General features: G+C 70.1%; 56 protein-coding genes (1 of these 56 only partly in view). 14 read left to right on the top strand and 42 right to left on the bottom strand.

Features of this window, described 5'->3' with window-relative positions; genetic code table 11:
• The 7 genes from QN206_09965 to QN206_09935 all read right to left on the bottom strand — a co-directional run.
• On the bottom strand, window positions 1–496 hold the beginning of the coding sequence (locus tag QN206_09965) for a TolC family protein (protein MDR7615132.1). Its footprint begins 749 nt before the window's first position; 496 of the gene's 1245 nt are visible here — the first part of the coding sequence; it begins with the start codon at window positions 494–496; its stop codon lies beyond the left edge, outside the window.
• A gap of 27 nt (window positions 497–523) precedes the next feature.
• Window positions 524–3655 (bottom strand): efflux RND transporter permease subunit, encoded by a 3132-nt coding sequence (locus tag QN206_09960; protein ID MDR7615131.1) that lies wholly within the window; start codon window positions 3653–3655, stop codon window positions 524–526.
• Window positions 3652–5112 (bottom strand): efflux RND transporter periplasmic adaptor subunit, encoded by a 1461-nt coding sequence (locus QN206_09955; protein MDR7615130.1) that lies wholly within the window; start codon window positions 5110–5112, stop codon window positions 3652–3654. Before QN206_09955 ends, QN206_09960 begins: the two co-directional genes overlap by 4 nt.
• Window positions 5113–5176: 64 nt before the next feature.
• Window positions 5177–6139: a VWA domain-containing protein gene (locus QN206_09950; protein MDR7615129.1), complete on the bottom strand. Its 963-nt coding sequence runs from the start codon at window positions 6137–6139 to the stop codon at window positions 5177–5179.
• Window positions 6140–6158: 19 nt separating this feature from the next.
• Entirely contained in the window at window positions 6159–7145 is a 987-nt protein-coding gene (locus QN206_09945; GenBank protein ID MDR7615128.1) for a trypsin-like peptidase domain-containing protein, read from the bottom strand.
• Between the two features lie 4 nt (window positions 7146–7149).
• A complete protein-coding gene (locus QN206_09940; protein ID MDR7615127.1) occupies window positions 7150–7779 on the bottom strand; it encodes a YceI family protein in 630 nt (209 codons plus the stop codon).
• A gap of 80 nt (window positions 7780–7859) precedes the next feature.
• Window positions 7860–8207: a hypothetical protein gene (locus QN206_09935; protein ID MDR7615126.1), complete on the bottom strand. Its 348-nt coding sequence runs from the start codon at window positions 8205–8207 to the stop codon at window positions 7860–7862.
• Window positions 8208–8242: 35 nt separating this feature from the next.
• On the opposite strand from QN206_09935, the gene QN206_09930 reads away from it, so the two are divergent.
• Complete coding sequence (locus QN206_09930) at window positions 8243–9208, top strand: L-threonylcarbamoyladenylate synthase (GenBank protein ID MDR7615125.1); 966 nt, start codon at window positions 8243–8245, stop codon at window positions 9206–9208.
• On the opposite strand, the gene QN206_09925 is transcribed toward QN206_09930, so the two are convergent.
• The 9 genes from QN206_09925 to QN206_09885 all read right to left on the bottom strand — a co-directional run bounded on the left by QN206_09925 (window position 9168) and on the right by QN206_09885 (window position 16217).
• Window positions 9168–10151, bottom strand: coding sequence for a VWA domain-containing protein (locus QN206_09925; GenBank protein MDR7615124.1), 984 nt, complete (start codon window positions 10149–10151; stop codon window positions 9168–9170). The two genes, QN206_09930 and QN206_09925, sit on opposite strands and share 41 nt — an antisense overlap.
• A gap of 9 nt (window positions 10152–10160) precedes the next feature.
• Complete coding sequence (locus QN206_09920; protein MDR7615123.1) at window positions 10161–11336, bottom strand: ATP-binding protein; 1176 nt, start codon at window positions 11334–11336, stop codon at window positions 10161–10163.
• Window positions 11326–12012 (bottom strand): response regulator transcription factor, encoded by a 687-nt coding sequence (locus tag QN206_09915; GenBank protein ID MDR7615122.1) that lies wholly within the window; start codon window positions 12010–12012, stop codon window positions 11326–11328. Before QN206_09915 ends, QN206_09920 begins: the two co-directional genes overlap by 11 nt.
• Before the next feature lie 67 nt (window positions 12013–12079).
• Complete coding sequence (locus tag QN206_09910) at window positions 12080–12571, bottom strand: hypothetical protein (protein ID MDR7615121.1); 492 nt, start codon at window positions 12569–12571, stop codon at window positions 12080–12082.
• Window positions 12568–12921 carry a DUF6152 family protein gene (locus QN206_09905; protein ID MDR7615120.1) on the bottom strand — a complete coding sequence of 118 codons (354 nt, stop codon included), beginning with the start codon at window positions 12919–12921 and terminating at the stop codon, window positions 12568–12570. The genes QN206_09910 and QN206_09905 overlap by 4 nt, the downstream gene beginning before the upstream one ends.
• Window positions 12922–12976: 55 nt before the next feature.
• Window positions 12977–13618, bottom strand: coding sequence for a rhomboid family intramembrane serine protease (locus tag QN206_09900; protein ID MDR7615119.1), 642 nt, complete (start codon window positions 13616–13618; stop codon window positions 12977–12979).
• Window positions 13619–13621: 3 nt separating this feature from the next.
• On the bottom strand, window positions 13622–14611 hold the full coding sequence (locus QN206_09895; GenBank protein ID MDR7615118.1) for a hypothetical protein: 990 nt from the start codon (window positions 14609–14611) through the stop codon (window positions 13622–13624).
• Window positions 14612–14623: 12 nt separating this feature from the next.
• Entirely contained in the window at window positions 14624–15796 is a 1173-nt protein-coding gene (locus tag QN206_09890; GenBank protein ID MDR7615117.1) for an FAD/NAD(P)-binding oxidoreductase, read from the bottom strand.
• A 10-nt stretch (window positions 15797–15806) separates the two neighbouring features.
• Entirely contained in the window at window positions 15807–16217 is a 411-nt protein-coding gene (locus QN206_09885) for a pyridoxamine 5'-phosphate oxidase family protein (GenBank protein ID MDR7615116.1), read from the bottom strand.
• A gap of 71 nt (window positions 16218–16288) precedes the next feature.
• Here QN206_09885 and QN206_09880 point away from each other — a divergent pair, with 71 nt between their 5' ends.
• Window positions 16289–16939: a hypothetical protein gene (locus tag QN206_09880; GenBank protein MDR7615115.1), complete on the top strand. Its 651-nt coding sequence runs from the start codon at window positions 16289–16291 to the stop codon at window positions 16937–16939.
• Here QN206_09880 and QN206_09875 read toward each other — a convergent pair.
• On the bottom strand, window positions 16913–17614 hold the full coding sequence (locus tag QN206_09875) for an endonuclease V (GenBank protein MDR7615114.1): 702 nt from the start codon (window positions 17612–17614) through the stop codon (window positions 16913–16915). The two genes, QN206_09880 and QN206_09875, sit on opposite strands and share 27 nt — an antisense overlap.
• 209 nt (window positions 17615–17823) lie before the next feature.
• Here QN206_09875 and sixA point away from each other — a divergent pair, with 209 nt between their 5' ends.
• Window positions 17824–18288: a phosphohistidine phosphatase SixA gene (gene sixA, locus QN206_09870; GenBank protein ID MDR7615113.1), complete on the top strand. Its 465-nt coding sequence runs from the start codon at window positions 17824–17826 to the stop codon at window positions 18286–18288.
• An 8-nt stretch (window positions 18289–18296) separates the two neighbouring features.
• On the opposite strand, the gene QN206_09865 is transcribed toward sixA, so the two are convergent.
• The 10 genes from QN206_09865 to QN206_09820 form a co-directional block, all read right to left on the bottom strand.
• Window positions 18297–19571: a pitrilysin family protein gene (locus QN206_09865; GenBank protein ID MDR7615112.1), complete on the bottom strand. Its 1275-nt coding sequence runs from the start codon at window positions 19569–19571 to the stop codon at window positions 18297–18299.
• Entirely contained in the window at window positions 19571–20845 is a 1275-nt protein-coding gene (locus QN206_09860) for a pitrilysin family protein (protein ID MDR7615111.1), read from the bottom strand. Before QN206_09860 ends, QN206_09865 begins: the two co-directional genes overlap by 1 nt.
• A 72-nt stretch (window positions 20846–20917) precedes the next feature.
• The gene (locus QN206_09855) at window positions 20918–21202 is read right to left on the bottom strand and encodes a GYD domain-containing protein (protein MDR7615110.1); all 285 of its coding nucleotides are present in this window, start codon (window positions 21200–21202) and stop codon (window positions 20918–20920) included.
• A 156-nt stretch (window positions 21203–21358) separates the two neighbouring features.
• Entirely contained in the window at window positions 21359–21721 is a 363-nt protein-coding gene (locus QN206_09850; GenBank protein MDR7615109.1) for a cupredoxin domain-containing protein, read from the bottom strand.
• Between the two features lie 86 nt (window positions 21722–21807).
• On the bottom strand, window positions 21808–22890 hold the full coding sequence (locus tag QN206_09845) for a TIGR04053 family radical SAM/SPASM domain-containing protein (protein MDR7615108.1): 1083 nt from the start codon (window positions 22888–22890) through the stop codon (window positions 21808–21810).
• The gene (locus QN206_09840; GenBank protein MDR7615107.1) at window positions 22890–23612 is read right to left on the bottom strand and encodes a hypothetical protein; all 723 of its coding nucleotides are present in this window, start codon (window positions 23610–23612) and stop codon (window positions 22890–22892) included. Before QN206_09840 ends, QN206_09845 begins: the two co-directional genes overlap by 1 nt.
• A gap of 4 nt (window positions 23613–23616) precedes the next feature.
• Entirely contained in the window at window positions 23617–24177 is a 561-nt protein-coding gene (locus QN206_09835; protein MDR7615106.1) for a cytochrome c oxidase subunit 3, read from the bottom strand.
• Between the two features lies 1 nt (window position 24178).
• On the bottom strand, window positions 24179–24373 hold the full coding sequence (locus QN206_09830) for a cytochrome C oxidase subunit IV family protein (protein ID MDR7615105.1): 195 nt from the start codon (window positions 24371–24373) through the stop codon (window positions 24179–24181).
• Window positions 24370–26199, bottom strand: coding sequence for a cbb3-type cytochrome c oxidase subunit I (locus QN206_09825; GenBank protein ID MDR7615104.1), 1830 nt, complete (start codon window positions 26197–26199; stop codon window positions 24370–24372). The genes QN206_09830 and QN206_09825 overlap by 4 nt, the downstream gene beginning before the upstream one ends.
• 4 nt (window positions 26200–26203) lie before the next feature.
• The gene (locus tag QN206_09820) at window positions 26204–26983 is read right to left on the bottom strand and encodes a cytochrome c oxidase subunit II (GenBank protein MDR7615103.1); all 780 of its coding nucleotides are present in this window, start codon (window positions 26981–26983) and stop codon (window positions 26204–26206) included.
• A gap of 271 nt (window positions 26984–27254) precedes the next feature.
• Between QN206_09820 and QN206_09815 the strand changes: the two genes are divergently transcribed.
• Window positions 27255–27752: a BON domain-containing protein gene (locus QN206_09815; protein MDR7615102.1), complete on the top strand. Its 498-nt coding sequence runs from the start codon at window positions 27255–27257 to the stop codon at window positions 27750–27752.
• Here the strand turns inward: QN206_09815 and QN206_09810 are convergent.
• Genes QN206_09810 through QN206_09780 form a run of 7 tightly spaced genes read right to left on the bottom strand, consistent with a single transcriptional unit; the run spans window position 27730 to window position 34228 of the window.
• Window positions 27730–28107, bottom strand: coding sequence for a FixH family protein (locus tag QN206_09810; GenBank protein ID MDR7615101.1), 378 nt, complete (start codon window positions 28105–28107; stop codon window positions 27730–27732). The two genes, QN206_09815 and QN206_09810, sit on opposite strands and share 23 nt — an antisense overlap.
• Window positions 28104–28928 carry an ABC transporter permease subunit gene (locus tag QN206_09805; protein MDR7615100.1) on the bottom strand — a complete coding sequence of 275 codons (825 nt, stop codon included), beginning with the start codon at window positions 28926–28928 and terminating at the stop codon, window positions 28104–28106. The genes QN206_09810 and QN206_09805 overlap by 4 nt, the downstream gene beginning before the upstream one ends.
• Window positions 28925–29767, bottom strand: a complete 843-nt coding sequence (locus QN206_09800) for an ABC transporter ATP-binding protein (protein MDR7615099.1) — start codon at window positions 29765–29767, stop codon at window positions 28925–28927. Before QN206_09800 ends, QN206_09805 begins: the two co-directional genes overlap by 4 nt.
• A complete protein-coding gene (nosD, locus tag QN206_09795; GenBank protein MDR7615098.1) occupies window positions 29764–31098 on the bottom strand; it encodes a nitrous oxide reductase family maturation protein NosD in 1335 nt (444 codons plus the stop codon). Before nosD ends, QN206_09800 begins: the two co-directional genes overlap by 4 nt.
• Window positions 31095–31715 carry a cytochrome C gene (locus tag QN206_09790; GenBank protein MDR7615097.1) on the bottom strand — a complete coding sequence of 207 codons (621 nt, stop codon included), beginning with the start codon at window positions 31713–31715 and terminating at the stop codon, window positions 31095–31097. Before QN206_09790 ends, nosD begins: the two co-directional genes overlap by 4 nt.
• Before the next feature lie 54 nt (window positions 31716–31769).
• Window positions 31770–33743: a Sec-dependent nitrous-oxide reductase gene (nosZ, locus tag QN206_09785; GenBank protein MDR7615096.1), complete on the bottom strand. Its 1974-nt coding sequence runs from the start codon at window positions 33741–33743 to the stop codon at window positions 31770–31772.
• The gene (locus QN206_09780; protein ID MDR7615095.1) at window positions 33740–34228 is read right to left on the bottom strand and encodes an Rrf2 family transcriptional regulator; all 489 of its coding nucleotides are present in this window, start codon (window positions 34226–34228) and stop codon (window positions 33740–33742) included. Before QN206_09780 ends, nosZ begins: the two co-directional genes overlap by 4 nt.
• A 344-nt stretch (window positions 34229–34572) precedes the next feature.
• On the opposite strand from QN206_09780, the gene QN206_09775 reads away from it, so the two are divergent.
• From QN206_09775 to QN206_09730, 10 genes are all read left to right on the top strand, one after another.
• The gene (locus tag QN206_09775) at window positions 34573–35232 is read left to right on the top strand and encodes a CBS domain-containing protein (protein MDR7615094.1); all 660 of its coding nucleotides are present in this window, start codon (window positions 34573–34575) and stop codon (window positions 35230–35232) included.
• Between the two features lie 182 nt (window positions 35233–35414).
• Entirely contained in the window at window positions 35415–35624 is a 210-nt protein-coding gene (locus tag QN206_09770; protein ID MDR7615093.1) for a 4Fe-4S binding protein, read from the top strand.
• Window positions 35621–36808 carry a 2-oxoacid:acceptor oxidoreductase subunit alpha gene (locus QN206_09765; protein MDR7615092.1) on the top strand — a complete coding sequence of 396 codons (1188 nt, stop codon included), beginning with the start codon at window positions 35621–35623 and terminating at the stop codon, window positions 36806–36808. Before QN206_09770 ends, QN206_09765 begins: the two co-directional genes overlap by 4 nt.
• Complete coding sequence (locus tag QN206_09760; GenBank protein ID MDR7615091.1) at window positions 36768–37631, top strand: 2-oxoacid:ferredoxin oxidoreductase subunit beta; 864 nt, start codon at window positions 36768–36770, stop codon at window positions 37629–37631. The genes QN206_09765 and QN206_09760 overlap by 41 nt, the downstream gene beginning before the upstream one ends.
• Window positions 37621–38154: a 2-oxoacid:acceptor oxidoreductase family protein gene (locus QN206_09755; GenBank protein ID MDR7615090.1), complete on the top strand. Its 534-nt coding sequence runs from the start codon at window positions 37621–37623 to the stop codon at window positions 38152–38154. The genes QN206_09760 and QN206_09755 overlap by 11 nt, the downstream gene beginning before the upstream one ends.
• Complete coding sequence (locus QN206_09750; protein MDR7615089.1) at window positions 38151–41552, top strand: FAD-dependent oxidoreductase; 3402 nt, start codon at window positions 38151–38153, stop codon at window positions 41550–41552. The genes QN206_09755 and QN206_09750 overlap by 4 nt, the downstream gene beginning before the upstream one ends.
• Window positions 41549–42703 (top strand): (Fe-S)-binding protein, encoded by a 1155-nt coding sequence (locus QN206_09745; protein MDR7615088.1) that lies wholly within the window; start codon window positions 41549–41551, stop codon window positions 42701–42703. Before QN206_09750 ends, QN206_09745 begins: the two co-directional genes overlap by 4 nt.
• A gap of 9 nt (window positions 42704–42712) precedes the next feature.
• Window positions 42713–43750 carry an electron transfer flavoprotein subunit alpha/FixB family protein gene (locus tag QN206_09740; protein MDR7615087.1) on the top strand — a complete coding sequence of 346 codons (1038 nt, stop codon included), beginning with the start codon at window positions 42713–42715 and terminating at the stop codon, window positions 43748–43750.
• Window positions 43720–44526, top strand: coding sequence for an electron transfer flavoprotein subunit beta/FixA family protein (locus tag QN206_09735; protein ID MDR7615086.1), 807 nt, complete (start codon window positions 43720–43722; stop codon window positions 44524–44526). The genes QN206_09740 and QN206_09735 overlap by 31 nt, the downstream gene beginning before the upstream one ends.
• A 58-nt stretch (window positions 44527–44584) precedes the next feature.
• Window positions 44585–46390: an adenine deaminase C-terminal domain-containing protein gene (locus tag QN206_09730; GenBank protein MDR7615085.1), complete on the top strand. Its 1806-nt coding sequence runs from the start codon at window positions 44585–44587 to the stop codon at window positions 46388–46390.
• 13 nt (window positions 46391–46403) lie between these two features.
• Here QN206_09730 and QN206_09725 read toward each other — a convergent pair whose 3' ends face one another.
• From QN206_09725 to QN206_09690, 8 genes are all read right to left on the bottom strand, one after another.
• The gene (locus QN206_09725; protein MDR7615084.1) at window positions 46404–46886 is read right to left on the bottom strand and encodes a DUF411 domain-containing protein; all 483 of its coding nucleotides are present in this window, start codon (window positions 46884–46886) and stop codon (window positions 46404–46406) included.
• Window positions 46883–48412, bottom strand: a complete 1530-nt coding sequence (locus QN206_09720) for a 4Fe-4S binding protein (GenBank protein MDR7615083.1) — start codon at window positions 48410–48412, stop codon at window positions 46883–46885. Before QN206_09720 ends, QN206_09725 begins: the two co-directional genes overlap by 4 nt.
• A 5-nt stretch (window positions 48413–48417) precedes the next feature.
• The gene (locus QN206_09715) at window positions 48418–49062 is read right to left on the bottom strand and encodes a molecular chaperone TorD family protein (GenBank protein MDR7615082.1); all 645 of its coding nucleotides are present in this window, start codon (window positions 49060–49062) and stop codon (window positions 48418–48420) included.
• Window positions 49059–49274, bottom strand: coding sequence for a hypothetical protein (locus tag QN206_09710; protein ID MDR7615081.1), 216 nt, complete (start codon window positions 49272–49274; stop codon window positions 49059–49061). Before QN206_09710 ends, QN206_09715 begins: the two co-directional genes overlap by 4 nt.
• Complete coding sequence (nrfD, locus tag QN206_09705) at window positions 49274–50764, bottom strand: NrfD/PsrC family molybdoenzyme membrane anchor subunit (protein ID MDR7615080.1); 1491 nt, start codon at window positions 50762–50764, stop codon at window positions 49274–49276. Before nrfD ends, QN206_09710 begins: the two co-directional genes overlap by 1 nt.
• 3 nt (window positions 50765–50767) lie before the next feature.
• Window positions 50768–51505, bottom strand: a complete 738-nt coding sequence (locus QN206_09700; protein MDR7615079.1) for a 4Fe-4S dicluster domain-containing protein — start codon at window positions 51503–51505, stop codon at window positions 50768–50770.
• A 15-nt stretch (window positions 51506–51520) separates the two neighbouring features.
• A complete protein-coding gene (locus QN206_09695; GenBank protein ID MDR7615078.1) occupies window positions 51521–54088 on the bottom strand; it encodes a molybdopterin-dependent oxidoreductase in 2568 nt (855 codons plus the stop codon).
• A gap of 170 nt (window positions 54089–54258) precedes the next feature.
• On the bottom strand, window positions 54259–56772 hold a 2514-nt coding region (locus QN206_09690), incomplete at its 5' end, for a molybdopterin-dependent oxidoreductase (GenBank protein ID MDR7615077.1).

The raw sequence follows: 56772 nt of genomic DNA, 5'->3' as shown, positions 1-56772 counted from the left end.
CCGCGCGGACCCGGGCCTGGGCGCCCTCCAACTGCGTCCGGGCCTGGGCCACCACCTGTTGCCGGAGGGCCACCACCTGATCCGCGAGCACCGCGTTCATGTAGGCCTGCACCGCGCTCAGGGCCACCTGGGCCTGGAGGGCCGCGAGGTTTTCCCGGGCGCTCTGCACCCGGGCCTCCAGCTGCCGGATCTGGGCCTGGCGCAGCCCTCCGTCGTACAGCAGGTAGCTCACCCCCAGGTTCACCTGGGCGGACCCGCCCGAAGGGCCGAGGCCTCCGGAGATCCCCACCCCCACCGAGGGCTGGAGCGCGGCCCGGGCCGCGGCGAGCTGGGCTTCCGCGGCCCGTAGGGCCTCCCGCGCGGCCCGCACCTGCGGGCTCTGCTCCTGGGCCAGCGCCACGGCCTGGTCCAAGGTGTACGGAGCGGGGGCCTGGGCACGCAGGGGGAAACCGAGGGCCAGCAAGAGCGCGAGGACGATGCTGAGACGGGCGCGCATGCTCTCTCTTCCTCCACGACAGATCTGTTACGGCGCAGGCGGCACACCGGGTTCGTCCGGAGGGTCGCTCCCGCCCGCCACCGCCGCGGGTTGGGGGACGGGGATGGCGGCCCGGCGTCGAACTCGGGCCTCTTCCACGGCCACGTACAGGCTCGGGATGAGGAACAGGGTCACGAGCGTGGAGAGCACCATCCCCCCGATCACGCTGCGGGCGAGCGGCGCCTGCAGCTCCGCGCCCTCCCCAAGGCCCAGGGCCGAAGGGATGAGGGCCAGCACCGTGGTGAGGGTGGTCATGAGCACGGGCCGGAGCCGAGCTCCTGCGGCCTCCACCACCGCCCGGTACAGGGGCATCCCTCCGTCCCGGTGCAGCTGCAGGATGAAGTCCATGAGCACGATGGCGTTGTTGACCACCACCCCCGCCAGCACGATGAGGCCGATGAGGGACTGAATGTTGAGGGTGGTGCCGGTGAGGGCGAGGAGGAGGAAGGAGCCCGCCACCGCGAAGGGCACGGAGGCCATGATCAGCAGCGGCTCCAGCAACCGCTCGAACTGCACCGCCATCACCGCGTACACCAGCAGCACCGCGAGGGCAAAGCCCCAGGCGAGCTGCCGGTAGGCCCGCTGCTGCTCCTCGTACTCCTCGCTGAGGGCCACCGCGAACCCAGGCGGGAGCCGCAACCGGGCCAGGTGGGCCCGCACCTCCTCCGCCGCGCCCCCGAAGTCCCGGCCCGCAAGCCCTGCCGTCACCGTGACCACCCGCTGCCGCCCGCGGCGGGTGATCTGCGCGGGGCCCACGTCCCGGATCAAGGTGACCACCTGCCCCAGCTGCACCTGCCGGCCGGTGGGGGTCGTGATGGGAAGGGCGAGGACGTCCCGGGCGAGGCGGCGGTCCGGCTCCCGCATCCGCACCACCACCCCGATCTCGCTTCCCGCCTCCCGGAACAGGGTGGCGGTTTTTCCTCCCACCGCGGCCTCTAGGGCGCTTGCGATCCGGGCCGCGGAGAGCCCCAGGGACGCGGCCTTTTCGAGATCCACCCGGAGGGCGAGCTCCGGAGCCTGCTCCTCCCGGGCGATGGTGGCGTCCGTGATGCCGGGAATCCGTTCCAGGAGGCTCCGCACCTGTTCTCCCAGCCGCATCCCCTCCCGCAGGTCGTACCCCCGGATCTCCACCGCGATGGGATCCGTGGACCCGAACCGAAAGATGTTGAAGGCCCCGGCACTCGTGCGCACCACGACCCGGCCGCCCGGAACCGCGAGGGTCCGGCGCAGGGCGCTGGCCACCTCCTCCGTGGTGCGCGGCCGCTCGGATCTAGGCCGCAGCCGCAGCCGCAGGGAGCCGCGGCTGGCCCCTCCCGGGCCGAAGGCCGCGGTCCCCGAAGTGACGGTCAGGAGCTCCACCTCTGGAGCCACCCGCCGCACCGTCTGCTCCAGGGCCCGCAGCTGCCGGTCCATGGCCTCGAGCGAAGTGCCCTGCGGGAACTGGATGGAGACGAAGATCTCCCCCTCGTCCACCTGAGGGATCAGCTCCGACCCCAAGAGCCGGAACGACCCGATCCCCACCGCCGCCGCGGCCGCGCACCCCGCCCACACCAACCATCGGCGGTGCAGCAGGAGCGCGAGCAGGCGACGGTAGCCTTCCCGCACGGGGCCGAACCATCCACCGCCCGAGGATCGCATGGCGGGAAGCCAGGAGCCGAGCACGGGGGTGAGGGCGAGGGAAGTCAGGAGGGAGCACAGGAGGGCGAAGATCACCACGTAGCTGAACTGCACGAACATCTGGGTGGTCACCGCCCCCGTGCGCAGCACCACCACGGGCAGGAACACCACCACGGTGGTGAGGGTGGAGGCGGTCACGGCACCTGCCACCTGCTGGGCCCCGCTCCGGGCCGCCTCGGTCCCGCTCGCCCCTTGCTCCCGGAGCCGGAAGATGTTCTCCAGCACCACGATGGAGCTGTCCACCAGCATCCCCACGCCTAAGGCAAGGGCGCCCAGGGTCATGAGGTTGAGGGAGTAGCCGGAGAGGTACATGAGGGCGAAGGTGGCCACGAGGGAGGTGGGGATGGCGGTGCCGATGACGAGCACGCTGCGGGGATCCCGCAGGAACAACAGCAACACCCCGACCGCCAGGGCCGCGCCCACCAGGAGCGCGTCCCGGACGGACCGGATGGACCGGCGGATGAGTTCCGCGCTGTCGCCCACCACCACGAACCGCACCTCGGGCAGCAACCGCCCGAGCTCCAACAGCTCCCGCCGCACCCCTTCGGAGACCGCCACGGTGTTCACCCCGGGCTGGCGCCGCACCACGAGCAGGACTCCGGGTTCGCCGTTGATCCGCACCCTTCCCGTCTCGTCTCCGGCCATGCGCACCACCCGGGCCACGTCCCGCACGTACACCACCCGGCCGTCCCGTACCGCTACCGGGGTATTGCGGATCTGCTCGAGATCCGTGTACCGGCTCAGGACCCGCAACCCCAGCTCCTTGGGCCCTTCCCGCACCGTGCCCACGGGCTGGGAGAGGTTGGTGGCCTGGAGGGCGTTGGCCACGTCCTGCTCCGAGATCCGCAGGGCCTGCATGCGGCCGCGGTCCAGCTCCACCCGGATCTCCCGCTGGACCCCGCCCACCACCTCGGCCACCGCCACCCCGGGGACCCGCTCCAGGCGAAACAGCACCTGCTCCTCCGCCATCCGCCGGAGCTCCACGGGATCCATCCGGGCCCCGCGGGCGCTCAGCAACCCGACCTGCAGGATGGGGAACTGCGAGGGATCGAACTTGAACACCACGGGGGTGGTGGCGTCCTCCGGGAGCCGGCGTCGCACCCGCTCGATGGCGGCCCGGAGGTCGCTTGCGGCCGCGTCCAGGTCCGTGCCGTAGGGGAAGACCACGGTGACCCGGGAGGTCCCTTGAGCCGAAGTGGAGAGGATGTCCTGGACTTTGGGCACCGTGCTCGCGGCCTCCTCCAGAATCCGGGTGACGAGGTTTTCCACCTCCTCGGGACCGGCCCCCGGGTAGTCCGCGGCGATGGTGAGCCGGGGAAAGCTCACGTCCGGGAGGAGGTCGATGGGGAGTCCCGCGAGCGACGCAAGTCCCACCAGGATGACGGCCCCGAAGACCACACAGGTACCGACGGGGCGTGCGATGGCGAGAGCGGGAAGCCTCATGGCCGCCTCCGTTCCCGCACGGGTTGATCCGCGGGCCGCACGGGCATCCCGTCCCGCAGCACTTCCTGACCGGCCACCACCACGGCCTCCCCCACCCGCACGCCCCGCACCACCTCCACCCGCTCCCCGTCCGAGATCCCCAGCGCCACGGCCCGGGCCCGGGCGACTCCTCCCTCCACCACGAACACCACCCGCGCGCCCCCTTCCTCCACCACCGCGTGGACCGGGACGGTGACCGCCCGTTCCCGCCGGGCCAACACCAGCTCCACCCGGGCGGTCATTCCGGGCCGCAGGGAGAAGTCCGCGTTCGGCAATTCCACCCGGACCGTGGCCGTCCGGGTCTCCGGACTCAGCACCGGTCCCGTGCGGGAAACCCGGCCGGAGAAGGTGCGCCCGGGAAAGGCGTCCACCCGCACCGCCGCCTCCATGCCCGGGCGGATCCGCCCGAGCTCCTGCTCCGGGACGGAGAGGGTGATCTCCGCGGGAGAGACCCGCAGCAGCTGCACGAGGCGGGTGGCGGGGGTGATGCTGTCCCCGGGGTCCACCGCGAGGGAGGCCGCCACCCCGCTCACCGGAGCCCGGATGAGGCGCTCCTCGAGGAGGCTTTCCGCCTGCCGGAGGTTCGTGCGGACCTGGACGAGGGTGCTTTGCGCGTGCTGCAACGCCACCCCGGCTTGCCGCAGCTGGGCCTCCGCCTGGCGCACCGCCGCCTCCGCCTGCCGCACCTGGGAGCGGGCCACCTCCACCTCCTCCGCGGAAGGCCCGCGCCGCAGCAGCTTCAGCTGTTCCTCGGCGGCCCGCAGCCGGGCTTCCTGGACCGCAAGATCCGTGCGGGCCGCGTCCACCGCCTGCTGCGCCACGAACCCCTGCTGGTACAGCTCCTCCACGCGCCGAAGCTGCGCGCGGCTGTACTCCACCGCGGCCTGGGCCTGCCGTACCTGCTCTTCCGCCTGCCGGATCTGCTCGGGTGCAGCCCCCGCCAGCAGCTGCGCGAGCCGGGCCCGCTGGGCCTGGAGGCTCGCGCGGGCCTGCTCCACCTGCATGCGTTGGGTCTGGACCGCGGCCTCCGCCTGCCGAACCGCCACCTCCTGGGTTCGCACCGCGGCCCGGGCCTGCTCTACTTGGTAGCGCAGCTCCCGGGGGTCCAGCACCGCCAGGACCTGGCCGGCCCGCACCACGTCCCCTTCCCGGACCCGCACCTCTTGGATCACGCCCGAGATTCGGGGGTACACGTCCGCGGTCCCGGAGGCCTGGACTTCCCCCACGTACGTGGCCCGAACCACCACGGGGTGGAGGCGGGCGGGCTCCGTCCGCACCACCACGACCCGGGAGCCAGCTGAGGGCAATCGAGGAGCCGGGGCCTGCGCCCCTTGCCGGGGCTGCAAGGCCCCCAGGGCCCGCCATGCCCCGAGGCCCGCCAAGCCCGCGAGCAGCAAAACCAGAGCCACCCTGCGCACCGGAACCTCCTATCCCCCTCCGGAAGCCATCCTGCTCCGGGCGTGTGAGCTCCGTGTGAAGCCCCTAGCGCTCCAGGCGCCAGACCCGGGCGGACGTGGCCACGGCGGCCGCCAACAGGACCGTGCCCACCAGGGCAACGAGTCCCGTGACCTCCGTGGGTCGCTGCTCCCACCCGACGACCCGGGCGAGCCTCCGGTAGATCTCCCGCAGGGCCCGGGCACTGGAGGCGTGGTGGTAGGTGCCGCCCGTGATCCGGGCGATCTCTTTCAAGGTCTCCTCGTCCAGGGGACCGCCGATGGTCCAGGCGTCGGAGCCGGTAAAGGGCTGGCCCACCCCCACGGTGTACACGGTCACCCCCTGAGCCCGGGCCAGGCGGGCGGCCTCCAACGGATCGATCCCCGTGTTGCTGCGGCCGTCCGAGAGGAGCACCACCACCCCGGGCGGCCAACCTCCAGGAGGCCTCCGGGGCACGGATCCGGTCCGATCCGGCCGACCCCTGCCTGGGAGGGCTGCTACGGCCTCCAGCAACCCCTCCCCGATGGCGGTACGGGGCAGGAACTCGAGCCGGTCAATGCTCTCCACCAGCTCCTCCCGATCCGTGGTGGGTCGGACGAGCAACAGGGCGTAGCCGCCGAAGGCCACGAGCCCCACGGGGATCCGCGGGGGAAGGCTCCGCACGAAGGACTTCGCCGCCTCCTTGGCGGCCTCGAGCCGGGAGGGGAGGATGTCTTGGGAGCGCATGCTTCCGCTCACGTCCATGCTGAGCACGACGGCCGAGCGGTCCGCGGGGACCGGGAGGGGGACCACGGGCCGGCCGAGGGCGAGGAGGGAACCTGCCAGGGCCGCGAGGTACAGGCCCGCGGGGAGATGGCGGGCTTTTCCTCTCCTCTCCGCAGACGCGGCCAACTCGAGGAGGGGGTGGGCGATAGCCCGTGGAGCACGTCTCCGGCTGGCCCGCAGGTACACCCAGCCTCCCAGCGGAACCAGGAGCATTCCCCACAGAAGCGCGGGCCACAGGAACCTCACGGTTGGTACCAGGGTACCACTAGGGGCGTGCGGCCAGCACCATCTCCACCACCACCCGCTCCCCGCCCCGCACCACCCCGAGCCGCAGCCTCTGTCCCGGCTCGCGCTCTCCCAGGACCAGGAGCAGGTCTTCCCACTGGGTGATCTCGCGGCCGTCCGCGGCGACGATCACGTCCCCCATGGGCCCCTCTGGCCGGTCCGCCCGCAGCCCCACGGCCTCCGCAGGGCTGTTGGGGACCACGTCCAGGACCAGCACGCCGCGGCGCACGGGGAATCCCCTCCGCCGGGCCAGTTCCGGATCCAGGGTCATCCCCACGATCCCGATCCACGCCCGCTCTCGCCGGGTCCCGGCCAGGAGCTCCGGGAGGATCTGGCGGATCACCGCGCTCGCCACCGCGAGTCCTCCCTCCTCCCCGGGACGGGTGGAGACGGCGATGACGAGCCCCACCACCTGCCCGTGCAGGTTCACCATCGGGCTCCCGGAGTGGCCCGGGACCACGGCAACGCTGGTGCGGATGAGGATGCCCGGTACGAGTCCGGGAAGCGTGGAGCCCGTGGCGAGCACGTGGCCCGCGGTCAGCCCCACGGGGCCGCCCCGGGGAGATCCGACCACCGCCACGAAGTCCCCGGGCCGTACGGTTGCGGAGTCCGCGAGCTCGAGGAAGGGAAGCGGCGAGGCGTCCTCCACCCGCAGGACCGCCACGTCCCGGCGGGCGTCGTAGCCCACGAGGTGAGCCTCCCGCTCTCCCGCGGACCGACTCTCCAGCACGATGCGCTCCCGACCCCGCACCACGTGGGAAGCGGTGAGGGCCACGTGGGGCTGGATGAAGAACGCCGTACCCGTGGAGCGGCGGCCCTCGGAGAAGGTCCGCACGATGGCCACCGCGGGCCGCACCCGCTCGAAGAGCGCGTACCGGTCAACGGGCTGGGCGCGCGAGACCCCGGAGAGGGCCCCGAGGCAGACGAGGGCGAGGAGCGCCTTCCGGAGTGCCCCTATTCGGTGCATGGCCCTACCGGCCCTCCCGCCGCGCCACCAGGTCCAGCTCCAGCTTCGCCTCGTTCTCCGCCCGCACGAACCCCAGGATGGTGGGCGGCTGGAACCCGAAGTCCGTCATGCGGATGGTGGTGGTGGCCTCCGCGCGCAGCTCCGTCCCGAGCAGGCGCACCCTGGCCTCCCACGTCACCGGCCGGGTCACTTCCCGGACGGTGAGGTTCCCCACAACCCGCACGCTCACCCACTGCCCTTCCCGGTACGTGGCCGGAGCGTCCCGGATCTCCGTGGAGACGAACCGCGCCTTGGGATACCGGGCGGACTGGAGCCACCGCTGGCGGATGGCGTTGTCCCGGCGAGGGCTATCGGACTGCAGGGTGCTGATGTCCACCTCGATGGGGCCCACGCGGCTTGCCGCGGGGTTCTGGCGATTCACCCAGATCTCCCCCCGGACCTCCCGGGTCCGGCCCACGGCCTCGTTGAACCGGTTATCGCCCAGGAACGTCTCCCCAACCCGGTAGCGGGCCTCCGACTCCGAGGAGACCACCACGTACCGCTCCACTCCGGAGGCGGGCGCTGCCAGAACCCTCGGCCACGCCGCGAACGCGAGCGTCGCGAGAAGCAGGGAACAGGCGAAGATGCGCGGCATGCACACCCTCCTGGGCAACGATCTCCGGTTCCCAGCCTACCCGCGGGTGTGAAGAAGCGATGAAGCTCGGGCGGATCCGCTCACTCCCTCTTGGGAGGGCTCGGATGGAGGGGAATGAGGCCTACCTGGCGGGGGCCGGAAGGCTTGCGCTGCGGGATGCGGGGGTGGAGGGAGAGGTCCAGGTTCAGGTCCTTGCCGCAGCGACACGTGATCCGCTGGGTCTCCCCCGCGTTCACCCACACCTTCCCCTGGGACTCCGCCCGGTTCCGCAGGGCATCCAGGGCTCCGCTGCGGGCCTCCTCCTCGTCCTCCCGGGCTCCCTGCTCCCGGGTCCCGTGGCCGTAGAGGGGATACACGACGGCCTTCGGATAGTACACCGCGTACTCCTGGCCGCACCGGCCGCACTGGAAGCTCAACACGAGCGCCATCCCGTCCCTCCGCCCCCATTGTAAAGTAAGGCGGGATGGCGCGCGTGGTTCCCGCAACCCCGGAAACCATCGGGGAGGCCGCCCGGATCCTGCGGCGCGGGGGGCTCGTGGCGTTCCCCACGGAGACGGTGTACGGGCTCGGGGCCAACGCCCTGGATCCCGTGGCCGTGGCCCGCGTCTTCGAGGTAAAGCGGCGCCCCGCCTTCGATCCCCTGATCGTGCACGTGTGCGATCGGACCATGCTGGAGGAGGTGGTCCTGGAGATCCCGCCCCTCGCCCAGGTCCTGATCCGCCGGTTCTGGCCCGGCCCCCTCACCCTCGTGCTGCGCCGACGGCCTAAGCTCCCCGGGATCGTGACGGCGGGCCTCGACACCGTGGCGGTGCGCGAACCCTCCCATCCCGTGGCCCTGGAACTCATCCGGTGCGCCGAAACCCCCGTAGCCGCTCCCAGCGCCAACCCCTTCGGCCGGCTGAGCCCCACGCGGGCGGAGCACGTGGCGAGGCACCTGGGGGAAGAGGTGGATCTCATCCTCGACGCGGGCCCCACTCCCCACGGGATTGAGTCCACCATCGTCTCCGTCCTGGGGGAGACTCCTCAGGTTCTGCGGGTGGGCGCGGTCCCCGTGGAGGAACTGGAGGCGGTGCTGGGACCCGTGGAGGTGGCCACCTCGGCCCGCCGACCTCAGGCACCGGGCCAGCTCCCTTCCCATTACGCCCCGCGCACGCACCTCTCTGTCGCCCGGGCGGAGGAGGTCCCCGTTTCCGCCCGCCCCCGGAGCGCCTACCTCGCCTTCCAACGGCCCCCGGAGGACGGTTTCGCCGCGGTCCGGGTGCTCTCCCCTCGGGGGGATCTGCGGGAGGCGGCCGCGCGCCTGTTCGACCTGCTCCACGAGCTGGACGGCCTGGGACTGGAACGGATCTACGCGGAGCCCGTTCCGGAGACGGGTCTAGGCCGGGCCATCATGGACCGGTTGCGCCGGGCCTCCGCGGCCGAGGGGTGAACGGAAGGCCCTCCAGCGGAGCGCGGCGCACGTGGAGGAGCATCGCGAGGAGGAGGAAGAGGCCGGCGAGCAGGGTCCCCAAGCCGGTCACTTCCTCCATCCGGCGGGTCCACCCGACGGTCCGGGCGAGGTCTCGGTAGGCGGCCCGGAGTTCCCGGGCGGAGGTGGTGTGGTAGTAGCGCCCGCCCGTCTGTGCGGCAATGGCCCGGAGCGTCTCCTCGTCCAGCACCCCCCAGTACCCGCTGCGCAACTGCGAGGCATCCGCCCGGGTGGCGATCCCGACCGTGTACACCCGTACCCCCCGCTCCCGCGCGAACCGGGCCGCCTCTAGGGGTGGGATCCCGTCGCTGGCCCGGCCGTCCGAGAGGAGGATGGCGATGGCCCGAGGCGGATCCGGCCGAAGCGGGGGATCGCCCTCCGGAGTCACGGCCCGGACACCCTCCACGAGGCCATTGCCCAGCTGCGTCCGCAGCTGCGTGGAGATCCCCGCGATCCCCTCCAGGACGCGTCCCCGATCCGGGGTGAGGGGGACCACCACGCTGGCGTAGTTGCCGAAGGTGACCACGGCCACCTGCACGCCTCCGGGCAGGGCCCGAACGAAATCCTGGGCCGCCCGCTTGGCCGCCTCGAGACGGCTGGGCCGGATGTCCGTCTCCTCCATGCTGCGGCTCACGTCCAGGATGAGGACCACGGGCCAGCGAGCAGGAACCGGCCAGGGAAGTTGAGGTCGGGCAAGGGCCAGGATCACCACGAGGAGGGCAAGGAGGTACAGGCCCGCGGGGAGGTGGGCGCTCCCGCGGAGCCCTGGAGTGGCCCGGAGGTAGGGGAAGGAGGAGAGGGCGGTGGCGCGGGTGGACCGAGCGCGCACCGCCCGGAGGTATCCCACACCTCCCAGAGACACGAGGAGCAGGCCCCACAGGGCCTCAGGCCACAGAAACCGCATTCCTCCCCCTCAGGACGGGAGTTCCACCACGAACCGGGCGCCTACGGGGTCCCGGTTCTCCGCCCGCACCTCCCCCCCGTGGGCTTCCACGAGCCTCCGCACCACCGCGAGCCCCAACCCGCTCCCCCCCGTCTCCCGGGACCTGGACCGCTCTGCCCGGTAGAAGGGCTCGAAGATATAGGGAAGCTCATCGGGAGGGATTCCCGGCCCTTCGTCCTCGAGCGTGATCCGCACGCGGTGCGCGGCCGTCCGGGACACCCGAACCCGCACGGTACCTCCCTCACGGGTAAACCGGATGGCGTTGTGCAGGAGGTTCTGCACCACCTGCCGGATGCGGTCGGGATCCACCTCCGCCACCAGGCCCGCGGGAGCCTCCAGCTCCACCCGGACTCCCCGCTCCTCGGCCCAGGGCTGCAGGCCCTCCACGCAGGAGGCGCACAGGGCTCCGAGATCCGTCGGGACCCGGTGGAGGGGAAGCTGCCCGGCCTCCGCCAGGCTGAGATCCCGGAGGTCGCCGATGAGGCGGTTGAGGAGCGCGCACTGCGTGTGCAGGGCTGCGATGCGCTCCGGGGTCGGCTCTGCCACGCCGTCCAGGAAGGATTCCAGGTTCGCCTGGACAACGGAGAGGGGGGTGCGCAGCTCGTGGGCCACCGCGGCCAGGAACTCCCGCCGCAGTCGCTCGTTGGCCGCGAGACGGGCGGCCATGGCGTTGAAGGCCTGGGCGAGGTCCCCGATCTCCCCGGGCCCGGGCCGCACGTGCTGCCCCAGGTCCCCTGCCGCGATGCGGCCCGCGGCGTATCGCAGCTCCATGAGTGGCCGCGTGATCCGGTGCGCGAGCCACACGCCTGCCAGGATGGCGACCGCCGCGGCCGTGGCGCCTCCCAGCCACAGGGACGCGTTGAAGGCCCGCAGGAACTTCCGTCGGGAGGCGTAGAAGAGCCTGCGGGTCCAGCCGGGCTGCACGGTGCTGTAGAAGAGCTCCCGGACCTGCGGGGGCTGCTCCGTGATCCAGGTCACCTCGCCCCGGCGCACCCGCTCCAGGAAACGGGTGAATTGCCGGTCCATGATGTACTGGGCCCACAGCCCCACCAGCGCCACGGAGGCGACGGCGACCAGCACGAAGGCCAGGCTGAGCTGCGCCCGCAGTGTCCACCCCCGCCTGCGGATCTGCCCGTCATCCGCCATCCGGATGCCTCGCGAACTTGTATCCCACCCCGTACACGGTGAGCACGTACCGGGGCTCCCGGGGATCCGGCTCGATCTTCTGCCGCAGGTTCTTGATGTGGGCGTCGACGGTGCGCTCCAGCCCTTCGTACGAATACCCGTAGATCCGCTCGATGAGCTGCAAGCGGGTGAACACCTGGCCGGGATGCGTGCTCAGAACTTCCAGGAGCCGCCACTCCGTGGGCGTGAGGCAAATCGTTCGATCCTTCCAGCGGACCTCCCGGGTGAGGTAGTTGATGTGGAGATCGCCGAAGCGGGCCTCCTCCCGCCCGCCCCACCGGTTGCGGCGCAACACTGCCCGAACCCGGGCCACCACTTCCCGGGGACTGAAGGGCTTGGTGACGTAGTCGTCCGCCCCCAGCTCCAGCCCCGTCACCTTGTCCTCCACCCCATCCCGGGCCGTGAGCATGATCACGGGAACCCGGGAGGCCTCCCGGATGCCCCGCATCACCTGCCACCCGTCGAGACGTGGAAGCATCAAATCCAGCACCACGAGATCCGGGCTCACTTCCTCGAAGGCCCGCAGGGCCGCCTCCCCATCCCGGGCCAGGACCACCGTATATCCCTCCCGCTCCAGGTACGACCGCAGGAGCCGGGCGATCTCCGGCTCGTCCTCCACCACCAAAATCTTCAACATCCCCGGACCTTTCCGTGCCGACACCGTCCCCTAGCAGCCTCCCACGGATCCGTCCACCGGGTCAACCTCAGAGGTAGGCCAGCAGCCGGCCGCAGGCCAGTACCCCACCCCACAACACGAGGGAGAGCGCTCCGCTCACCTTCGCGGCCCGGGGAGGGGGCACCCCCTGGTCCCAGGCATTCACGGTCCGGTAGACGCCGCGGTGGAACACCGTGCGGTTGAGTCCCGCAGCGGCGAGGAGCCCCATCTTCACCGGGAATACGGGGTTGGCCCACCACGCGGACGCATGCGCCGCGAACATCAATAGCCCACTGACCACCACCAGGGCGAATCCCCGCCACGCCCAGGGGAGGAGGTGGCGGCTCAGGGCGGAGACGGGAATCTGTGGGGAGAGGCCCAGAAGCCGCAGATCGAACAGGGCCACGGAGCCCACCACAAGCGCGATCCCCACAAGATGGAGGATCTCCGCGGCCGGATACGCCCACAGGGCCTGCCGCATCCATGTCCCGAGGGCACTCCGCTCCAGGACCGCAGCCCATCCGGAACCGGGATGGGTCATCGCAGGGGGATCGTCCGCCCCTCCAGGACGATCCGCAGGGCCCGCACCTCGTCCGGGTGGGTCCGGTGCGGGTGGCCGACCACCGTGACCCTCGTGCCCGGCCGCAGGGTCTGCGGGGTCAGCCCCAGCCGTTCCGCGCGGGTGGGTGGCGGGAGCACCACCGCCCACACCTTCTGCCGCATCTCCAGCCGCACGACGGCGTGCGGATGCTCGAAGCTCGCTTCCCGCACCGTGCCGGTGAGCTCCAGGAACCGTTCTGGATCATACTGGCTCCACCCGTGGTGCGCGTACGCCCCCTGACTCAGGAGCAGTACGGCCAGTAGGGCCCACCGTCCCCTTCCGATTCGCATAAGACACACCCCCTATTTTTCCTCCCCCCCGCTTGTGAAGATCCGGTGAAGCCCTTTATCGGTCCTCGTCCCACAGTCGCCGGAACTCCCGCCGGCGGCGCCACCGGCGGTAGGCCGCGAGGGGGTTCGTGGCATACCGGCCGCTCCGGGCATACCACCACGCGGCCCCGCACCCTGCGAGGGCAAAGATCCCCAGGGGGAACCGGAAGGAGAAGAAGACCAGGACCGCCGCCAGAAGGCCCAGCCACCGCCCCTCCACCGGAACGGCGAAGTACACCAGGAGCCGCTCGTAGGGGTTCAGGGCCGCCCACGCCACCGTGGTCGCGGCCACGGGCATCCACAGGCCCGCGAGCACCGCCACCCGTCTGAGGAGGACCGCACCGACCCACACCCCCAGGGCCGTGGCGAGGGTGGTGAGCCCCAGGAAGAGGAGGTAGTCCCGGGTTCCCCACGCGCGCTCGAGGCTCCCCCCCAGCAGCCAGAACACATAGGCGCTCAGGAGCACCCCCACGATGGACCCCCCGCCGAACAGGGGATACGTGAGGAGAGTCCACGGACGGGCTAGGGGGGAGAGGGTGTCGAAGGCGAGGGCGAAGGGGACAGCCAGACCCAGAAAGTCGAGGAAGAAGGTGAGGAGGTTTAAGAGGATGACCGTCCAAGTGACGGGGCAGTCCCCGGGGAGCGCACGTCCGTACACGGGTTACACCTCCGCGAGGCCTTCCACGCGCTGGGCTCCGTACCGGGCCTCCCAGGGAATCGGAAGCCGCTCCCAGTGCGCGCCGAAGTCTTCCGACCGGTACACCCCGCGGTTGTTGGCCGCGTAGACCACGCCGGGCCGGCGGGGATCCGCGAGGAGGGTGCTCACCGTGGTTCCCTTCGGGTCCGGTAGACCCTGGGCCACGGACCGCCAGGGAGCCCCTCCCGCCCTGCGGTACACGACCGACTCCCCGTCTCTCGCGTTGTGCGCGGCATACGGGCCGGGCCCCGCGGACACGAGGACGGCATCCGGGTCCTCCGGGTGCACCGCAAGGCCCCACAGGTAGAGGTATCGAAGCCCTTGCTCCGGTTGGGTCCAGGTCTCCCCGCCATCCCGGCTCTCGAAGTACCCGTCCCCCGCGGCCACGTAGATCCGCCCGGGGTCCCGGGGATGCAGGAGGACGGTGTGGGCATCGTAGGGCCCGCCCGGAACCCGATCGAGCCACGTGCGACCGCCGTCAGGGCTGCGCACGAGCGCCCCGGCCTCGATGGCCACGAGGAGGAAGTCGGGGGCGTGCGGATCCGGCGCGATCCACCGCACGTGGTGCGTGTGCGGCCGCGGGGGAAAGCTCCAGGTGGTGTGGGAAGGAAGCGCAAGGAGGCCCGGTAGCGGCCGCCAAGTCGTGCCGCCGTCCTCGGACCGAAACACCGCGCTGGGCTCGGTCCCCGCATAGACCACGCCCGCGTGCAGGGCCACCGCGGTCACCTGCCCGCCCACCACGCCCTCGCCCACCCGCTCCCACGTCTCTCCCCCATCCGTGCTGCGCCACAGCCCCTCGCCGAAGGTCCCGCACAGGACGAGCCCGGATCGCTCCGGATCGCCCGCTACGCACGTGATCCGCTTGCCCCGCAGGCGTTCTTCCGCCTGCCAGCCGTCCCGGCGCGCCCGCACGAGCAGGACCGCGTCCTCCATCCCCACCACGAGCGTGGCCATCTTTGGTCCTCCTCAGCTCGGCAACCGCCCCTTGAGGGTTCGCGGGGAATGGGGTCCTGGTTCCGCGATGAGGGCCCGGGCGGCTTCCACCTGCCCCCACACGTTCCACAGGAGCACCCCGCGCACCCGGCCCCGGTCCAGGTAGTACACCACGCCTTCCCGGTACGGCTCCTTCCAGTCCTCCACGACCTCCCGCCGCGGATCCAGCTCGCCCACGGCCTCGTAGCCGAGGTCAAAGAGGTCCGAGTAGAAGAAGGGGAGGTGGGTGTAAGCTTCCCCGGCTCCGGCCATGTTGCGGCCCGCGAGGAGTCCCTGGGTGTTGGCGTTGTCCTCGTGCTCCACCCGGATCCGTGTCCCCAGGGCCGGGTTGTAAAAGCGGGCCACGTCTCCCGCCGCGTACACATCCGGGTGGCCCGCCCGGAGCCGCTCGTCCACGAGAATCCCGTCTTCCACGGGAAGGCCCGCATCTTCCGCGAGCTCCGTATTGGGCCGGATCCCGAGTCCTGCGATCACCCCATCCGCCTCCACCCGGTGGCCGCCGTCCGTGTGCACCACCGATCGCTCCCCGATCCGCTCCACGGCCGCCACCCCCTGCCCCGGGATCACTTCCACCCCGCGTTCCCGGTAGTAGTCGTTCAGGAAGCGTGCAAGCCCGGGCGGGAACAACCGGCCACCGATCCCTTCCTCCAGGAAGGTCACGGTGACCCGTTTGCCGTTCATCGCCAGGGCCGCGGCGATCTCCGACCCGATGAACCCGCCGCCGATCACCACGAACCGGTCTCGCTCCCCAGCGAGCCGGCGCAGGGTGAGGTAGTCGTCGAGGGTCCGGAAGTACACGATCCCGTCCGTGCGCAGCCGCCGGGGATCCCCACCCGTGGCCAGCAGCAGCTTCTCGAAGGTGTACACCTCACCCGCGTCGTCCGTGGCCTGCTTGGCCGCAGGATCCAACCTCCGGAGGGTGCGGCCCAGGTGCAGGGCCACGCCCAGCTCCTCCGTACGGCGCCAGATGCGGTCCAGAGACCCGCCTTTCCACAGCCCCTTGGAGAGGGGTGGACGGTTGTACGGCGGATGGGGTTCCCGGCTCACGATCCCCACGCTTCCATCCGGATCCAGCTCCCGGATCCCCCGCACCGCGGCGTCCGCGGTCATCCCCCCGCCCACGATGAGATAGCGGTAGCGCGCCATCGTTCTCCCCTTATCCCTCCAGCCCCCAAGAGGTCACGTGCGTGGGCGTGAGTTCCACGATCACGGACTCCCCCTCTTCCAGGGCCGCCTCTTCCGGATACTGCGGGTACTTCCCGTACAGCAACTTGCGGATCGAGCGGAACTCTGGACCCCGCTCGATGATCCGGGTCGTTCCCTGGACCAGGATCCCCGCGAGCCGACTCCAGTCCTCCGTGTAGAGGTCCACGGTTATTGCGGCGTGCGGGTTCTGGCGCAGGTTGTGGATCTTCCGGGAGTGGGCATCCGAAGCGAAGTAAATCCGGCCCTGGTGGACCACGTGGCACACGGGCACCACGTGGGGCATCCCCTCCTCATCACAGGTGGCCACCCGGCAGATCCGCTCCCGCTCCAGAAACCGCAGCAACCGCTTGCGTAGACGCATACCCCCTCCCGCCCTCTCAGGATACTCCTTTCATACCCTCGAAACACACCTGGAATAGAAAGAAGGACACCATGCGCGTTCCACGGAGCCTGCTCCTCGTAACGCTCTCCCTGCTGCTCCCTGCGGCGGCCACGGCCTCCTCGTGCTCCCCCCGGCGGGTGCGGGTAGATTCCCGCACGTGGCTTGTGGTCTTCGACTTCCGATGCCACATCCTGTGGCCCCGGTACTGGCCGGGTGGGGTCACCAGACGCACCGCCCGGATCCGTACTCCCGGAGCCCTCTACCTGACCACGGGGCCGTATCACTGGCGGGGAGAGCCCATCGAGCGGGTACGCATCGGAAGCTGGGTGATCCCGGCACAGAGCGTGCACCCGGACTGGCCGTACCTCACGTGGCGCGACGGTCGCCTGCGGGCCAGCCGGAGGCCGGATCCGCGGGCCGCGTGGGAGCTGCGGGGCGGGCCGCTCCTCGTGGGCCGTCACATGGTGGGGCGCATCTACGACCGACGTGTGTTGTGGGCCCGGACCCAGCGACGCGCGGTGCTGTGGGTGGAAGGTGGAACCCGGTTCGCACTGCTGGAAGGGGTACAGACCCTGGCGGGCGTGCGGGCCATCATGCACCGGACGGGCTACACGCATGCCTTTTTGCTCGACGGCGGGAGCAGCACCGCTCCGTGGGCCCGCAACCCCGTGTACCTATTCGTGTTCCCCAAGAGGCGGTGAGGCCGCCCGGGCGGCCCGGGCCGCGGCCCGGGCCTGCCGAAGGGGTTCCGGGGTCCGCCACCTCCCCGTGAGGGATCGCAACACCTCCGCCGCGGTCTGGGGATCCGTGCGCCAGCCCGCGTGGGCCACGAGCGGTGCGGTGCCCTCCTTGGTGCGGACCCAGTAGGCCACCACCTCTCCGTCAAGCCAGAGCGGGCTCACGGATCCCCGGGACGCGTGCGGGGGATCTCCCCGGGCCACCAGGGGGCGCTGGGTCACGCCGACGGTGGGGATTCCGAGCCGGAACCCGAGGTGCACCGCGAGCCCGGCCCGGCGCGGGTGGTCTCGGCCCGTGGCGTTCACCACCAGGAGTTCCGGGCGCTCCGGAAGGGCGCGAACCGCGGCCTCCAAAAGCGGCCCCTCCCGCAGGGCCAGCAGCCCCGGCTCATACGGCCATGCCGCCTTTCCCCGCACGGTGGCCGTGGCCACGAGTCTCTCCCCCTCCATCAACACCGCCGCGGCCCACCCCACATCTCCCGCGGTCCCGGGCCCCGTGCGCCCCCGGGGGAAGCACACGAAGCATCCGGCCACGGAGCACAGTCCTCCCGAAAACCGCCACGGCTCCGGTACCAGGCGTGCGAGCGCCAGCTGCTGCGCGATCAACTCCTCCGGTGTCAGGGGCCACGGAGCGGGCATCGCTCGTGGATCCACTGGAGGGCGCGTAGGGTTACGAGCCGGAAGCCCACGCGGCCACCGCGCTCCCGAATCTCCTCCGTGTAGAACCCGCCCGCACGGTCCCGGAGCTCCCGTGCGAGGCCTGGAGGAGCGTGGTCTTGCCGACCCCAGGATGTCCAGGGATGGGCAGGAGATCTCCCATCTCCGATCCGATGGTAGGATATCCGGGGATGCGGCTCTATCTCGTCCAGCACGGGGAGGCGAAGCCCGAATCCGAGGACCCTGCCCGCCCCCTCACGGAGCAGGGCCGGCGGGAGGCGGAACGAGTTGCGCGGTTCGCGGTCCAGCACGGGGTCCGCGTCCTCCGGATCGTGCACAGCGGTAAGCTGAGGGCCCGGCAGACCGCAGAGGTGTGGGGCCAACTGCTGCCTGAGGCCCGGGTGGAGGAAGCGGATGGTCTTGATCCCAACGACGACCCCGCCCGATGGGCCGACCGGCTCCGGGACGCCACGGAAGACCTCCTCCTCGTGGGCCATCTCCCGCACCTGCGCCGGCTTGCGGACCTCCTCCTCTGCGGGGAGCCGGAGCGCCAACTCGTGACGTTCCGCATGGCCGGGGTGGTCTGTCTCGAGCGGGACGACCCGACCGGCCGGTGGTCCGTGCGCTGGATCCTGCCGCCGGAGCTCGTGCCCTAAAGCTCACCTCAGAGAACCACCCCTTCCGGGCCCGCCACCGCCAGGGCGTAGCCGCCGGGGAAGCGGCGCCGGAAGGCTTCCACGATGTCCTCCCGACGGACCTGCCGGACCAGGTCCGCAAACCGCACCCAGTAGTCCAGATCCAGGCCGTGGAACTCCGTGTAAGCCAGTAGCTGCGCCTTGGCGGGTGCACCGGAGAGGGAGACCTGGAGCCACCCCACCCGGTTCTGGACCGCGTCCGCGAGCTCCTGCTCGGTGGGCCCCTCCTCCCGCATCCGGGCGAACTCGCCCGCCATGGCCTCCGTGGCCTCCCGGGCCTTCTCGGGTGGGACGCCCGCGATGGCGTACCACGGCCCACCCCACTTCCCCGCGGTGAGGTGACTCAGGGCGTAGTACGCGAGTCCCTTCTGCTCCCGCACCACGTCCCCGATCCGTCCCATGAGCCCCATCTCCCCCAGGATGAGGTTTCCCAGCCGCAGGGGCAGGTAGTCGGGATCCGCCCTCCGAACCCCCGGAACCCCCAAGGCCACATCCGCCTGCACTTTCCCCTCGATGGTCACCACCTCCCGTTCCACCCCCGCGGGGGGTGCGGGGTCCTGTGGTTCCGCGAGGGGCTTCACCTCCACCCGCCAGTCCTCAAAAGCCCCGCCGATCAGGTCCACGGCATGCATCGGGTCCAGGTCTCCCACCAGGACGAAGATCGCGTCCTTCGGTCCGTAGTGCTCGCGCCAGAACGCCACCAGTTCCTCCCGGGTCAGGCGACCGATCGCCTCCTCCGTCCCCTCCGCGGGGAGCCCGAAGGGGTGAGGCCGTGGGTAGAGCAGCCGGCACAGGGTCCACTGGGCCACGGTCCGGGGATCCTTGGCGAGCACCCGCAGGGAGGTGATGAGCTCGCCCCGTACCCGTTCGATCTCCTCCTCGGGGAACGTGGGGTTGCGCAGGATCTCCGCACACACCGCCACGAGCCGCCCCGCGTCCTCCGCCAGAGCCCGGGCGGTGAGCTCCGTGGCCTCTCGCCCTGCCGTGACCTGCACGGAAGCCCCCATGCCGTCCAGCAGTTCCGCCAGGGCCTCCGCATCGTACCGCCCGGTCCCCCGGACGAGCAGGGCGGCCACGAACCGCGCGGTGCCCGCCCCGGCCTCTCCATCCGCCACGGCACCCGCGTACGGCAACAGAACCCGCAGGGAGACCGTGGGGGAAGAGGCGTCACGCAGCGCCAGGACCACGCCTCCGTTCGGAAGCGCCTTCCGGAGGACCGTATCAGGCCGGATGGGGATCTCCATCAGGCGGCCTCCGGGAGGTACCAGCCCACGGTGCGGGTCTTCCTCTGAAGGTAGGTCCGGGCCACCCGCCGGACCTCTTCCGGCGTGACCCGCTCCAGCTGTCGTGGGAGCTCCGAAAACCACGAACGGAGCCCCAGCATCTCCACAAACCCCAGCCACAGGGCCCGGCCGGAGGCGTCGTCCGCGCCGTACGCCAGCTGGGCCCGCAGCTGCTTGGTGGCCCTCCGCAGCTCCTCCTCCGGCACGAGCTCCTCCCGCACCCGGGCGAGCTCCTCTTCCACCGCGGACTCCAGGGACTCCGGCTTCACCCCGGGCTGGGCGGTGACGGAAATCCAGAGCAACCCGGGGTCCAGGGAGGGCGTGAAGCCGCTGCTGGCCGCGGCCGCGAGCCGGGTGCGCACCAGGGCCCGATAGAGGCGCGAGGAGCGGCCCATCCCTCCTGCGCTTCCCCAGCTGAGGGGCTTTCCGCCCGACAGCACCGCGTCCAGCACGAGGAGCGGCACCGTATCCGGATGCGTGCCCGCGGGAACCCGATAGGCCATCTGCACGAGGGGGACGGCTCCGCCCGGCCGCTCCACCACCACCCGGCGCTCGCCCCCCTGCGGCGGTTCCTCGATCCGTACCTCCGGAGGCCGTTCCCCGGGTTCGATCCCACCGAAGTGCGCCTCCACGGCGCGCAGGGCCTCCTCGGGGGAGACCGCACCCACCAGGACCACGGTGGCGTTGTTGGGCCGGTAGTAGGCGTGGTAGTGGGCTAGGAGTTCTTCCCGGGTGATCCGCTGCAGGTCCGTCCGCCAGCCGATCACGGGCTGGCGGTAGGGGTGGACCTGGAAGGCCAGGGCCGCCACCTCCTCGTGCAGAACACTGCTGGGGTCGTTCTCGTACATCCCCCGCTCCGAGAGGATCACCGTGCGCTCCCGCTCCACCTCCTCCGGGTCGAACACCGTGTTGCGCATGCGATCCGCTTCCACCTCCGCGGCCACCTGCCAGGTGGACTGCGGGAGGGTCTCCAGGTAGACGGTGAAGTCCGAGGTGGTGAACCCGTTCCAGCGGGCGCCCAGGCGGGCGAACAGCCGGTCCAGCCCGCCCCGGCCGAGCCGCGGGGTGCCCTTAAAAAGCATGTGCTCCACCCAGTGGGAGATCCCGGTCTGTCCGGGACGCTCGTCCCGCGCGCCCACCCGGTACCAGATCCAGAAGCTCACCACGGGCGCGGAGCGATCGGGCAGCACCACCACCCGCAGCCCGTTCGGAAGCGCGGATCGGACCACTTCCATGGGAATCCCCTTCCCCGGCCCACACGTTCCCGGTGGGCGGTCCGTGCCCTGCTCCCCGGGATCTGTCCGTTCCTACCGGAACAGGCGGACGAACTCGTCCATGGGGACCGCAGCCAGGGTCTCGATGCGCACGCTTCCCCGGGAGCTGAGCTCCACGGAGGCCCGCATCACGGTTCCCACATCCGGGGCCTCCACGATGTTCACGAAGTCGTAGGGCCCCAGGACCGCGTACTGCTGGAGCACGCGAACCCCCATGGCCTCCAGCTCCCGGTTCACCTCCTGGATGCGGCCGGGGTTCTGACGGATGGTCTCCGCCCCGGATTCCGTGAGCCGGCTCAACATGATGTATGTCGGCATGGCGCACCCCCTCCCTCCGAAAGGCCGAAGGCGCGACCATTATAGGGGACCGGGACCGCGACGCGCAAAGCGGCCTCATCCCCGAAGCACCGTCAGGTCCCCACAGGGGCGGGCATTGCTCCGGGTAGAGGTTCCAGCCTTGCGCCGGAGGGATCCCTACTGCACCACCAGGGTCCCCGTCATCCCGGCTTCTTTGTGCCCTGGCACGCTGCAATAAAAGGGGAAGGTGCCCTTCGCGGCGGGCGTGAAGGTCACCTTTCCGGACTGTCCGGGCTTGAGGAGCCCCATCTTCACCTTGAATTTCTCCAGCACGAAGTCGTGTTCGATGACGCCCTTGTTCTCCATGAGGAGCTCGACCGGCTGGCCCGATTTCACCGTGATCCGGTTGGGGGTGTAGCTGAACTCCTTCGCCTCCACCTTGACCTTCTGGGGGGCCGCGCCCGCGTGGAGGCCGACCCAGCTCCCCGCCACCAGAGCCAGGATCCCCAACCCTCCCAGCACCACCATCCTCCACCGCATGTCCGCTCCCTCCCGCAGACGAGTTTCCCCTGCTGCCCTCTGCCCCGCATCGGGCGGAGACAGGATTTCGCCCCCGGATCTCCGTCCTATGGAGGCTGGTACGGGCAGAGGGGGTCGCTCTCCAGGGGATCGCCCGTGTGCGCGTAGGCACGGGCCCGGGAGCCCCCGCAGATCTCCCGGAAGGGGCACCGGCCGCACTTGCCCCGCAGGAGGCCCGTATCCCGGATCCGCACCAGGAGGTCCGCGTGCCGGTACAGCTCCACCAGGCTCCGCTCCCGCACGTTTCCCGCCCGGAGGGGCAGGAACCCCGAAGGGTACACCTCGCCCGTGTGAGAGACGAACACAATGCCGTTTCCGTCCCGCACCCCGAACCCCCGACCCACGGGGGTGGAGGCGATGGCGTCCTCGCTGAGACCCCGGTGGCGCATGCGCAGGAACGCCACCCGGCGGTAATGCGGGGCCTCCGTGGTCTTGATGGCGAACGGCGCGCGCGCGCTCAGGTCCAGCAGCCAGTGGCACAGCCGCTCCGCCTGCTGGGGCGTCACCTCCTCCAGCACCTGCCCCCGCCCCACCCGGATCAGGAAGAAGAGGCTCCAGCGGACGATGTCCAGTCCCCGGACCAGGTCGTAGATGGCCGGGAGATCCTCCACGGTGGAGGCGGTGATCAGGGTGTTGATCTGAAGTTGAATCCCCTCCTCCCGGATCCGGTGCGCGAGCCGGAGGGTGAGGTCGAAGCACCCGGGGATGCCCCGCAGGGCGTCGTGTCGCTCCGGGGTTGAGCCGTCCAGGCTGAGGGAGATGGCCTGTACGCCGGCCCGGGCCAGGCGCCGGATGGCCGCGTCCGTCACCAGGGGAGTGGCGCTGGGAGCCAGGGAGACTCCGAACCCCAGTGCCCGCGCTTCCTCCACCAGATCCGGGAGATCCGGCCGCTTGAAGGGGTCTCCGCCCGTGAACACCCAGTGGGGGAGGGACGGCCCGAAGGCCAAGGCCTCCCGGAGCATGCGGCGCCCTTCGAGGGTGGAGAGCTCGCGGGGATGGCGGTCCGGAACGGCCTCCGCCCGGCAGTGCCGGCAGGCCAGGTCGCACGCCCGGGTCAGCTCCCAGTAAATGAGGAGTGGGGCCCGGCTGTACACGTACCGTCTCTCGAGGATCGGTGCCGCGGCGGCCACTACCGCCCCTCCTGCGTGAGCCCCTGCTCCCGGGCCCACACCCACACCTCCGGGGATCGCCGGAACCGCACCCCGAGCTTGCGTCGCACCCGGCGCACGTACTCCCGGACGGAGCCCTCCGTGAGGCCCAAGGCCTGGCCCACCGTGGTCCGCACCCGCTGGTCCGGCCCGTGGGCGGTGAGGTAGTACAGGACCAGCACCTCTACCTCCCGCCACGAGAGGCGATAACGGGTTCTTAGACGCCGCAGGCCCTCCGGGGTGAGGCGGCCGTCCGCCAGGGCTTGACGCACCACCCGGGAAGGCACCTCCCCCACCGGGACCCGCGCCTCCGGTGGACCGGTGGGAAGGGCCTTCTGGACCAGGTCCGCGGCCACCCGGGCCATCCGCTCCGCCCGAGCCCGGATGGTCCTGGGGTTCCGGGCCAGCCACAGCTCCGCCATCACCACCGCCTGCCGCGATCCGTTGACCACGGGCACCACTAGGTGTGGTTGGGCGTTCTTCGGGCACGTCCGCACGCCCGCCGCCCCGGGAGGGCCACCTGCGAGGAACGCCCGGGCCCCCTGACACACCCCCTCCCACTTCGGCGCCTGCAGGCACGGGATGACGTGCTGCCGGGGCGCCGCCAAGGGCGTGCCGTCCGGGGCGGCCACGAGGAGCGGACAACCCGCCTCCTCGCTCAAGGCATCCAGGAGTTGCGAGAGGGCCACCACGGGTTCCGTCATGGTCTCACCCCACCAGGTAAAGCGTGGGATAGATGAACACCCACGCCACGTCTACGAAGTGCCAGTACTTCACCACCCCCTCCACGGGCCAGTAGTCTCCGGGGCCGTAGCGGCCCCGCCGGCCGTGGAGGTAGACGCCCAACAGCAGCACCGCCCCGCTCAGCACGTGGAGCCCGTGCAGTCCCGTGAGGGAGAAGAAGCTGGTGCCGTACCGGGTGGAGGGCGGGAAGTAGTGGAAGCCCTCTACCCACTCCACCACCACGCCCACCAGGAACACCGAGGCCAGCAGCACGGTCCACAGCGTGTTGCGGAGAAACCCCGGGCGATCCCCGTGGGCGATGCAGGTCTCCGCCCGGTACGCGGTGAGGCTGCTGAACAGCAGCACCCCGGTGATGGCCAGCCCCAAAGCCTGGTTCAGCTCCGCAGGACGGGCAGTCCCGAGGTTGAGGTAGCGGGCCGCCACGAAGGCGCTGAAGAGGGCCGCCTCCGAGACGATAAACAGCCACAGGCCCAACCGCGCGTTCTGCAGCTCCTCCCGGCCCAGGCGGGCGGCTTCCCGGTGCATGCTATTCCTCCCCCCGTACCAGCTGCGAGTAGTGCATGAAGTACTCCGCGATGAGGGCGGTCTTGGCCAGGGCGATGAGTCCCAGCCACAGGAGCGATCCGGGCCACCGGGCCGCGAACCACTCCACAACGGTGAGGGCGGCGAGCGTCCCGAACACCCGTGTGCCCAACCGGAGCTTGTGCGCCAACCGGCTCATTCCTGGCTCCCTCCTGCCACGCCGAGCACCGCATGCCGGACTCCGGGGATGCCGTACACGTAGGGCGGGCCCACCACCGCGGGGGGGACGGGGAAGTTCTCCACGGGCGGAGGGCTCGGCACCTGCCACTCCAGGGTGGAGGCGTGCCAGGGGTTCGCCTCCGCCCGCGGGCCCCGCACCCAGCTGGCCACGAAGTTGTACAGGAACACGAGGAAACCCGCACCCAGGAGGAAGGCCGCGATGCTGGTCCAGAAGTTCACCCCCGCCAGGGCAGCCGGATAGTCCGCGATGCGGCGGTTCATCCCGTGCAGCCCTGCCCAGAACATGGGCAAAAACGTGGCGTTGAAGGCCAGGAACGTCCACCAGAAGTGCAGCCGGCCCAATCGCTCATCGTACATGCGGCCCGTGATCTTCGGGTACCAGTAGTACAGGGCAGCCAGCAACGCGAAGATCTCCCCGCCCATGATGGTGTAGTGGAAGTGGCCCACCACGAAGTAGGTGTCGTGCAGGTGCAGGTCTGTGGCCACGTCCGCGTTGAAGATCCCCGTGATCCCGCCGATGAGGAAGTTCCACACCCAGCCCAGGGCAAACAGCATGGGGGTCCGCAGCCACAGCCTCCCCCGGATGAGCGTTCCCAGGGCGCCGAGGAACACGAGGCCTGTGGGCACGGAGATGGCCTCCGTGGTGGCCATCATGGGCGCGTGCATCCAGTCGGGCATGCCGCTCGTGAAGTTGTGGTGGGCCCACACGATGCCGCTCAGGCCCACGATGCCCAGGAATCCCCCCACCACCCAGCGGTAGGCGTACAGGGGCGTGCGGGCGAAGTGGGTGATCACCTCCAGGGCCGCGCCGAAGGCGGGCAGGATCATGATGTACACCGCAGGATGGGAGTAGAACCAGAAGAGCTGCTGGTACACCACGGGCGTCCCGCCCCGGGCGAAGTGGAAGGAGCTCATCCCCGCCACCCGGTCCAGCAGCACCATGAGCAGGCTTGCGGCCAGGTACTGGGTGAAGATGAAGCTCAGAAGCGACGCCGCGAACACGGACCAGGCAAAGATGGGGAGTCGGCTCCACGTAAGGCCCGGGGCCCGCAGGCGGGCGATGGTCACGAGGAAGTTGATGCCGCCCAGGATGGAGGAGAGGCCGAAGAGGACCACCGCCACGATCATGAGCACCTGCCCCGGGGCGTTCACCTCGCTGAGGGGCGGGTAGGCGGTCCACCCGGAGTCCCATCCGCCCACCAGCAGGCTTGCCAGCAGCATCACGGCCACGGGCGGGGTGAGCCAGTAGCTGAGGGCGTTGATCCGGGGGAAGGCCATGTCGCGGGCACCGATCATCAAGGGCACGCAGTAGTTGCCCAGCCCCCCCAGGAAGATGGCCACGGCCACCGCGATCATGATGATGCCGTGCAGGCTCATCACCTGGTTGAAGCCGTTCAACGTCAGCAGCTGCTGGCCCGGGCGCAGCAGCTCCCACCGCATGAGCATGGCCAGCGCCCCGCCCAGGAAGAACAGGCCCAGGAAGGTCACCAGGTACTGGATGCCGATCACCTTGTGGTCCGTGGTGAACCGAAAGTAGCGGGCGATCCCGTCTTCCTCCGGCCACGGCCGGAGCGGGAGTCCGAACCATCCCCGGGCCCACACCTCCCACATGCCCACGCCCGCGAGCCACCCCACGGTGCCCAACAGGGAACCCGTGGCCAGCTCCAGATCGAAGGGGAAACTCCCCCCCAGGGCCCGCACCGGTGTGGCCAAGGCAGGGCCGCCCAGGACGTACCCCACGGCTCCGTAGAGGATGCCTTTCAGGATGGGCGCAAGAACCCGCATGGGCCTACCTCCGCGCCTGCTGTGCGACCCAGGTCTCGAAGGCCTCAGGCTCCACCACCCGCACCGGAGAAGCCATCAGGGCGTGCCCCACCCCGCACAGCTCCGCGCACTGCACCCGCAAATCCACGCTCTGCTCGAAGGATCCGGTCCGGGTGGGGGTGACGTGCAGGTAGGTGGTCAGGTTGGGCACCGCGTCGATCTTGGTGCGGAAGGCGGGGATCCAGAAACTGTGCACGATGTCCGTGGAGGTGATCTCGAACCGCACCCGCTGCCCCACGGGCAGCACCAACTCCCGGCTCGTTACCCCGTGCTCCGGATATTCGAACTGCCAGATCCACCGGCTTGCCCGGACCCGCACCACCAATTCCCCGCCCGGAGGGAGCTCCGGGAGCCCCACCGCCGCGTACCGACCGTGGGCCACCAGACGCCCGATGGGAACGCCGCGGATCTCCGCAAGCCCCACGAGACCCGGGTTGTAGACCACGTAGGCGCACAGGACTGCGGTGATCAAGAACCAGAGGCGGGGCACGAGGGGGTGCTCCGGGACGTGTGCCGGGGCCTCCGGGGGATCGCCCCGGCCTCTGCGGGCCACGAGCGCGTACACCAGCACGCTCACCACCGCGGCGAACACGGGGCTCGCGAGCAACATGAGGAGGCGGAAGGCGTGGTCCGCCACCTGCGCCTCCCGGGCCGCGCTCAGGGGGAAGGCGCCGAACCGGGACGCCATCCCCAGGAACCACGCACTGAGCACCACCCACAGGGCCACCAGGGCTCCCGCACGCATCCTTCCCGCTCCAGGGGGTTTGGTTGACTCCAAGTGAACACAGGGGGTTCACGTGGGGCATCGGATGGGGACCCGATTTTTGGGGGAAGAAGGATCGGGTCCGGACCCGATGCGGGAGGGAATCCCCGCGTTCCGAGGCGGCCGCGGGAGGAGTTCGGAGGGAGGAGGGCGAACCCCACGGGTACTTCCAGGGTCGCGCGGATCCCCTCCCCAGCCGATGCACCCTGCACCCGCGACCTCCCTATCCTCGTGGTGGGCGGGAGGTGAGAGCATGGCCGGTCGGCCCGCGGACACGAGAAGGCATCGCCGGATGGTGCAGGAGTTCCAGGTGGACAGCCGGGTGGATCCCGAGCGCGTGCAGGCGCACGTGGAAAACGGAATCGCCATCCTCACGGGACGTGTGAGCGGCGCGGTGGAGAAGTACGCGGCCCAGGAGGCCGCCCACCGGGTCCCGGGGGTTCTGGACGTGGTGAACCACCTGAGCACGCAGGGATCCCACCCCGCCCCGGAGAGCGACCTGGAGCTGGTGCGGGCCGTCCGGCGGATCCTGCGGCGTCACCTCCCGGCCCACCAGCGGGTGCGGTCCGCGGTGGAGTGCGGGTGGGTTACCCTCACGGGCACGGTGCCCTCCGGAGAGGATCGGGAGCGGGTGGAACAGCTCGTGCAGGCGATCCCCGGAGTCCGGGGTGTGGTGAACATGCTGGGGGTCGAGCGGGTACGCGATCCCCAGCCCCCCGCACGGGCGGCTAGGGGCCCACGGACAGGTTGAAGGAGGCTAGCACCTGGACGCCTCCTGATTCTCCCGTTACCCGGATCTCCCACCGCCCGTCCATGGAGAAGACGTGCTGGGCCTCGTAGCGGCCTGGGGCCACCTCCCGGAAGAGGATCTCCTCGGGCCCGTGGACCATCTCGGGCATGGAAGCCACCGCGCGTAGCTTCGAGAGTCCCAGGGGCTTTCCCGAGCCGTCCTCGATCCGAAGCCGCAAGGCCGTGGTCCGCAGGGCCCGGGGTGAGGCCGGTGACCACTCCAACCGGGCCTTCCACCCCTCTCCGGAAACCTCGGCCGCGGAGACGGAGGCGCAGGCGGCAAGTGCCAGGGCGCACAGGAGAGCCACGCCTCTCACGGCTGAGGCATCCGCGTGAACCGGAGGAATCCCGCGACGAAGGCCCCCAGGGTCCAGGCCAGGAGCACTCCTACGAGGGCTAGGGCGGCACCCAGTTGCCCGAACCGATCCACGGCCAGTAGACCCAGGGGACCGAGCAACTCCGGGCTGTGGGGAATCCCAAGCAGGCTCGCCATGCGGAACGCACAGACCGGGTTCATCGCGGCCAGGAGCAGGAGCCCCAGGGCCGGAAGCCGCAATCCCACCGCGGCTGTGAGCACCCCGAGGTCCCCCAGGACCACGAACCCGAGCCAGGCAAATAGGCTTGCCCCCAGGGCCCTCCCTCGGGTCGGCGCGAAGGCGGAGATCAGGAACCCCACGGAGAGCATCGCCAGAGCGAGCAGGCTCGAGAGTCCCACCAGGGTGAGGAAGAGTCCGAGCCGGTCCGTGCCCGCGCCCCAGGCCATCACCACCCCCGCGGCCCCGTAGCCGAGCCAGACAGCGCCCAGCACCGGAGCTCCCACGCCCACGTACCGCCCCGCGTAGAGGGTCCCCCGGGAGACGGGCTGGGCGAGGAGGAACGCGAGGGCTCCGGTCTCCCGGTCCCCTGCCAGCCACACCGCCCCCAGGGTGAGCCCTAGGAGGGGGATGAACAGCTGCGCGAGGGAGACCAGGGCCGCCGCGGCCCGATCGAAGGAGGAAAGCCCGATTACCTTGAGGCCCGCGAGGGAGGTGGCCGCCGCGGCCAGGGTGAGCACACCGAAGGCGGCGGCGAGGGTGAGGAACCACCGGTCCCGCAGGCTCGCGCGGGCGTCCCACCGGGCCAGGACCAGGGCCGTCATCCCCGCACCCCCCGCAGCAGGTCTTCTACCTCCGGCTCGTGCACCCGGAAGGGCCGACCTTCCAGGGCTTTCAGGAGTTCCAGAAGCAGCGCATCGGGCACCCGGAGGTGCACGGCGCCGTTGCGGCTTGCGAGGACCTCCACCCCGGCCGGCAGGGGAACCGGGTGCGGCCCTTGTACCACCACCTCCACCCAGTGCAGGCGCTGCAGGGTCTCCGCGGTCACGTCCGCCACCACCTCCCCCGCCTCCAGCGCCACCACCCGATCCACGAGCCGCTCCAGGCGCCGTAGCTGGTGGCTCGCCACCACCACGGTCTTCCCCGTGGCTTCCCGCAGCCATCCCGCAAGCCACGCTTCCCCCTCCCGGTCCAGGTAGCTCGTGGGCTCGTCCAACACGAGCACCGGGGGATCTCCGACCAGGGCCACGGCGAGCCCCAGCCTCCGGAGCATGCCGCCCGAGAGCTGACCCGCGGGCTTGCGACCGTGCTCCCGGAGGCCCACCTGTTCCAGGAGGGACCAGGGATCCGGTGTCTCGCCCCGCAGCTCCTGCACCAGGGCCACCACCTCCGCAGCGGTGAGATGTGGGGGGAAAGCGGGGAGCTGGGGCACATAGCCCACCAGGGCCCGCGCCCGGGTACCCTCCCGTCTGGCTTCAAAGCCGCCCACCGTCACCGTGCCCTCGTAGGGGACCAGGTCCAGCATGCACCGCAGCAACGTGGTCTTCCCGGCCCCGTTCGGGCCCACCACCGCCACCCGCTGACCCGCAGAGACCTCCAGGGTCACGCCCCGCAGCACCAGTCGGTCCCCAAACCGCACCGTGACGCCCTGCCAGCGGATCACGGGGGCCCCTCCCATTTCCGCGGCCTCAATGCCTGCCATGCCACCCCCATCCCCAAGGTCGCCAGCCCAAGGCTGACCGCGGCAAACGGCGCGGAGCGCTCCAGCCGTACGAATTCCTCAGGGACCACCGGGTGCACGAGCGGCCTCGGATCCACCAGTACCTCCTGGGGCGCAAACAGGGGGAAGGCCCGGGCTGCGAACTCCAGGGCGCTCAGCCCCACGCTCCCGTGCAGCAGGGCCGCCGCGGGGACGTTCTCCGAGACGGACTCGAACCACCGCCGCAGCCGATGGGGAAGCTCTCCCACCCCGTCCCCGTCCAGGTCCACCCCCGCATACTCCCCCCAGTAGTTTCCCGCCCACCGGTTGCGGGCGTTCGCCCCGCCCTCCGTGCGCACCGTCTCCCGGTTCGCCGCAAAGGTATTGCCGGTGAAGGTGTTGCCCACCACGTTGCTCAACAGCACCAGCCCCACCCCGTTTCCGGCCACCACGTTGTCCTCGAACCGGCCCCGGCCTTCCCCGCCCATGGGCGTGGCATCCAGGTAGACCCCCGTGGCGTTCCCGACCAGCAGGTTGCGCCGGACCACCACCGCGTCGGACTCCTTGAAGGCGAGTCCCACCCCAGGGAGGTCGCGGTTGTGGAGGAACCGGTTGCCCTCCACCCGCACGCCCGTGCTGTACATGATGTACGCGCCGACCGCGTTTCCTTCCAGGCTGCTGTCCAGCAGCGGCGTGCGGTGCGCGTACATGTAGTGGACCCCGTACCGGGACCCGCGCACCTGCAGGCGGTGCAGCACCGACCCCTCCGTGAACCACAGGAGGACGTCCCGCATCCGCTCCACCCGCACGTCCGTCAGGGTCACCCGCTGGCTGTACCACAGCCGGATCGCGTCCCCGCGCCGGTTCAGGGGCAGGGGCTTGCCGGAGATCCGCACGCGGCGGACCACGGCCCCGTCCGCCTGCTTGAGGTTCAGCCCGAACAGGACGTCCTCCAGCACCAGGTCCTCCAGCACCGCGCCGGGAGCCCCCACGAACACGCCCGCGTCCTCGGTGTTGAGCTCCGAGCCGCTGTTCCGGATCACCAGCCGCCCCAGGTACACCCCCGGTGCTTCCACCCGCACCACGGTCCCCTGCCCGCCCCCGTCCACCACGGCGCCGGGCTCGCCCAGGATCCGCAGCGGCTTGCGGACCACCACGGGGCCCAGCACCACGCCCCGCACCACCACCTCGCCACCCGCGGGTGCCGCGTCGACCACCGCCTGCAGGCTCGGTGGGCCGGCCGCCGCGGGGAAGATCGCCCAGGCCACCACGGCGGCGGCCAGAAGCCCCCTCACCGGGCCGCCACCTCCGCGGGGCGTGCAACGCTCTCCGCACGGACCTGCGCGGCCCGCGGCTCTTTGCGCCGCAGGTCGTACAGGGCCAGCAGGCTCGCCCCGAGCGCCAGGTAGAAGCCCACGTGGAACTGGGCCACGGTCCTGAACTGGGCGATCACCCCACGGCCCAGCACCACGGGCATGAACGGCTCCAGGCGGATGGGCGCTGTGGGGTCCATGGAGTGCCCGTAGTACCACAGCCACGCGCTCAGGTCCGCGAAGAACCCCAGGGGGAACAGCACCAGCGGCAGCCGCAGCAGCCAGCGCCACGGCCCCCGCCGGCTCCCTGAAACCACCGCGAGGGCGCCGAACAGCAGCACCAGGGGGATCGCCAGAGCCCGCTCCACGGGCGCGGCCTCGTCCAGCGCCTTCATGCCGATGTAGTGGTTGAGGTTGGAGATCTCCTGCGCGTCCCCGGCCACGTGGGTAAGGTACACGAGCGCCCTCAGACCTCCCGGGTACTGGGGCGCGTACAGGGTCAGCTGCCAGTAGGGGACCGCCAGGGAGGCGGCCAGCAGGGCCGCCGCCCCGAGGACCAGCCCCACCTGTCGCAGCCCTCCCCGCGTCTTCGCTTTCACGACCGCACCTCCAAAACCGGGGGAGCGGGCCGAGGCCCGCTCCCCCGCCTCCGCCTACGGCTCGATCTCCAGGTAGCCCATCATCTCCAGGTGCAGGGCGCTGCAGAACTCCGTGCAGTAGAAGGGGTACACGCCCGGGCGTTCCGCCCGCAGCACCACGGTCTCCGTCTTCCCGGGCTCCAGGCTCAGGTTCACGTTGTGCCGGTCGATGGCGAACCCGTGGATGGCGTCCTTGGTCCGCTCGATGTTCGTGATGTGGAACACGACCGTGTCACCCCGCTTCACCCGCACCCGGTCCGGCACGTAGTGGCTCCGCATGGCCGTCATGTACACGTGCACGGTCCGGCCCTGCCGCACGATCCGCTGCTGCCCGGGCTTGGTGGCGTTCGGGTCCGGCCGCATGGTGAGGGGGTTGGTGCCCACGGGGTACGTCTCCCAGCTCTTCACCCGGTCCATCCGGATGATCTGGGCCAGGTGCGGCTCCCCGATGCCGATGGGCGTGTTGCTCAGCAGCTTCATCTCTTCCCCGCTGATGTCGATGAGCTGGAAGTTCTGCGGCAGCAGCGGCCCCACGTTCCGGTACTGGTCCACGGACCACTTGTTGAGGGCCACCAGGTACTTGCCGCCCGGCTTCACGGTGTCGCCCTCCACCGCGGTGAGGTGCCCGATGTTGTACTGCACCGGCAGCTTCTGCACGAGCTTCCACGCCCGGTCCGGCGGGTTGTAGGGCGGCCCCAGGGTCCACTTGGCCACCGCGCTGTCCAGGAACAGGCTCGTGTACGCGTTCCCCTTGTCGTCGAACATGGTGTGCAAGGGCCCGAGTCCGAGCTTGACCTGGGCGGCCACCACCGCGTCGAACTTCAGGATGGGCACCCCGTAGTCGTCCCGGCCGCTGAAGGCCTTGTTGCGGATGGCCTCCTGGATCTTACGGAAGCTGTACACGGTGGCGTTCGGGTCCAGCTTGCCGCCCACCACGATGTAGTCGCCCCGTGGGGCCACGTCCAGGCCGTGCGGGCTCTTGGGCTCCGGGGCCAGGTACAGGATCCCCGCCTCCACCGCGTCCTTGAGGCGGATCACCTTCATCCCGTTCACCACCTGGTACTTCCCCTGCGCCACCAGCTCCTCCGCCCGCTTCCAGTTCACGATGTGCAGGTAGTCCATGTCGCGGGCGGACGCGCCGATCTCCACGGGCGGCTTCTTCTCCAGGGTCCCGCCGATGGCCCGCTCGCTGTTGAAGGAGTTCCAGAAGGCCCAGCCGTGGCTTTCCAGCTTCCCGAAGTCCGCCAGGTCCTGCCAGTACGGCGGGAGCTCGATCTGGAAGGACTTGCTCACGTCGATGCGCCCCTTGCCCCGGTCGAACTTCCAGAAGGTGGCCAGGCCCCGGAAGTGCCGGTTGTAGTTCTCCTGGGTGAGGGGCACGTACCGGAACGGGAAGGGGCCCGCGTACTGGGTGACCTCCAGCACGTACTCCGTGTTGGGGCTGACCACCGCGCCGTGGTTGCTCACCGCGTTGGGGTTCTGCACGATCTGCTTGGTGGCGAAGTCCCGGAGGTCGATGACCGCGATGCGGCTTCCCGCCTTGTCGTTGATGAACAGCCACTTGCCGTCGTACTCGCCGTTCGTCTCGCTGAGGGCCGGGTGGTGGGTGTCCCCCCACGCGAGCCGCGGGTCCTTGCTCCGCCAGCCCAGAACCGTCTCCGTCTCCTCGGACCCGACCCCGTAGCCCTGCCAGGGCTCTGGGGCGAACACCCCGATCACCCGCAGCAGCCGCATGGACGGGATGCCGAACACCAGCACCTGCCCGCCCTGCCCGGCGGACGAGAACATCAGGTACTCGTCGTACTTGCCGGGCGGCACGTACGTCTGGATGGCGGCCCGCACCTGGTCCGGGGTGAGGCCCTTGGCCTCGATGAGGCTCTGGACGTCCGCGGGCAACGTCCCCGCCCGCTGGGCCTGCCCTGCCAGGGATACGGCCAACACCGCCGCGGCCACCACCGCCAGTCCCATCAGGATCCCGCGTTGCTTCATTTCCCTTCACCTCCCCTAGAGTTTTTGGGGCCGGGAGCCCGAAAGTCAGAGGGGAGCCTTGGCTCCGGGGGATCCCGGGCCCACCCGGGATCGCGGAGGGCGTCCAGGGTAAGCCAACCCAGGGCCTCCATGAGCCGCGGCCGCACATCCGCCCACACCCCGTGCAGCACGCATGGACGGTCCTCGGAGCAGCGGCTGTCCCAGAACACGCATCGCCGGAAGTAGTCCGGACCCTCTACCGCCTCCAGGACCTCCCGGACGCTGATCTCCCGGGGAGAGCGGGTGAGGGCGTACCCGCGGCTGCGGCCTCGGGAGGAGCGCAGCAACCCTGCCCGTACGAGCCGCCGCAGGGTCTTGCTTAAGAACTCCCGGGGAAGCCCGCACGCCTCCGCCACCCGGGAGGCCGGGGCTGTTTCTCCTCCCGAAAGCCCCGCGAGATATCTCAGGGCCCGCAACGCATACTCCGTCTCCCGCGTCAGTCGCACGGTGCGCTCCAAAAAGGTTCCACCCGCCGAGGCCTGCCGTGGCCGCAGGTCCGGCGGATCTCTTGGATCCGATGTCACGGTACTGGCCATCCGGCTCCCCCGCCATCCAACGGGGAACCGATTTCCCGCTCGAACGGGGACCCGATGGGGGGCCGACCTCCTGGACGCTTGCACGGACCGTACGTCCTCCCCGGGCGGGGGGGCGAGGGGGACGGATCCATCGTCCGACCGAGGGGAAAATCGGGTCCGCACCGGATGCCCCAGATCCGGAGCCCATGGGAAATGTGGTACATGAGCCCGCGCCTGAAGGGGGGCGCGGGCTAACGTGCTTGCCGGAGGGATGTATGCTCGTCCAGGACGTGATGACCGCGAACCCGGTGACCGTTTCCCCCCAGGCACCCCTGCAGGAGGCCCTGGAGCAGATGCAGAGCCTCCGGGTTCGCCATCTGCCCGTGGTGCAGGAGAACCGGCTGGTGGGCGTGGTGACGTGGACGGACCTCCTCCGGGCGGCCCTGCCTCCCCTGGTGTCCGCGGAGCTGAGCCGTCCTCCTGCCCTCCCACAGGATCTCACGGTTGCCGACGTGATGACCCGCGAGGTGATCACCGTCTCTCCGGGAGCCACGGTGGAAGAGGCCGCCACCCTGATGCGCCGGCACCGGATCGGTTGCCTTCCCGTCCTGGACCGGGAGCAGCTGGTGGGGATCGTCACGAAGAGCGATCTCTTCGACGCCCTGGTCTACCTCCGGGGCGGAGACCTGGAGGGCGTGCGGCTCTCCGTGGCCCTCCCCGCAGGACTGGAGGATCTCAGCCGTTTGGTCCATGCCCTGCGGACCCTGGAGCCGGACCGTTGGGGACTCGTGCTCTCCGTGCGCCTGGACGGGGTGATCAAGCGGGCGGACCTGTGCGCCACCAACGTCCCGCCCCTGGTCCTGGCCGAACACCTGGCCGCCGCCGGGCTACAACCCTTCCATCTCCGGTTCCGGGTGCCCAGCAAATCCCGCTGAGATGGGCGTGGAGATCCCGGGCATCAACCCGATGCGCGAGAAAATATGGGCCGTCTGGAGCATTCCCCACGGATGCGGGCCGAACGTAAATGAAATTTGAGGACGTAGGTGCTATGGCGAGTCCGTCCTCCCTCCTCCGCACTCCTCTGAACGTCGGCAGGGTCCGGATCCCGAGGGGTCAGGTGTTCATCCTGCCGGACCGCTGCAAGGGCTGCCGGTTCTGCATCGACTTCTGCCCCAGGGAGGTCCTCATGGAGTCCTCCTCCATGAACTCCAAGGGGTACCACTACCCGGTGGTCCGGCCGGGCAAAGAAGAGGACTGCGTGCACTGCGGGTTCTGCACCGTGATCTGCCCGGAGTTCGCCATCTACACCGTGGAGGTCACCGGGTGAAGGGGAGGCGGGTTCTCACCGGCCGACACTTCCTGCTGGGCGACGTGGCCTGTGCGGAAGGGGCCCTCGCCGCGGGCTGCACCTTCTTCGCGGGGTACCCCATCACGCCCTCCACGGAGATCGCGGAGCGCCTGGCGCTCCGCCTTCCGGAGGTGGGCGGCCACTACATCCAGATGGAGGATGAACTGGCCAGCATGGCGGCCATCATCGGCGCCTCCTGGGCCGGCGCCAAGGCCATGACCGCCACCTCCGGCCCCGGCTTCAGCCTCATGATGGAGAACCTGGGCCTCGCGGTCATGATGGAGGCGCCCTGCGTGGTGGTGGACGTCCAGCGCGGAAGCCCCTCCACCGGGCTGCCGACCCTCGCGGGCCAGGGCGACGTGATGCAGGCCAAGTGGGGTTCCCACGGGGACTACGAGATCGTCGCCTACGCCCCGTCCACCTGCCAGGAGATGTTCGACCTCACCGTGCGGGCCTTCAACGTGGCCGAGCGGTTCCGCAACCCCGTGGTGATCCTGGCGGACGAGGTGGTGGGGCACATGACCGAGCGGGTGGTGATCCCCCCGGAAGAGGCGATCGAACGGTGGGAGCGGCCCCGTCCGAAGGTGCCTCCCGGCGAGCTCCTGTTCCCCTTCGCCCCAGACGAGGATCTCGTTCCCCCCATGCCCCGGGCGGGAGAGGGCTACCGGGTGTACGTGGAGAGCCTCACCCACGACGAGCGGGGATACCCCGTGATGCGTCCGGAGGTTCACGACCAGCTGGTCCGGCGGCTGAACGAGAAAATCCGCCGCGCCTACTCCCAGATCGTGGAGTACGAGCTTTTGGAGGTGGAGGACGCGGAGGTGGTGGTGGTCGCCTACGGGTCCACCGCCCGCTCCGCGCGGCAAGCGATCCGCCTGGCCCGGAAGGAAGGGATGCGGGTGGGGCTCCTGCGGCCGATTACCCTGTGGCCGTTCCCCGGCCATGTGGTGGAGCAACTCTCGCCCCGTGTCCGGGCCTTCGTGGTGGCGGAGCTCAACCTGGGCCAGGTGGCCCGGGAGGTGGAGCGGTTCACGGACCGGCCTGTTTACGGCGCCCACCATGCCGGCGGGATGATGATGCCCCCACAGCTCATCCTGCTCCGCATCGAGGAGGCGTACCGGAGTGCCCAGGGAAGCCGTCGCCGACACGCATCCGTTGGATGAGGTCCTGCGGTCGGACCGCCTGCCGCACATCTGGTGTCCGGGGTGCGGCCTGGGGACCGTGCTCGGGTGCTTCGCCCGGGCCATGCTGGCCTCCGGGATTCCCCTGGATCGACAGGTGGTGGTCTCCGGGATCGGGTGCACGGGGCGGGCCGCGGGCTATCTGAACGTGGACGGGTTTCACACCACCCACGGCCGGGCCATCCCCTTCGCCACCGGTCTGGTGATCGCGAATCCCGAGTTGGTGGTGACGGTCTTCAGCGGCGACGGGGACCTCGTGGCCATCGGCGGGAACCACCTCATCCACGCGGCCCGACGCAACGTGGACCTCAACGTGATCTGCGTCAACAACTTCAACTACGGCATGACCGGCGGACAGCTGGGCCCCACCACGCCCCAGGGGGCCATCACCACCACCTCCCCCTACGGCTTCCACGAGGACCCCTTCAACCTCCCCCGCCTCCTCGCCGCCTGCGGGGCGGTGTTCGTGGCCCGCTGGACCTGCCTGCACGTGCGCCAGCTGGAGGCGACCATGCTCCGGGCCCTCCGGAAGCGCGGGTTCCGGTTCATCGAGGTCCTGGCCCCCTGCCCCGTGGGGTTCGGACGTCCCAACGACCTCGGCGAAGGGATAGACGAGATGTGGTTCTACCGGCGGCAGGCGGACTACGACCCGCGAGCAGCTCTCGAGATGCTGGCGCTCAGCATGCGCAAGGACTCCAAGATCCTCTGCGGCGTCTTCGTGGACACCGAACGCCCCACCTACATGGACCGTTACCGGGAGCACGTGCTCCGCAAGGTGCAGGGAGGCGGCCCGCATGAGGCGTGAGATCCGGATCAGCGGGTTTGGCGGCCAGGGGATCGTCCTCGCGGGCTACATCTTGGGGAAAGCCGCGGCGGTGTACGAGGACAAGGAGGCCACCCTGGTCCAGTCCTACGGGCCGGAAGCCCGGGGCGGTGCCGCCAGCGCGGAGGTGGTGATCTCGGACGAACCCATCGAGTACCCTCACATCGAGTACCCCGACGTCCTCGTGCTCATGTCCGCGGAAGCTTACCACACCTACCGGCACACCCTGCGGCCCCAGGGGATCCTGCTGGTGGACGAGGACCTGGTCCCCCTGCAGGCCGAAGACCGGGCCGTGAAGGTGCCGGCCACACGGCTGGCGGAATCCCTGGGCCGCCGCATCGTGGCCAACATGGTGATGCTGGGGGCCCTCGCCGCGGCCACCGACATCGTGCGCAAGGGGAGCCTGGAGGAGGCGGTGCGGACCTCCGTCCGGCCCAGGACCGTGGAGCTGAACCTGCGGGCACTGGAGACGGGTTACCGGTACGTGCGGGAGCGGACGGCATGAGCGACCGGGTTCTGATCATCGGGGGCGGGATCGCGGGGATCCAGGCGGCCCTGGACCTGGCGCGGGCCGGCGCGCGCGTCACCCTGGTGGAGCGCGCCCTGACCATCGGGGGCAAGATGTCCGTGCTGGACAAGAACTTCCCCACCCTGGACTGCTCCATCTGCATCGAGGCGCCGAAGATGTCGGAGGTGGAGCAACACCCCAACATCGAGGTCCTGGCACCCGCGGAGGTGGAGCGGGTGGAAGGCGAGGCCGGGGCCTTCCGGGTAACCATCCGCCAGCGGGCCCGGTTCGTAACCGACGAGTGCACCCGGTGTGACCTGTGCACCCAGGCGTGCCCCGTGGTCCTGCCCAACGAGTTCACCGCCTCCATGGAGGTCCGCCGCGCCATCTACACCCCCATCCCCCAAGCCGTCCCCGGCGCCTACATCGTGGACATCGAGAACTGCCTCAACGACCCGCCCAACTACCTGCCCTGCCAGCGGTGCGTGGAGGTCTGCGGCCCCAAGTGCATCGATTTCCTCATGCCGCGCAGCCAGCCGGTGGTGCGGGAAGTGGGTGCCATCCTCGTGGCCACGGGCTACGACCTGTTCGATCCCAGCGCGCTCCGGGCTTACGGGTACGGGACCCATCCGGACATTCTCACCTCCCTCGAGTTCGAGCGCCTCCTGACCTCCGCGGGCCCCACGGGCGGGGAGATCCTCCGCCCCTCGGACGGTCAGCCCCCCCACAGCCTCCTGTTCGTCCTCTGCGTAGGGTCGAGGGACCGCCGCTTCTACCCGTACTGTTCCCGGTTCTGCTGCATGTACTCCATCAAGCATGCCTTCCAGGCTCTCGACCACGGGGTCAAGGACGTGACCGTGCTCTACATGGACGTGCGGGCCTACGGCAAGGGCTTCGATGCGTTCTGGCGGCGCGCACGCGAGGAGGGAGCCAAGTTCGTCCGGGGGCGCCCCGCCTTCGTCCGCCCGAACGGACGCGGTCTCCGGGTGCGGTACGAGGACACGCTCGCGGGGGAAGTCCGCGAACAGGACTACGACATGGTGGTCCTGGCGCCCGCGGTGCGTCCGCCGGAAGGGCTCGCAGAGCTGGCCCGGATCCTGGGGGTGGAGCTGGATGGGGATGGGTTCCTCAAGGTGCAGGCGCAGCGAGGTGGGGTCTTGCTCACCACCCGGCCCGGGATCTACGTGGCGGGCTGTGCCGCGGGGCCCAAGGACATCCCGGACAGCGTAGCGGAAGCGGGCGCCGCGGCCGCGGTGAGCCTCGTGCATCTCACGGAACGCAGCTGGCCCGAGGAGCCGCGGGTGGAGCCCACGGTGGAGTTGGACCGGCCCCGGGTGGGCGTGTTCGTCTGCCACTGCGGCAGCAACATCGCGGGGGTGGTGAACGTCCAGCAGGTGGTGGACTTCGCCCGGAGCCTACCGGACGTGGTCTGGGCCCAGGACCAGATGTTCAGCTGCGCCGGTGTCCCCCAGCAGGAAATCGTTCAGGCCATCCGCGAGAAGGGCATCAACCGGGTGGTGGTGGCCGCCTGCTCCCCCAAGACCCACGAGGGGACCTTCCGGGGAGTCCTTGTGCGCGCGGGCCTCAACCCCTATCTGCTGGAGATGGTCAACCTCCGAAACCAGGACTCCTGGGTGCACAAGGACTTCCGGGACGAGGCCACGGAGAAGGCGAAGGACATGGTGCGCATGGGGGTGGAGAAGGCACGGCGGCTCCAACCCCTCGAACCCCGCACCCAGCCTGTGGTGCAGCGGGCCCTGGTGATCGGAGGCGGCATCGCGGGCATGACCGCCGCTGCCAACCTGGCCCGCCAGGGCTTCGAGACGCACCTGGTGGAGCGGGAGCCAGAGCTGGGAGGCACCCTGCGACATCTCGACACCCTGTGGCCCTCGGGGGTCCCCGCCCGCGAGGTCCTCCGGGAGGCGGAGGAGGAACTGCGGCGGGCCGGGGTGCGCGTCCACCTGGGGACGGAGGTGGAGGTCATCAGCGGGTATGTGGGCAACTTCTCCGCGCGCCTCACGGACGGCGAGGAGCTCACGGTCGGGGCGGTGGTCCTCGCCACGGGTGCGGAGCCCTACGTCCCCACAGAGTTCCGGTACGGCCAGGACCCCCGGGTCATCACCAATCTTGAGCTGGAGCAGGTCCTCGACCGGGTGGACGCCCAGCGGATCACCTTCGTCTCCTGCGTGGGCTCCCGGCAGGGCCCGATGGGCTGTTCCCGGTACTGCTGCGCCTCCATGATCGGCCAGGCCCTGCAGCTGCGTCGCCGCGGCAAGCACGTCCGCATTCTCTCCAAGGACATCCGCACCTACAGCCGGCAGGCAGAGGAGCTGTACGAACAGGCCATGCGGGAGGGCGTGGTCTTCCTGCGCTACGCGACCGACCTTCCTCCGCAGGAGGCCATCCGCTACGAGGACGGCGTGGTGACGGTGCGGGACGAGCTCTCCGGGACTCTCGTGAGCCTTCCCACGGATCTCCTGGTCCTGGTGGTGGGCCTGCGGCCACGGGCCGAAAACCTCACGGCGCAGCTAAAGCTGGCGCACAGCGAGGACGGGTTCTTCCTGGAGCTGCACCCCAAGCTCGGCCCCGCGGAGACCGCGATCCAGGGCGTCTACCTCGGTGGAACCGCCCAGGCGCCCAAGGACGTCCGGGAGTCCGTCTCCCAGGCCCTGGCGGCCGCGGCCAAGGCCAGCGGCCTTCTGTCCCGGGGGGCCATCGGGAAGGAGCCCTTGACCGCGGTGGTGGATCCCGACCGGTGCATCGGGTGCATGCTCTGCGTTCCCGCCTGCCCGTTCGGCGCCATCGAGATGCTGGGGCGGGTCAAAGAGGGCAAGGTCCGGATCATCGAGGCCGTCTGCCAGGGCTGTGGGAACTGCGCGGCCACGTGCAACTACGACGCCATCGAGATGCCCTACTTCACCAAGGAGCAGATCCTGGCCCAGATCGACGCCGCGCTCGCGGAGCGGCCTCAGGAGAAGGTGCTGGTGTTCGCCTGCAACTGGTGCTCTTACGCGGGGGCAGACCAGGCGGGGATCGAGAAGCTCCAGTACCCGCCTTCCGCCCGCATCATCCGCACCATGTGTTCCGCTCGGGTCGAGCACGACTTCGTGACCCGGGCCTTCGAGAAGGGGGCCGGCGCCGTGCTGATCACGGGCTGCCGCCTGACGGATCAGGGGTCTGACTGCCACTACAACTACGCGAACCGCTACACCGCCAAACGCTACGAGCTGTGGAAGAAGCGGTTCGTACGGCAGGGCATCGCTCCCGAGCGGTTCCAGCTCCAGTGGATCTCCGCCTCGGAGGGCAAGCTGTTCGCCAGCAAGATGGCGGAGATGCACCGGGTGGTGCAGGAGTACTGCCAGAAGCTCGGGGTCCCGTCGGGGAGCGGGTCATGACGGCGTCGGTGCGGGAAGTCACCTTCGACGACGCGGCCTGGGAACGCCTCTTCCGGGTCACGGGAGGAGCTTTCAGCCCCTGCTTCAGCTGCGGGGCATGCACCGCGGCATGCCCCTGGGGCCTCGTCGGCGGCAGGCTGAGCATTCGGGAGGTGGTCCGCAGGGTCCAGCTGGGGCTGGACCCGGACACCGCGGACACCCTCTGGCGGTGCACCATGTGCGCCGCGTGCGTGGCCGGCTGCCCGCGGGGGGTGGACATCCCGGAGGGCATCGTGCGGCTCCGCTCCCACGCCTGGCGCGCAGGTGGCGTCCCCCGGAACCTGCACAGGATCCTGTGGGCCGTGCACTGGGACGGCAACCCCTACCGCCGGCCGCCCTCCCACAGGCACTTGTGGGCCAAGGACCTGCAGCTCCCGCAGTTCTGTCCGGACCACGAAGTGCTTTACTACGTGGGCTGCACCCCTTCGTACGACCGCCGCATCCAGCGGGTGGCCCGCAGCCTGGTGCAGGTGCTGCGACAGGCGGGCGTGTCTTTCGGCATCTTGGGCGAGCAGGAGCGTTGCTGCGGGGAGAGCATCCACGTCCTGGGCCACGACGCCTATCTCCGGCGGTACGTGGAACAGCATGCGAGGTTTCTGGCGGAGGCTGGCGTCCGTGCCCTCCTCACGACCTCCCCGCACTGCTACGACATGTTCAAGCGCTTCTACCCGGACCTCGCGGGGGGCTTCCAGCCCCTGCACTACACCGAGTACCTGGCCGGCCTCCTGGAACAGGGTCGCCTGCGGTTCACCCGGGAAGTGCGGGCCCGCGTAACCTACCACGACCCCTGTTACCTGGGACGGCGGCACGGCGTCTACGAAGAGCCCAGGCGTTTGCTGGCGGCCATCCCGGGAGTGGAGCTGGCGGAGATGCGTGAGAACCGGGAGCTGGCCCTCTGCTGCGGGGGCGGCGGGGGCAGGATGTGGATGGAGACGGCTCCGGAGGAGCGGTTCTCGAACCTCCGGGTCCGGCAGGCGCTCGAGACGGGGGCGGAGATCCTCGTCACCGCCTGCCCGCACTGCCTCATCTGCCTGGAGGACAGCGTGAAGGTGCTGGACGTGAAGGGCCTGCGGGTGATGGATGTGGCGGAGCTCGCGGCCCAGGCCCTGTAGGGAGTGCTGATGGTCAAGTCGCTGTACAGCCCCGAGGAGGCCCGGGGCCTGTGGGTCTACCTGGAGCAGACCGACGGGCGGCCTTCGGGGGTGAGCCTGGAGCTCCTGGGGAAGGCCCGCAGCCTTGCGCAGGAGCGTGCGGTGAAGCTCACGGGCGTGGTCCTCGGCGACGGAGTCGAACCCCTGGCACACGAATCCGTTCGTTACGGCGCGGACGAGGTGCTTCTGGTGGACCATCCTCATCTCCATCTGTACCGGTCGGACGTGTACACGGACGTCCTCTTCCACCTCGTGGCCACCCACCGTCCCGACATCCTGCTTCTCGGGGCCACTCCCAACGGCCGGGATCTGGCGGCCCGTCTGGCGGCCCGGCTGCGCACCGGTCTGGTGGCGGACTGCGTGGACCTGCGGATCGACCCCGAAACGGGACACCTCCTGGGAATTACCGCGGGGTTCGGAGGAGGGATCCTGGCCACCATCCAGTGCCCCCGTCACAGGCCGCAGATGGCCACGGTGCGTCCCGGAGTTTTCCCCAGGCCCACCCCGGAGCCGAGAACGGGGACCGTCCGCCGCGTGGAGGTCCCCGTGGGCGAGAGCCGGATCGAAGTCCTGGAGCGGTGCGTGGGGACGGAGGAGGATCTCACCACGGCAAGAATCCTGGTCGTCGGGGGTGGGGGGACCCGTGGGGACTTCCGTCCCCTGCGGGAACTGGCAGACCTCCTGGGCGGCCGGCTGGGCGCCACCCGGGTGGCCGTGGACGCGGGGTGGGCGCCGCGGGAGTGGCAGATCGGCCAGACGGGGTGCGTGACGAGGCCGAAGCTCGCGGTGGTGTGCGGTGCGAGCGGCGCCATGCAGTTTACCGTGGGGATCGAGGCTGCGGAGACCGTGGTGGCCATCAACCTGGACGAGGAAGCTCCCATTTTCGAGCACGCGGATTACGGGATCGTGGACGACCTCTTCGCCTTCCTGCCCGTCTTCCTGGAGGAGCTGCGGCGACGGAAAGAAGAGGTGAGCGCATGGAGGGAATCCGCATCCTCGTCTGCCTGAAGGTGGTGCCCAAACCCGAGGAGGTTCGCATCAACCCCGAGACCAAGACCTTGGACCGGGCCCGGGCGCGTTCGGAGATCAACCCTCCGGACCTCAACGCTCTGGAGATGGCTCTCCAGATGAAGGAGCGGTGGAACGGTTGGGTGGGCGTGATCTCCATGGGACCCCCGTTCTTCGAGCCCTACCTCCGCACCGCCCTGGCCATGGGCGCGGATGCCGCTTTCCTCTTGAGCGACCGCGCGTTCGCGGGGGCCGACACCCTGGCCACCGCGTACACCCTGGCCCGGGGCATCGCCCAGGTCGGCGCCTACGACCTCGTGCTGTGCGGGGAGGAATCCAGCGACGGGGCCACGGGGCAGGTGCCGGCCCAGATCGGCGAGTGGCTGGAGATCCCGCACGTCACCTACGCGTCCAGGGTGGAGTTCCTCCCGGAAGTCCGAAAGGTCAAGGTCCGGCGTGAGCTCGGAGCGGGGTACGAGGTGGTGGCGGTTCCGGTACCGGCAGTCGTCTCCGTCCGGGTGGGTGCGAACGAGCCCAGGTTCCTGGACCCCCTGCGTATGGCCTGGGCCGAGGACGCTCCCGTCACCGTCTGGTCCGCAAAGGACCTGCAGGTGGACCCCGAACTGGTGGGGACCGCAGGTTCGCCCACCATGGTGGCGGGCGTACAGGAAGCGGGACGCCGGGAGCGCAGACGCGAGATCCTTGTGGGCTCCACCGAGGAAAAGGCCGCTCTGCTCGCGGATCGTCTCCAAGACCTCCTGCGGGAGATTCTCTAGCGATTCCCCCACGGAGAGCCTGTAGCATACCCCAAGAGGGCCTTTTTGGAGGTGCGGGATGGAGAACGTCTCCGCGGAGGGATTCGCCCGGCGGATGCGGGTGGCCCAGGGGCTGGAGCCCGCGGACTTGGTGGTGCAGGGAGCGGTGGTGGTGGACGTGTATACGGGGGAACTGCACGTCGATTGGGTCATCGCCGCCGCCGGTGACCGGATCGCCTACGTGGGACCGGCGACGGAGGGATTGATCGGAGAGCGCACCGACGTGCTGGAGGCCGCGGGCCGGTACGCGGTGCCGGGGCTCCTGGACGGCCACACCCACCTGCTGGGCGCCCGCTACTGCCCAGAAGAGGCGATCCCGTACATCCTGGCCTCCGGCACCACCACCGTGATCACCGAGCTCGCGGAGCCCGCCTCCGTCGCAGGTCTTGCGGGCATCCTGGCGGGGATGGAGGCGGTGCGGGACCAGCCCGTGAAGGTTTTCGTGACCCTCCCGCCGCTCGCCTCTTGTGCCCCTTTCATGGAGGACGTGGCTCCCGACCCGGAGACGTATCGGGAACTGTTGCGGCGGCCGGAAGTGGTGGGGCTGGGGGAGGTCTACTGGGCCAACCTTGTGCTGCGGGAGGACCCGCGACTGGTGGATCTCGTGCGCGCGACCCTGGAAGCCGGAAAAGTCGTGGAGGGACACGGCGCAGGGGCGCGGGGAGGTCGCCTGGCCGCCTATGCGGCCGCGGGGGTGACTTCCTGTCACGAGCCCATCACCGCGGAGGAGGTGCTGGAGCGGCTCCGGCTCGGCTACCACACCATGGTGCGGGAGGGAAAGGTCCGGCAGGAGATGGGAGCGGTGGCCTCCGTGTGGCGGGACGGGAAGGTGGACCTGCGGCGGCTGTGCCTGGTGACGGACAGCGTGGCCGCAGAGCAGCTCCTGGAGGAGGGCTATGTGGACCATCTCCTCCGCAAGGCCGTGCGGTTGGGGATGGACCCCGTCCGTGCGGTGCAGGCCGTCACCCTGAACGTGGCGGAGCACTTCCGGCTGGACCACCTGGTGGGTGGGCTCGCACCCGGCCGGTACGCGGATCTCGTGCTCACCCCGAGCTTGCAGGACTTCCGGGCGGAGGTGGTGGTGGCCAACGGACGGGTGGCGGCGGAGAACGGCAGGGTCCTGGTGCCGTCCCGACCTCCCCGGTATCCGGAGGCGCTCTACCGCACCGTGTCCCACGCCTGCCTCCTTCCGCCCGAAGCCCTGCGGGTTGTAGCCCCGCAAAGACAGGGGGCCGTGCGGGTGCGGGCGATTCAAATGGCAACGCACCTGGTCACCCGGGAGACCGTGGTGGAGCTACCGGTGGAGGAAGGAACGGTCCGGATCCCACCGGAGGCCGATGTGGCTCTCGTGGCCGCGGTGGACCGGGTCTCGGAGCCCGGACGCGCCTTTGTGGGCTTCGTGCAGGGACTCGGGATGCGGCAAGGCGGCTACGCCACCACCATGGCCTGGGACGCCCACTGTCTCCTGTGTGTGGGTCGATCTCCCGAGGACATGGCCCTCGCCATCCGACGGGTGGTGGCGCTCGGGGGCGGATGTGCGGTGGTGACGGGAGGAGAGATCCGGGCGGAGCTCCCTGCCCCCGTAGCGGGGGTAGTCTCCACCCTGCCTTTGGAGGAGGTGGCGCGGCGGGAGCGGGCGGTGGACGAGGCGCTGCGCGCACTCGGCTTCCACAGCCCCCGACCTTCTCTCACCGTAGACATCCTCACCGCGGCCGCCATTCCGCATTTCAAGATCAGCGAGCGGGGATACGTGCGGGTGCGGGACGGAAGCGTGGTGGGCTTGTGGCCGGAGGTGGATTTCAAGACCCTGTTCCGGGACCTGTGATCCCCCGGCCGATCTAGAACCGCCCGAACTCCCGCCACGTGCCCGCGGAGGTGACCGCATAGACCACAAAGGATCCCTGCCGCAGGCCGGGCATGCCGGGCGACCCGCTGGGCATGCCGGGGAGTGCGATCCCCAGCCCGTCCGGGGCCCGCCGCAGCAGTTCCTGCACCGCCTCCGCCGGCACGTGCCCCTCCACGAAGTACCGGCCCACCACCGCGGTGTGACAGCTCCAAAGCGGGCGCGGCACCCGGTACCGCCGCTTGACCCCCTCCATGTCCTCCGTCCTCACCACCTCGACCGCGTAGCCCGCCCCACGGAGGTAGCCCACGTACACCCCGCAGCAGCCGCAGCGCGGGTTCTGGTACACGACCACCCGTGCCGGACTCGGGAGCTCCGGGGATGCGGCCCGCCGCCACGACCACCACCCGCCGAGGAGCGCGGCCAGAACCAGCGCAAACGCCGCCCAGGGTACGTTCCGAAGGCTGCCTCGCCTCACGCTCCCGCCTCCGGCTCCAGGCCGACCCCTCGGCCTCGAAGGGCCCTGCACTCCGAGCAGTACCACGAGAGCACCTCCTCCCACGCGCGGCCGTCCTCCCCCAGCAGGCCCGTCACCCGCTCCAGCATGCGGCGGGGGGCCACGGGGGCTCCGCAGGCCACGCAGCGCACCACCTCCTCCCGATACACGGTTCGGACGCCGCGGCGCAGCTCCGCGACGTCCACGGCACGGCGCGCCCGGATGGCCCCCCGTTCGATCTCCGGGCAGACCCCGGTGCACTGCCCACACCCCGTGCATCGGGCGGGATCCCATCGCAGGACCGCCTCCCCGTCCTGCACGAAGCTGAGGGCATCCGTCGGGCACCGCGCCGCGCACATGCCGCACCCGGTACAGGTTCCCGCGTCGATCTCCACCAGGCCCAGGGGAGAAGCCGGGTGCTCGACCCACGCGGCCCGACCCGCCACGTCCGCCAATAGGCGCAGCACCCTGGAAGCGGCCTCCGGTCCTGTCCCGAACAACGTCCCTTCCCCGTCCCCGCACCGCGGCAGGGCAGGCTCCTCGTGGGGCGCCACGGAGAGCAGCGCCCCGTGGATCCTCCGCTCCCCGAGCCCAAGCCCTCCGAGATACGCCCGGCAGAACTCCAGCCGGGCTTCCAGCACCCCACGGGCGCCCTCCCCTCTTTTGCAGGCGCACGGCGCCACCGCGACCGAACTCGCCCCCCGTAAAAGGGGCGCGAGGATCCACGAGACAGGTAGCGAGCTCACGCACGCCACGGGAACCGGAAGCCACCTCGCATCCCACGAGGGATCCCAGGGGACGCCCGCGCACACGTACACGATCCCCCTCGGCCCCGGAGGGCCCACCGTGGGATCCAGCAAGGCCTCCACGTGCGCGGCCACTTCCTCCCCCATGTACCCCGGAAAGACCACCGCCTCGTGCGGGCAGGCCTCCACGCATGCCGCGCACCCCGTGCACTTCGTCCGATCGAGCACGACTCGGCCCTCGGCCACCCGGAGGGCGTCCACAGGACAGCTCCCCTCACACGCCGCGCAGCCGTCCGCGGCCCGACACCGGTCCCGTTCCACCCGAGGGACCACCCGGTACGCCACGGGTGGGAACCGCAGGAGCGTGCGGCGGCTTAGCCGCTCCGGCAGGTACGGAGCCAGGTTCGCCGGGACCGTGCCAGGCCACACCCGCACCCGCGCCAGGGCCGCCCGGATCAGGAGCGCCGCGCGTTCTGCACCCGCCTCGGAATCCTGCCCGGACCACGGATCCAGCGCGAAAAAGGCCTCCGGGTCCTTCCCCGCGCCCCGCAGGGCCACCCGGACGTCCTCCGGGAGCGCCCAGACCCCACAGAGGGCGAGGACGCCGCGATCCGCGGGGTGGGAGCGGAGCAACCGGACGAGGCGCTCCGGAAACTCGCACGCACCCGGGATCTCCTCCACCGCCCCCAGATCCGCCCACGGCGCGCCCCGATTCCCTCGGTGTCCGCAGATCACGAGCAGGGCCCGTCCAGGCTCCCCCATCCCCATCACCGCGCCAGCTCCACCTTCCCCACCTGCCGGAGGAGCAGCTCCGTAAGGTCCCCCTCGTGCTCCAGGAAGGCCTCCAGCGCCTCCGCCGCTGCCGCGTACACGCCCGTGGGGTCGTGCTCCCGGACGCGAACCACCAGCTCCGGCACCCAGGCGCACGGGTGTGCCCGCAGGAAGTCTCGCTGCCGTCGCAAGATCTCCTCCACCCCGGCCGTGCCGGCCTCCCACTCCCTAGCCTCCCTCGCCACGAGCACGGCCAGGTACTCCAGCTCCACGGAGAGGTGGTCCGAAGGCTCCGGACCCTTCGGCTGGACTCCCGCCTCCCGGTACTCCCGCTGCAACTCCGCCGCTGCCTGCCAGGAAGCGTCCCGGTAGCCGGACTCGCAGAGGGAGCAGCCTCCTCGCCGACCCGTGAGGTCGAAGATCCGGAGGTACACCTCTTCCAGCCCCTCCCCGAGGTTCTGCTGGAGCCGCTCCCAGGACGCCCGCCAAACGGGGAAGAAGGCCAGGCCGCGCACGGCCTTCTCCGCCCCCAGCGCCCGCGCCAGCCGGCGCAGCCGCGCCCGCCGCCCAGGATCCGGGTACAGGAAGACCAGGCCGAAGAACCGGTAGAGGGCGTGCCGGGCCGCGGCGAGGGCCTTCACGGGGAGCTGCGCTCCGGCAAGAGCTCGTACACCACCGCGGCCAAGAACACGAGCATGACACCCAGGATGAACAGGGCCGGCGCGAACGGCAACCGCGGGTCGCTGTACACAGGGCTGCTGGGAACCCCCAGGGGTGCCGCTAAGAAGAAGTAGCTCACCGCCTGTAGGCCAAAACCCACCAACACCAACAGCAGCGTCCAGGCCGCCCGCATCACCGTTCCTCCGCAACCTCCATGATCGGGAACACCTTCACGAACAGGGTGTACAGCAGCGTGCCGAGCGCGAACAGGCCGGCCACGACGCTGTACTCCACCCACGTGGGCGTGTACGAGCCGGGTCCGTACGGTAGGAGCGTGCCATGCGTCTGCGAGGGCACCACGATGAGCAGCCGCTTGCCCACCGCGGCCACGTTCACCAGCAAGCCTCCCGCCACGCCTGCGGCCACCACGCTCCGGGCGAACAGAGGGAACCACGACAGGACGAACACCACCGCCAGACCCGCCAGCACCCACCCCACCCATTCGGGTTCGGGCCCGCCAGCTCCGGCCACGGGGACCAGGCGGGGGCTGTGGCGGTAGATCATCAGGACCAGCCCCGCGCCCGCCGCCGCCAGACCGGCTGCACGCGCGAAGGCCGGCTGGAAGGAGGGCACGCGCACGGGCACCAGGGAGGGTACGTAGGGCAGGACCAGCGACGCCAGCGCCAGCACCAGCGCCCCCATGCTGACCCAGAACAGCCAGGCGTACGGTCCGTTGAGCAGCGCCAGGGTCAGCCGCACCTCTACCTCGTGACCCGTGTAGGTGGTGGTCAGCAGCTCCGCCACTGTGAAGTAGAGATAAACGAGCACCAGCAGCGCCAGCAGACCCCCTAGCCAGCGGAAGATGCCCTCGTGCAACCGCTCACGCTCGCCCAGCACGTGCCGAAACACCGCGGCGATCACCAGCAGCAGCCCGATCCCCGACACGCCAGCCATTACCACGAAAGCAGGGGCCTGCAGCGTGCTGAACCAGCCAGGCCGGCCGGACTGGATCCCGAACACGAACCCCAGGGTGGAGTGGGCGGTCACCAGCAAAGGCACGATGGCGATGGCGAGCCAGAAGGCGGTGCGGTGGTGCCGCTCACGCTCCGCCGGGGTATCCCGGTAGCCCGCAGCCCACAGGCGGTAGAAGCCTTGCAGGGGGCTCGGGATCCGCGCCAGCAGGGCCGCGTCGCGCCGGCCGTCCAGGTAGAAGTACACCAGGCTCGCGAACAGGTAGCCGGAGATCACCAGGGTAAATGTGCCGAAAAAGGGCGACTGCGGCCGCGCGTACCGCAACAGGTTCACGATGCCCCGCACGGGCTGGCCTAGGTCCGGTAGGACGCTGAAGGCCGCCAGGATCAAAGCCACGATGGTCAGCAGCTCGGCCATGCGCGACACCGGCCTGAGCTCCTCCAGGCGCAGCAGCCGGATCAGGGCCGCCATGGTGATGCCTGCGAAGCTCACCCCCACGAAGTAGATGTCAAAGGCGATGTACAGGCCCCACGCCGCCCCCGCCATGCTCCCGATGTCCCGCAGCCCCGTCACCACGAGTCCCTCCGCGAGCTGGCGGGAGTAGGCGTACAAACCCCAACCCACCAGCACCGCCAGGACCGCCAGCAGCAGCCACCAGCCGGCGGTGAACCGTCCGACGCCGTACGGGAGGGTTTCCGTCCGCGTGGCCATGGCTCAGACCCTCGCAACGATTTCTTCCACGGGCTTGGACTCCGGGTGCGGCGGGTGCCCGCCCACGTAGTACACCCGCGGCTCGGTGCCCAGCTCTTCCAGCAGTCGGAAGGATGGCTTCCGCTTCAGCACCTGGGACACCTCGCTCGCCGGATCCTCCAGGTCGCCGAACAGGAGGGCGAAGGCGGGGCAGTTCGCCACGCACGCGGGCTTGAGCCCCCGCTCCACCCGGTGGACGCAGAAGGTGCACTTCTCGATGACCCCCCGCAGCCGACCTCCGCCCGCGGTGCGCCGACCTTCCTTCCCGTACCGCCGGTCCAGGTCCGGGTTGCGGTAGGGCGGGCTGTTCCCGTCCGTCCGCGGCCTCAGGTCCGCGTCGTCCCAGTCCAGGTACGCGTTCTTCCGCGGGTCCTTCCAGTTGAAGAAGTTCACCCCGTACGGGCAGGCCACCTCGCAGTAGCGGCACCCGATGCACCGGTCCCAGTCCGTGGCCACCAACCCGTCCTCCCGCTTGTACCGGGCGCCCACGGGGCACACCTTCACGCACGGGGCGTTGTCGCAGTGCATGCAGGGGCGGGGCAGAAACCACACGTGGGTGTTGGGGTAGTGGCCTTCCTCGAACCGGAACACGTACATCCAGAAGTGGGCGGTGGGCGTGTTGTTCTCCACCTTGCACGCCTCCATGCACGCCCGGCACCCCATGCACCGGTCCAGGTCGATCACCATGGCGTACTTCGGCATCCGCCACCTCCGGTCCTATGCCTTGTAGACGCGGACCTTCACGTGGAAGGACTGGTCCGCGGTGTTCGCCACGTACCCCTCCCCCGTGAAGTACAGTTCCGCGCCCGTTGCCCCGTTGCCGTCCGCCCACGGATGCTTCGCCGCCGCCCCGAAGTGGTGTGGCAGGCCCACGGTGTCGGGCCGGATCCCCTCCCGGTAGCGGGCGACCGCCTTCACCCGCCGGGTCTCGCCCGTCAGCGCGTTGTGGGACTCCACCCACACCTCTTCCCCGTCCCGGATCCCCTTCGCCCGGGCCGTGGCGGGGTTGATCTCCAGCCATGCCCGACGTGCGAGCTCCGAGAGAAGAGGGAGCTGTGCGGAACGGGACTGCTTGTGTTCGATCAGCTTGTAGCTCACCAGGTACAGGTCGTACTCGGGCGGCGAGTTCTCCATGGTGGGCTTCCGCCAGGTGGGCAGCGGGGTGTAGTCCCGCCAGTAGATCTCACCCGCCCCCTTCGATCGCATCTCGTTCCGGTAGCGCAGCAGGGACTCCCCGTAAAAGCGGTGCCGCACCCCACCGAAGGGCGGATCCGTGGCGTAGCCGTAGAGCTGGGTGGCCTTGATGACGCCCTTCGGCCGCACCCCGTGCTTCTCGAAGTAGGCCACCCCTTCCGGGATCCCCTCCGACTTCGCCCACCGGTCGAAGATCTCCCGCACCGTGGGCTTCCGGTCCAGGGGCAACTTGTACGGATCCTTCAGCTTGAGCGCCTCGTTCAGGTGGTCCAGGTACCCGCCCTTGCCGTAGAGGACGCCCAGCTTCTCGCACAGGTCCAGGTAGATCTCGATCTCCCCGCGGCTCTCGAACAAAGGCGGCATCACCGGGACGCGGAGGGCCACCGCGTCCACGTACTGGTCCGCGGCGGAGTACGGGCCCTCGTACTTCTCCAGGGTGGCCGCGGGGAGCACCACGTCCGCAAACAGGTCCGCGGTCAATGAGAGCCACGGGTCGATGGCCACGATGAACTTGAACTTCCTGTACGCCTCCCGGATGTCCGGGGCAGACCCGTACGCCCGCAGCGGGTTCGTCATGTGGAGGATCAAGACCTCGGGCAGGTCCTTCACCCCGTACTTCTCGGGGTTCTGCATGACCTTCGCCACCACCGCGGGGCTTGCGGAGTTGATGGGGAAGAACTTCGAGTCCTTCAGGGTGAAGTCGTAAGGGGGATCTTTGATCTCGATGCGGTCCAGCTTCTCAAAGTTCTCGTGCAGCTTCCACGGCCCGACCTCGAACCGCTGCCCGCCCACCGCCCCCACGGCCCCCAGCAGCATCATGATCAGGGTCATGGCCCGCACCGCCTGGAAGCCCAGCTCCTGCTGCGCCATGTGGTAGGCGTGGATGGCCACCGGCCGATACGGCACCCGGACCCCGTCCACCACCACCGTGGCGCCGATGTGGGCGTACTCCGCCAACTCCTGGGCCACCCGCTGGATCTGCTCTGCCGGCAGCCCGCACACCTCCGCGGCCCACTGCGGGGTGTAGGGTGCCACGTGGTCCTTGAAGACCTGGAAGGCGGGCTTCACCCTCCGCCCCTCCACCGTGAACTCACCTTCCAGGGCCGGCTCCACCCCCGGCGCGTCGTACGCTCTTGGGCCCCCGGACTTCTGGTCCCACACCTGCTCCTTGCCGTCCCGGCGCAGGAAGAACCCGTCCTCCTGCACGAGGAAGGGCGCGTTGGTGTACCGGACGAGGTATTCCCGGTCCACCGCCCCGAGCTGAACGAGCTCGTGGCACAGGGCGAGGGCCAGCGCGAGGTCCGTCCCCGGCCGGATGGGGAGCCACTCGTCCACGAACGGACCTCCCCCTCTCCGCCGCGGGTCGATGAGGACCACCTTGCACCCCCGCTCCCGCGCCTGCAGGAGCTGCTGGGGCCAAGTGATCCAGCACAGCTGGTTTCCGCCGGCGTTCGTGAGGTTCCATCCCCAGGCCAGGATGTACCTCGCGTACCGGAAGTCCGGGTGCAGCACCCCGCTGATGCCCACCGTGTACTCGCAGGCGCGGTATCCCGCGTCCGAGCAGAAGGCGCCGTGGCCGAGCTTGGTCGCACCCAGGGCCTTCACGAAGGCGGTGTCGTAGAAGGCCCCGGCCTTGCCGCGTCCTTTCTGCCAGACCACCAGCTTCGGGTTCCTCGCCCGCACCTCCCGGATCCGGTCCGCCACGAGCCGCAGCGCCTCGTCCCACGTGGCCCGGCGCCACCGGCCCGGAACCCCCTTCTCGTTCGTGCGGATGAGGGGAGCCTTCACCCGGTTCGGGTCGTACAGGGCGGTGATCTGCGCGACCCCTTTGGGGCAGAGGGTGCCCCGGTTGCGAGGGTGTGCGGGGTTCCCCTCCAGTTTCACCACCCTGCCGCCGATGCGCCGGGCCAGAACCCCACAGTCCTGCTTGCCGATCCAGCAGGTGGTGGGAACCCATTCCTCCACGGCCCCGGAGACGCCACGCGGAGCTGCCCGAAGCGTCTCCAGATCACCGAACAGCAGCCGGCTGGCCAGAAGGCTGCCGCCTGCAGCGGCGGAGGTCCGCAGAAACGTCCGTCGCGTTACCTTCATCGTGCACCCCGCGGTCCCGTCTCTGAGAGGACATGCTACGAGCCGCCGGACCGGACGGGGTCCGGCGTGGAACCGATTCTCAATCCGTTCTTGACCCGAGGGATAAACGACTTGACGGACCGGTTCCGTCCGTCATCCTATGCGGGATACCCTCGTGCGCCGGCCGCGCCTCAGGAAGCCTCCCGCACCAGCTTCACCCGCGTGTCGTAGAACACCGCGCTGGCCCCTGCAGGGTCGCTCAGGCACACATTCTTCAACACCGGATCCACCCGCATGGCGGCGTTCGCGTGGATCCCCTGGCCCCGCCGCGCGTCGCCCTTCAGCACCTTCCCGTCGATCACCAGGTCCACGGCCCCGTACGCCCAGTGACCGTGGCCCAGGGAGAACGCCACCACACCCGGCCGGATCCCCTCCGTGACCCGGACCCGGCCCACCATGGGCTTGCTGTGCCCGTCCAGCACCGGCCAGATGCCGTCCGGGTTGCTGGCGGAGGTTACCCGTACCCAGTCCCCGTCCTTCAGGCCCAGACGCTCCGCGTCCTGCCGGTGCACGAGGACGAAGTTCTCCGGCAGCAGGGCCAGGAGCCAGTAGTTGGAGCCGGTCCGGGACTTTGTGTGGCTGATCTCCCGGTAGGTGATGAGGTGCAGGTCGTAGCCTGCCTTCTCGTCCTCCACCGGTCGGCCGAGCGCGTCCAGGGGTGCGGGAATGTAGGTGGGCAGCCCGGGGAAGGCCTTACCCGTCATGCTGTTCTTCGTCTTCGCCACCTTCTCCGAGTAAATGCTCACCAGGGTGCCGTACTGGTTCGCCAGCTGCTCCCCTTTGAAGGCCTTCTCGTACTCCTGGAACCGGCCGCCGCGGTTCAGTACGTAGATGACCTTCCGCCACCAAGCCTGGCCCACCGCCCGCTTCCACTTCTCCGGATCGAACACGCTCTTCGGCAGGTGTCGGCGGGCCTGCAGGAAGAGGCGCACCTCCTCATCGGAGGCGTCCGGGACCGCGTCCCCGGGTTTGTCACCCGCCGCCACGTTCGCCACCATCTTCAGGTAGAAGTCCTCCGGCCGCCGGAGGTCCTGCCCAGGCCCGAACCCATCCTTGCCGAAACCGGGCAGCCCCAAGCGCTCCGCGCACGCCAGCAGGAACGCCTCGAGGGAAATCGGCATCTCCTCCCCGAACACCCGCACGGTCTCCGGGATGGGCGGGATCACGGGCTGCCGCACGGGTTGCACCTTCACCGTCATGTTCGGGTGGCTCCCGTGGAACTCCCACCGCTCCAGGTACGACAGGTCCGGGATGATGTAGTCCGCGTACATGGACGTCTCGCCCACCGTGATGTCCACGGCCACGAAGAGCGGCAGTTTGTTCGGGTCTTTCAGGACCTCGATGGTGGTGTGCCCTGCGGGCAGGGAGTAGGCCGGCGACCCCATGTACAGGAACGCGATCTTGATGGGGTAGGGGTAGGCGTCCCCGATGGACGGAACGATCTCCTGGTAGACGTCGCTGGACAGGGGGTACCAGGGCCGCTTCGCAGGATAGCCCCGGAACAACGTGGACTCCTCGTACTTCGTCTCGTGCCGGATGATGCTCACCCCGAAGGGCGTGGTGCGCTTCGGGTGCAGCTCCTTCAGGTTGAAGGGCTGCCCCTCCTTCTCGCCGCTCGGGTCGTACACCTTCGCGGAGGCCATGCCCCCCTTCCAGTCCAGGTTGCCGATCAGCACGTTCAGGGTCATCCACGCCCACACGTTGTATAACCCGTTGGTGTGCTGGCTCACCCCGCGGTGGATGTCTGCCGCCGCCCGCTTGCCGTGGCCGGTGAACTCCCGGGCCAGTTCTTCGATGTCCTCCGCCCGCACCCCGCAGATCTCCGCCCACTCCTGCAGGCTGTGCCGACGTGCCTCCTCCCCCAGCAGCTGCAGCCCACTCTTCACCCGGATCCCGTTCAGGGTCGTGTCCACCAGAAGGTCTCCCTCCACGGGGTTCTGCTCGTCGTACGGGTCGAAGGGGACCGGCCTGCCGTCCCGCAGCACCACGAACGGGTCGAACTCGTACTCCACCCGCTTGCCCTTGACCTCCTGGCTGCGCTTCTGGACCGGCAGCCCGAGGTCCGAGGCCCGCAGGAACCCTTCCGGCCTGCCCTTCTCCAGCTTCACCAGCCAGGTGGCGTTGCACCACGTGGGCTCCCCGTCCTCCTCCGCCGCGGCCTTGTTAGCGTTGCGCAGGTACCGGGCGTCGTACCGCTGGTGGTCCAGGATCCACCGGATCACGGCCAGGGCCAGCGCGCCCTCGGTTCCCGGTCTTGCGGGAATCCACTTCCACGCCTTCGCCGCCGTGTTGGACAGCCGCGGGTCCACGACCGCGAACTTCAGCCGTCCGGTCGCCAGCCCCTCCGTCAGGCGCGGCACCCGGTTGGTGGGTCCGTAGTTCCCCTCGAAGGGAGAAGCGCCCACGAAGACCACGAACTCACTGTGCTCGGTGTCCGCCTGCCAGTAGAACTTGCGGCCCTTCGTCCACTTCATCTTGCCGTCTTTCTCGTCGAACTCGTACTGCTCGCTCATGGCTTTGCAGGCGAAGTACAGGGACCCCTGGCAGACGGTGGTGTGGCCGTGGAAGTTGACCGACCCGAAGCTCTCCTGTACGAACCGGCGCGCAAACTCCGTCCTTCCCGCCTTCTGGCGGCCCCAGAAGTA

The sequence above is a fragment of the Armatimonadota bacterium genome, assembly GCA_031460175.1.
GTDB lineage: Bacteria > Sysuimicrobiota > Sysuimicrobiia > Sysuimicrobiales > Sysuimicrobiaceae > Sysuimicrobium > Sysuimicrobium tengchongense.
This window is presented reverse-complemented; position numbering and strand designations above follow the sequence as displayed.

Bases quoted from the DNA above. Each gene is read 5' to 3' on its own strand.
- QN206_09960 (MDR7615131.1), bottom strand. From the start codon at position 3,655: ATGAGGCTTCCCGCTCTCGCCATCGCACGCCCCGTCGGTACCTGTGTG.
- QN206_09945 (MDR7615128.1), bottom strand. From the start codon at position 7,145: ATGCACCGAATAGGGGCACTCCGGAAGGCGCTCCTCGCCCTCGTCTGC.
- QN206_09940 (MDR7615127.1), bottom strand. From the start codon at position 7,779: ATGCCGCGCATCTTCGCCTGTTCCCTGCTTCTCGCGACGCTCGCGTTC.
- QN206_09935 (MDR7615126.1), bottom strand. From the start codon at position 8,207: ATGGCGCTCGTGTTGAGCTTCCAGTGCGGCCGGTGCGGCCAGGAGTAC.
- QN206_09930 (MDR7615125.1), top strand. From the start codon at position 8,243: ATGGCGCGCGTGGTTCCCGCAACCCCGGAAACCATCGGGGAGGCCGCC.
- QN206_09925 (MDR7615124.1), bottom strand. From the start codon at position 10,151: ATGCGGTTTCTGTGGCCTGAGGCCCTGTGGGGCCTGCTCCTCGTGTCT.
- QN206_09920 (MDR7615123.1), bottom strand. From the start codon at position 11,336: ATGGCGGATGACGGGCAGATCCGCAGGCGGGGGTGGACACTGCGGGCG.
- QN206_09915 (MDR7615122.1), bottom strand. From the start codon at position 12,012: ATGTTGAAGATTTTGGTGGTGGAGGACGAGCCGGAGATCGCCCGGCTC.
- QN206_09910 (MDR7615121.1), bottom strand. From the start codon at position 12,571: ATGACCCATCCCGGTTCCGGATGGGCTGCGGTCCTGGAGCGGAGTGCC.
- QN206_09905 (MDR7615120.1), bottom strand. From the start codon at position 12,921: ATGCGAATCGGAAGGGGACGGTGGGCCCTACTGGCCGTACTGCTCCTG.
- QN206_09895 (MDR7615118.1), bottom strand. From the start codon at position 14,611: ATGGCCACGCTCGTGGTGGGGATGGAGGACGCGGTCCTGCTCGTGCGG.
- QN206_09890 (MDR7615117.1), bottom strand. From the start codon at position 15,796: ATGGCGCGCTACCGCTATCTCATCGTGGGCGGGGGGATGACCGCGGAC.
- QN206_09885 (MDR7615116.1), bottom strand. From the start codon at position 16,217: ATGCGTCTACGCAAGCGGTTGCTGCGGTTTCTGGAGCGGGAGCGGATC.
- QN206_09880 (MDR7615115.1), top strand. From the start codon at position 16,289: ATGCGCGTTCCACGGAGCCTGCTCCTCGTAACGCTCTCCCTGCTGCTC.
- QN206_09875 (MDR7615114.1), bottom strand. From the start codon at position 17,614: ATGCCCGCTCCGTGGCCCCTGACACCGGAGGAGTTGATCGCGCAGCAG.
- sixA (MDR7615113.1), top strand. From the start codon at position 17,824: ATGCGGCTCTATCTCGTCCAGCACGGGGAGGCGAAGCCCGAATCCGAG.
- QN206_09865 (MDR7615112.1), bottom strand. From the start codon at position 19,571: ATGGAGATCCCCATCCGGCCTGATACGGTCCTCCGGAAGGCGCTTCCG.
- QN206_09860 (MDR7615111.1), bottom strand. From the start codon at position 20,845: ATGGAAGTGGTCCGATCCGCGCTTCCGAACGGGCTGCGGGTGGTGGTG.
- QN206_09855 (MDR7615110.1), bottom strand. From the start codon at position 21,202: ATGCCGACATACATCATGTTGAGCCGGCTCACGGAATCCGGGGCGGAG.
- QN206_09850 (MDR7615109.1), bottom strand. From the start codon at position 21,721: ATGCGGTGGAGGATGGTGGTGCTGGGAGGGTTGGGGATCCTGGCTCTG.
- QN206_09840 (MDR7615107.1), bottom strand. From the start codon at position 23,612: ATGACGGAACCCGTGGTGGCCCTCTCGCAACTCCTGGATGCCTTGAGC.
- QN206_09835 (MDR7615106.1), bottom strand. From the start codon at position 24,177: ATGCACCGGGAAGCCGCCCGCCTGGGCCGGGAGGAGCTGCAGAACGCG.
- QN206_09830 (MDR7615105.1), bottom strand. From the start codon at position 24,373: ATGAGCCGGTTGGCGCACAAGCTCCGGTTGGGCACACGGGTGTTCGGG.
- QN206_09825 (MDR7615104.1), bottom strand. From the start codon at position 26,199: ATGCGGGTTCTTGCGCCCATCCTGAAAGGCATCCTCTACGGAGCCGTG.
- QN206_09820 (MDR7615103.1), bottom strand. From the start codon at position 26,983: ATGCGTGCGGGAGCCCTGGTGGCCCTGTGGGTGGTGCTCAGTGCGTGG.
- QN206_09815 (MDR7615102.1), top strand. From the start codon at position 27,255: ATGGCCGGTCGGCCCGCGGACACGAGAAGGCATCGCCGGATGGTGCAG.
- QN206_09805 (MDR7615100.1), bottom strand. From the start codon at position 28,928: ATGACGGCCCTGGTCCTGGCCCGGTGGGACGCCCGCGCGAGCCTGCGG.
- nosZ (MDR7615096.1), bottom strand. From the start codon at position 33,743: ATGAAGCAACGCGGGATCCTGATGGGACTGGCGGTGGTGGCCGCGGCG.
- QN206_09775 (MDR7615094.1), top strand. From the start codon at position 34,573: ATGCTCGTCCAGGACGTGATGACCGCGAACCCGGTGACCGTTTCCCCC.
- QN206_09755 (MDR7615090.1), top strand. From the start codon at position 37,621: ATGAGGCGTGAGATCCGGATCAGCGGGTTTGGCGGCCAGGGGATCGTC.
- QN206_09750 (MDR7615089.1), top strand. From the start codon at position 38,151: ATGAGCGACCGGGTTCTGATCATCGGGGGCGGGATCGCGGGGATCCAG.
- QN206_09745 (MDR7615088.1), top strand. From the start codon at position 41,549: ATGACGGCGTCGGTGCGGGAAGTCACCTTCGACGACGCGGCCTGGGAA.
- QN206_09740 (MDR7615087.1), top strand. From the start codon at position 42,713: ATGGTCAAGTCGCTGTACAGCCCCGAGGAGGCCCGGGGCCTGTGGGTC.
- QN206_09735 (MDR7615086.1), top strand. From the start codon at position 43,720: ATGGAGGGAATCCGCATCCTCGTCTGCCTGAAGGTGGTGCCCAAACCC.
- QN206_09730 (MDR7615085.1), top strand. From the start codon at position 44,585: ATGGAGAACGTCTCCGCGGAGGGATTCGCCCGGCGGATGCGGGTGGCC.
- QN206_09720 (MDR7615083.1), bottom strand. From the start codon at position 48,412: ATGGGGGAGCCTGGACGGGCCCTGCTCGTGATCTGCGGACACCGAGGG.
- QN206_09710 (MDR7615081.1), bottom strand. From the start codon at position 49,274: ATGCGGGCGGCCTGGACGCTGCTGTTGGTGTTGGTGGGTTTTGGCCTA.
- nrfD (MDR7615080.1), bottom strand. From the start codon at position 50,764: ATGGCCACGCGGACGGAAACCCTCCCGTACGGCGTCGGACGGTTCACC.
- QN206_09700 (MDR7615079.1), bottom strand. From the start codon at position 51,505: ATGCCGAAGTACGCCATGGTGATCGACCTGGACCGGTGCATGGGGTGC.
- QN206_09695 (MDR7615078.1), bottom strand. From the start codon at position 54,088: ATGAAGGTAACGCGACGGACGTTTCTGCGGACCTCCGCCGCTGCAGGC.